Consider the following 57,671-nt stretch of genomic DNA (forward strand, 5'->3'; position numbering starts at 1 on the left):
AACCCAGTTTCACCTTCGGCATAGTCACTAGGTGGAGCCTCAAAACTTGGATCTTGTTTACGTCTTCTCTCTGGGCGTGCTTGAAGAGAAGCTTGTAGTTGTTCTGTGGTTTCTTTCGAGAAAAAAGGATCCGCAGGATGAGATGGACGATCCTGTGTCAGTAGTTGGTTGGTTTCTTCCACATGGGTAAGCAGCTGTTGATAACTATCCTGCATTTTATTTACTAGTTTTTTGGTGCTAGCTAGGTGATCTGATACGTCTTGACGATATTGCTCAAGGTCGTGCTTAGCTTGTTGTGCTTGCACTTCCAGTTCATCGTGTTTGAACTGCTTTTTCGTTACAAAGCCACCTAAAAAGAATGCAGCAATGGCAACAATGATCAGTAATCCAAGCCAAGTAACGGTAGTCATAGGTTTCTCCCTGTGTGCCTCAACGGCAAATAAAATTAAAACTCTGTTAGAGTTAAATATACGCTGTGAATACAGTCGTGTTAATATAACCTACAAACAAATCGTAAAAAAATATTTAAGTCGATGACGCCTTGGGAAAAATATCAGCAAGATCTACAACGTGATGATTTTCAATATGACAGCGCGCAAGAAAATGCCGTAAAGCATTTACAGCGACTGTATGACGACCTTATCAATCAGCCCCCGGTCAAACAAAACTTCTTCTCGCGACTGTTTGGTAAAGCTGAGCCGCCAAAAGTGAAAGGGTTATACTTTTGGGGTGGAGTAGGGCGTGGTAAAACTTATCTGGTTGATACCTTTTACGATGCGTTGCCGACGGAGCGCAAAATGCGGGTGCATTTTCACCGCTTTATGCATCGTGTTCACGCAGAGCTGAAAAAGCTTAATGAAGTGAAAAATCCTCTGGAAAGCATCGCTGATACGTTCAAATCTGAAACTGACATTATCTGCTTCGATGAATTTTTCGTGCAAGACATCACTGATGCCATGTTACTGGGTGGATTAATGCAAGCGCTGTTTGCGCGCGGTATCGTGTTAGTGGCCACATCGAATATTGTGCCAGACGATTTGTATAAAAATGGCTTGCAGCGCGCGCGATTCTTACCCGCCATTGAATTGGTAAAAGCCAATACTGAGGTCGTTAATGTGGACTCAGGTATTGACTATCGCTTACGCACGTTGGAACAAGCGGAAATTTTTCACAGCCCACTTGATAAACAAGCGGATGAAAACTTATTCGACTACTTTAACAAACTCTCTCCGGAGCCGGGTAAAGCTGGGCAAGCGATTGAGATTGAAGGTCGGATGATCCAAACCCGAATAGTGTCTGATTGTATTGTTATGTTTGATTTCCCAGCGCTATGTGAAACCGCTCGCTCGCAAGTGGATTACATGGAGATCAGTCGCTTATATAACACAGTGATTCTATCTAATGTGAAGCAAATGGGTCAGCAAAACGATGATGCGGCAAGGCGTTTTATTGCGCTTGTCGATGAGTTTTATGAGCGTAATGTAACGCTTATCATCTCGGCTGCAGCGCCGATTACTGAACTTTATACCGAAGGTACATTGAATTTTGAGTTCAAACGCTGCATTAGCCGCTTGCAAGAAATGCAATCCCATGAATATTTAGCAAAAGAGCATTTAGCCTAACGGCAATTACTTTTTTGTTAAGAGGACTTGTTCGGTGTGGGTGTTTGTAAACATCTTATTTGAACGAGTCCTTGTCACGCACACGTCGTCATTTCGTTGGATTTTTTGCCTTTTCTATTTTTTTCGAAATTCTTCAGATTTTCTTGTAGAAAAAAGCACCAAGCGCTGGTTTTCACCCAGAAGGCTTGCTATAATCCGCGGCCTGCCACGTTGCGTTCTATTGCCCTCGTCGGCTTAGCCACTGACTTGAGCGGCATAAAAGTCTTAAACTCGAAGGGGTTAAAGCAAATACAAGTAGAGCGGTAGTCCAAGGACTGCCTGTGGTTTTAAAATTGAAAACTTTGGATTTTTATAATGAAAACGTTTGTTGCTAAACCAGAAACTGTAAAACGTGACTGGTACGTAGTTGACGCTGAAGGTAAAACTTTAGGTCGCATCGCTACTGAAATCGCTCGTCGCCTTCGCGGTAAGCACAAAGCTGAGTATACTCCACACGTTGACACTGGTGACTACATCATCGTAATCAACGCTGAGAAAGTTACTGTAACTGGTAACAAAACTCAGGACAAAATGTACTATGCTCACTCTGGTTACCCAGGTGGCCTTAAGTCTATCAACTTTGAGAAACTTCAAGCTAAAAAGCCTGAAATGATCATCGAGAAAGCGGTTAAAGGCATGTTACCTCGCGGTCCTCTAGGTCGTGAAATGTTCCGTAAACTTAAAGTTTACGCTGGTAACGAGCACAACCACGCTGCGCAGCAGCCTCAGGTTCTAGACATTTAAGGAGCACTATCATGGCAAATCAATACTACGGTACAGGTCGTCGTAAAAGTTCAAGTGCTCGCGTATTCCTACGCCCAGGCACTGGCAACATCGTAATCAATAAGCGCTCTTTAGAAGAGTTCTTCGGTCGTGAAACTTCTCGCATGGTTGTTCGTCAGCCTTTAGAGCTAGTTGAAATGACAGAAAAGTTTGACCTATACATCACTGTTGCAGGTGGTGGTACAACTGGTCAAGCGGGTGCTATCCGTCACGGTATCACACGTGCACTAATGGAGTTTGACGAGTCTCTACGTCCAGCTCTACGTAAAGCTGGCTTTGTTACTCGCGATGCTCGTAAAGTTGAGCGTAAGAAAGTTGGTCTTAAGAAAGCACGTAAGAAGACACAGTTCTCTAAGCGTTAATTTATTACGTTTCAAGAATTCAAAAACCCAGCTTATGCTGGGTTTTTTGTTTTTAGCATCTCCTATGTGCACATCAATCTCTCGTATTTACGAGGTATCTAATTCGTTTTGTCCTACTTATTTGCTCAAAAATATCGCGTCGAGTTAAAAAAGTTCAATAAATATAATAATTAGTGCAATTCGAGCGGTAACTTGGCGGTTTTTTTTGCTACAATTGGCGAAGCAAGTAGAAAGGCCTGAGATCCAGTCACGCGATTTGGTGCGTATCCTTAGTCGGGGGGTTGATCTTAGTCAGTATATTGTTGTGTCAGATGCGATATCATAAATACTCGGTTTCATGCTCGAAGTAATCATAGATGATTTTCTGCGGGTTTATTCGGGCATGGATCTGGAATAACCTTGTTTTAATCAAGGTATTTATTTATGATCGCGTCTATTTTGTAATTTCTTAAATTAACCTGCTGTAACTGATGTTCTCAATATAGCAAGTGTTGGGAATCAAGTGGAGATAAGTGGATGAGCAATGCGCCTGTAGACAACAGCCGACGTCGCTTTTTAACTATCGCTACCTCTGTTGTAGGTGGCGTTGGTGCGGTTGGAGCTGCTGTTCCTTTTATTGCGTCCTGGAATCCAAGTGAGCGAGCTAAATCTGCAGGTGCGCCTGTAGAAGTAGATATCAGCAAACTTGAGTCTGGACAACTTATTCGTGTTGAGTGGCGAGGCAAACCAGTTTGGATTGTTAATCGTACACCAAAAATGCTAGAACAAATGAAGCAACACGAAGACCAACTTCGTGATCCTAACTCTGAAGAGCCACAGCAGTTGGCATCTGCGCAGAACGGTTTCCGTTCTAAGCGACCTGAGCTTTTCGTCGCGGTTGGGATTTGTACTCACTTAGGATGTTCACCATCTTTCCTTAACGGAAGCTTTGGTGAAAAAGTAGAAGGCACTGATAGTGGTTTCTTCTGTCCTTGTCACGGTTCGAAGTTTGATATGGCGGGGCGCGTATTCCAAAACGTACCTGCACCACTAAACTTAGAGATCCCTCCGTATACCTTTATTGACGACACTACCATTTTGGTAGGTGAAGAAGAAGGGGTTGCATAATGTCTGTTAATGTAGATAAAGCAGCAAATACGGGCGTTGTGGGCAAAGTTGTTGATTGGATCGATGCTCGTATTCCGATGACTCGCGTCTGGAATATGCACATTGCTCAATACCCAGCGCCAAAAAACTTTAACTTCTGGTACTTGTTTGGTTCACTCGCCATTCTAGTACTGGTAAACCAGATTGTAACGGGTATCTGGCTAACTATGAACTTTGTACCTTCTGCTGAAGGTGCATTTGCATCCGTAGAATACATCATGCGTGATGTTGAATACGGTTGGTTATTACGATACCTACACTCTACCGGCGCATCCGCATTCTTTATCGTGGTCTATCTTCACATGTTCCGCGGTATGATCTACGGTTCTTATCAAAAGCCACGTGAACTACTGTGGTTGTTCGGTATGTTTATCTTCCTAGCACTAATGGCTGAAGCCTTCATGGGTTACTTATTACCATGGGGTCAGATGTCTTTCTGGGGTGCTCAGGTAATCATTTCATTATTCGGTGCAATCCCGGTAATTGGTGATGACTTAACACTTTGGATCCGTGGTGACTACGTTATTTCTGGTGCAACGCTTAACCGTTTCTTTGCACTACACGTTATTGCACTACCATTAGTACTGGTTATCTTAGTATTCCTTCACATTGTTGCACTGCACGAAGTAGGCTCAAACAACCCTGACGGTGTTGAGATCAAGCGCAAGAAAGGCTCTGTAGCTGAGGAAGACAAACCTAAATTTAAATTCCATGAATACTACACTGATAAAAAAGATATTGTGGATGCAATTCCATTCCACCCTTACTACACAGTAAAAGATGTCTTAGGTGTTGCTGGCTTCTTAATTTTCTTCTGCGCAATTGTATTCTTTGCACCAGAAATGAACGGTTTCTTCCTTGAAGCGCCAAACTTTGAAGCTGCAAACCCGCTGAAAACGCCAGAGCACATTTTCCCAGTTTGGTATTTTACGCCATTCTACGCAATCCTTCGTGCTATCCCTGACAAGCTAATTGGTGTACTAGCAATGGGCGCTTCAATCGTAGCATTGGCACTACTGCCTTGGATTGACCGTGGTTCGGTTCGTTCAATTCGCTACCGTTGTGGTTTCCATAAGTTGAACATTGCTCAGTTTGTTGTCACATTCGTTATCCTTGGTTGGATTGGTGCAACACCGCAAACTGACTTTAAAACGCTATTGTCGCAAATCACGACAGTAACTTATTTTATGTTCTTCGTGTTGCTATTCTTCTACAGTAAAAACGAGAAGACGAAGCCACTACCAACGAGGTTGACGAAATGATGAAAAAGCTAGTAATCGGTTTATTCGCATTGTTGCCAACGTTATCGATGGCAGCGGGCCCATCAGTGCCTTTGATGGAAGCAAATAATGACTTAACTGATAAAGCATCTTTACAGCGCGGCGCTAAGTTATTTATGAACTACTGCCTTGGCTGTCACCAAATGCAATATCAGCGTTATGAGCGTACTTTCCGTGACATCGGTATTCCAACTGAAATTGGTCAAGAAACGCTTATTTTCGATGGTTCAAAAGTAGGTAGCCATATTAAAAACTCTATGGCTAAAGATGATGCTGCAAAATGGTTTGGTGCTGCGCCACCGGACTTAACACTTATCTCTCGTGTTAAGTCTCCGGACTACATCTATACTTACTTGAAGTCATTCTATAAAGATGAGTCTCGCCCATTTGGTGTGAACAACGTTGTTTTCCCATTGGTCGGTATGCCTCACGTACTACAAGAGTTACAAGGCTTGCCAACACCGATCACTGAAGAAGTGGAAGAACACGGTCACACAGTGACTAAAGTTGTCGGCACTGAAACAGATGGTACCGGTGAGATGAGTGTTGATGAATATGACCAAGCAGCACGTGACCTTACAAACTTTTTAGCTTATGTAGGTGAGCCTTCTCGCCTAGAGTCAGAAGCTTTGGGTATTAAGGTTATTGGTTTCTTAGTTATCTTCTTCATCCTGGCATTCTTCTTGAAGAAAGAATACTGGAGAGATGTTCATTAATTTGAATATTCAAAGGTGATTTTTGCAATAGGGGCGTTCGCCCCTTTTGCTGTTTAAAGTGATTTAATTACTTTTAGTTTTTTAATGGAGGTAGGCATGGCCGTTGCTGCCAATAAGCGCCCTGTAATGACACTTTTTTCTGGGTCAAACTGTATGTACAGTCACCAAGTACGTATCGTACTTGCTGAGAAAGGTGTAAGTGTTGATATTCACCAGGCTGAAAAGGACAACTTACCAGAAGCTCTACACGAGATTAACCCGTATGGCACTGTTCCTACGCTAATCGATCGTGAGCTTGGCTTGTACCAAGCGAATATCATTATGGAGTATCTAGACGAGCGCTTCCCGCATCCTCCTCTGATGCCTGTATATCCAGTAATGCGTGGTCGTAGTCGTTTAATGATGCACCGCATTGAAACTGACTGGTATTCACTTGCTGAAAAGGTCTCTGCGGGTGGTGATGAAGCTGTACAAGCTCGTAAAGAGTTAACCGAAGCACTACTAGCTGTAGCACCTATCTTCAATGAAGCACCTTACTTCATGAGTGAAGAGTTCAGCTTAGTTGATTGTTATTTAGCTCCACTACTTTGGCGTTTACCACAGCTTGGTATTGAGCTGAATGGTGCTGGTAGCAAAGAGCTAAAAGAATACATGCTGCGTTTATTTGAGCGTGACTCATTCCAAGCATCGCTAACGGATGCAGAGCGTGAGATCAGATCGTAATGACGTCTAATCGTCCTTACTTACTACGCGCGTTTTACGAGTGGATTGTTGATAACGAATGTACACCGCATTTAGTGGTGAACGCAGACTTTCCCTCGGTACAGGTTCCAACACAATTTGTGCAAGAAGGGCAAATTGTGTTGAACGTAAGCCCGTCTGCTGTGACGAATTTCTCTATGGACAATCAAGCGCTGAGCTTTAACGCTCGGTTTGGTGGTCAACCGATGCAGGTATATGTGCCAAACGGTGCGGTATTGGCTATCTATGCAAGAGAAAATGGTGAAGGCACGGTATTTACACCTGAAGAAGAAATCTTTGAAGATGAAGAGTTTGATTTGGTAGAAGAGACGGAAGTCTCACAATCGCCAGAGACTAAGCCGGAACCTGAAAAGAAAAAAGGTTCTCACCTTCGAGTGATAAAATAAAAAAACCTGCGGATGCAGGTTTTTTTATGGCTATTGTTTAGATGTACTCAAAGGCTTTAATCACACGTTTGACACCATTAATATTTCTGGCGATTTCTACGGCTGAGTTTGCTTCTTGTTTGGAGACTAAGCCCATTAAGAACACTTCGGCATTTTCAGTAACTACCTTAATATTTGCGCCATTGACTTCGTCGGCCGCCAGCAGTTTGGTTTTAACTTTGGAGGTCAGCCACGTATCATGTGTTTGCGTCGTGATGCCGATGTTTGAGCTTATTCTCAACTGATTATGTACTTGCTTAATCCCAGCAACGTTCCGTAGCGCACGCTCAGCTTCCGTTTTCATTTCTTGATTAGTGACTTGACCGATCATTAATACTACGCCATTAACACTCACTAGCGTGATATTGGCATGGTCTGCAAGGCGCTTAATCTCTTTGATGGCAAGCGTGCCTTTGATCTCGATATTGTTATCGTCAATTTGTGCACCGATAGTGCGTCTATCATTTGCTGCAGACACCGCACCGGCTGTACCAGCAACTACCGCAGCAGCACACCCTTGTAGTAACAAGATGGCGGCAAGTAAAGAGGTTATTCTCATCATCATACTTCGTCCTGAGGGAATAAAATTGCGTCGATTAGCTCACTTAAACAGTGAGTATTGAATAGTTGTGATTCGATTATCCGGCTTGGGCGTTTACTTGGGATCCGGATCTCTACATCCTGTGGGCCCAACAGGCCGGTAATTTCACCACCATCATCGCCAACTAACGCGATGACTTTCATATCTCTAGTCAGGGCTGCTTCCACTGCGCCAATAACCGTCTTTTCTTGCCCGTTTATGGCATACGCCACCAGCAAGTCTCCTTGCTGCGCGAATGCGCGTATTTGCTTGGCAAAGCGCTCTCTGGCTTTACCATTTTCTGGTGACGCCAAATTATATTGCTCATTCGTTAGTGCAATCGCGGGCAGACACGGGCGTTCGGTTTCGTAAAAGTTGCTTAAGATGGTTGCGAAGTGGTGCGCCAACATATGATTACTTGGCGCGCCGCAGCAGATGATTTTATTGCCATTGATCAGGCTCTGAGCCATAGTCATAGCTGCGGTTTCTAGTGCTTTAGGCAATACTTCGCCTGCCGCTATCTGCGCTTGAATTGACTCTGTAAATATAGACTTTATAGATTCTTGCATGCTAAAAAATATTTCTAATCCAGTTTATTTCAGGGGGATCGGCCCCTTGAATGGCAACAAAGTCGACTCTAAGTTGCGTGTTATGCAAATTTTGCTGTGCTAAATAATTATAAATACTACGCTTTAATCTTTGAAGCTTAGTTTTTGATAGTGCGTTAATTGCGCCACCAAAGTGACTGCTATCGCGATACTTTACTTCAATAAACACTAAGGTTTGCGACTCTCGCATAATGAGATCTATCTCTCCGTATTTACAGAGATAGTTTCTGGTGACGGGGGTTAATCCTTGTTTTACCAAGAATTGCTCCGCAATCAACTCAAAATGCTCGCCCTTACTCCGTGTGTTGCTAAATAGTCCTTTAAACATCCAGATATCCTATCTGATCAAAGAGTCTCCCACAGGCTTCTCTTGTTGCATAAATAATGGTAGTGGAGGCTGTTCATCCAAGCTCACCAAACGAATTTGTTTATTATGATACTGTGCCCAACTGAGCTTTCGTACTACGTCACTGCCACCGCGGATGCTGAGCTGGCCGGTTAAGCCATCAAAACTTTTTCCCGAGAGCCAAGCCAGTTGGCGCAGCTCGGGGACTAAATTTGTGGCGTCATATGCCATTGCAAACAAGCGCTGCTCTAAGTCGGCCTGCTCAGGCCATAAAGATTGATAGGCATCTCGAAGCGGTGCTTTTTCAACGGCACCCGGTAGCATCCAAGGTTGCTCGGTAAAATAAAGTCCTTCTAAATCGCCCTTATCAGTAACATCAATTTGTTTACTATAGCTGCGAGAGCTGGCATATAAAGGGATCCTGTCGGCAAATGTACTGACATTGACGTCTAAATAAGGTTTGAGCAGTCGAGTTTCCATTGCATCACCTAAAATATAGATGGCATCAATGTCGCGTCTAGAGCGTGTTTCGCTTTTGACCTCTTTGCGAAATAGACTTTTGATGACGCTAGTGCGTGACTTTGAAGCGTCCACCTCTAAAATGTCGGTGATGACATCCGCCATATTTTTACTATTAGTGTAATAACCTACTTCTGGTGCGGTCTCACTGTAGCGTTTCCAACCTTGATCAAAATACTCAATTAAACGCTTACCAGAGGCATTCGCTGGAGCCAGTAACATGGGTTTTTTATAGCCTTTAGCAAGAAAGTGCTTCATTGCTTGCTCGACTTCATGTTCAGGATTAAGTGCAAAAAAGTACTGTTCACTACTGCTAGGCGTAAGCGTTTCGCGTGCATTTAAAAACAAAGTTGGGTAAGCCGCAAAACCTTTATCTGCGAGTAGTTTTTCAACGTTGGATTTTAATAATGGACCAATGACAAAATCGACATTTGCCTCAGCAAGTTGCGTTACGATGTCAGATTCGGATGCCATTTCATCAATGAAGAAGACCTCTTCAATCGCCCCTTCGTCAGTAGCAGCCAAGAAACCATTTTTCAAGGCTGTGCCGAGTCGCTCGCTCGCACCAGATTGTGGTAATAACACCGCAAGTCTTTTAACTTGGTAAGGTTCAAGCGCAACAGCGCCTTGTAAATCTTTAGGCAGCAAAGCAACCGCAGGGTGATTAGTAAAACGACGACGCCAATTATTCATGGCTTGGTCGAGCTGGACGCTCGAACCCAAATAAATTTGTTGATACTTAGCTAGCGTCACCCAACCACGCTGTAAAACAGAGCCAGAATCAAAGCGCTCTAGGGCGTAACTTGATAGCTGCTGTAGCGCGAGCCAAATCTCTTCGTGTAACCCAGCCACCGCTAAGTTATGTTCATTGGCAATATCAGCCGCTTTAAAGTACTCAACCAACGCTTTTTTTGGTAGTTGCTGAGAGGCATAAATACTACCCAATAAATACTCATACCAAGCTTGGTGTTCAGGGGTGTTGAGTCGGCCCTCTAGCGTGTTTAGTATGGCTAACGCATTGGCATACTGCGATAATTCTTTGCGAGCAAGTGCGATGTATAATTTGTTTTGAATATGATCAACACTGGCTTTAGCTTCCATCGCTAAACCAATTTGCTCTAACATTTGCCAGTCTTTTTCTAAGATAGCAGCGTCTCTGGCTGCATATAGCAATTGGATTTTGGCAACGCCTTCTTTACCCTGCGCCTTTGCAAATAACGACGCGGCATTGTCATCCGATTGGCTAACGGCTTTAGTTGTTTTAGTTTCTTGGGGGGATTTGGTGACATTTGTGCTTGTACTACAAGCGGATAACCCCGACAATATGGCAACTAAAAGCGCTATCTTTTTAAACTGCACAGGCAAACCTTCTTTTTCACGACTGAGTGGATATCTTACTGACTGATATTGGAGAGCTCAATGGCTAATCTTCACAACGAAAACAAAATCGGCACCCTACATATTGTAGCGACACCAATAGGTAATTTAGATGACATCAGTGAACGTGCACTGAAAGTGTTAAGTCAGGTCGATTTAATCGCTGCCGAAGATACGCGCCACACCGGTAAATTATTGAGCCACTTTAGCATTAAAGCAAAAACTTTTGCACTGCATGATCACAACGAGAAGCAAAAAGCGCAGCAAATTTTAGATTGGTTAAACGAAGGTAAAGACATCGCGCTAGTGTCTGATGCGGGTACGCCGCTTATCAGCGATCCAGGCTATGCCGTGGTAAACCTGTGCCGTGAAGCAGGTGCTACTGTGACTCCCGTTCCAGGCGCGTGTGCCGCCATTGCTGCCGTGAGTTGTTCAGGCTTACCGACAGATAAATTCCAATTCGTGGGATTTTCACCTGCAAAAAGCCAAGCGCGTCAGCAATTTTTTAAAGATGCAGTCGCCTCTGGCATCACCAGTATCTTGTACGAAAGCACCCACCGCATTATGGCAAGTCTAGAAGATATGAAAATCGCGCTGGGCGAAACACAACAAGTCGTTTTTGCTAAAGAACTGACCAAAACCTACGAAACCTTTTTCAGTGGCACGGTTATCGAGCTCATTGAGTTTTTAACCGCAACGCCTGAAAAGCAAAAAGGTGAGCTGGTGTTGATGCTACCCGGTGAACAAAGAGATGAACAAGCATTAACGCCAGAAGCGAAAAAGCTGATTGAGTTACTAGAGCCTGAAATGCCATTGAAGAAGGCCTGCGGCGTGGCAGCTGAATATTTAGGGCTAAAAAAGAACGCCTTGTATAAGGCTATCATTGCTGAGCGAGAAGCGTAATACACGCAATTTATCGCGTGCGTTATTGCATTAAAGTGCGTATAATCGCCCGCCTGAGTCAGCCGGATAATCGCTGCCTGTGACGAAAATGATCAGGGGGAGGAAAGTCCGGGCTCCAATGGGCAGGGTGCCAGCTAACGGCTGGGGGGCGTGAGCCTACGACAAGTGCAGCAGAGAGAAGACCGCCTAAGTCCTTCGGGACCGGTAAGGGTGAAAGGGTGCGGTAAGAGCGCACCGGGCCACTGGTAACAGTTGGTTGCAAGGTAAACTCCACCCGGAGCAAGACCAAATAGGGTTCCTTATGGTGTGGCCCGCATCGGAACCGGGTAGGTTGCTCGAGCCTAGGAGCGATCCTAGGCCTAGACGAATGATTATCGATCTCCTTCGGGAGTGAACAGAACCCGGCTTATAGGCTGACTCACACCTCAAGCGTAAACATCCCTACATGAGATGTTTACGCTTGAGACTCCCACTTTATCACCTCACGATTATCTTGTTAAAAACGCCATTTATTTGTATATCTCACCACTTTTCATTAATTTATTCACCAATTTTCACTTGCTGGATTTGTTTAAGCTGCTGATAAATAATGGTTTTTAAGGTTGGTACAATACTTGGAAAGATAGAGCCATCTCTCAAGCGAAAATGAGTAATGGAACTATCATGTACAAGAACAACAAAGTTTTACTATCAACCCTGTTATGGTTTGGCACGCTTTTATGGTCGGCATTATTTTCATCCTTGGTGAAGGCTGAGTCGGTAGACAAGCTGATCAAAACCCTCATGAAAGAAAGACATATTCCGGGCTTACAGTTGGCCGTGGTTAAAGACGATAAAATCATTAAGCAAGGAAGTTATGGTTTTGCAGACTTACAACATCAAGTGCCTGTGACTGAGCAGACGTTATTTCCGATTAATTCGATGACAAAGGCGTTTACCGGTGTTGCGATTGTACAGCTCGCTGAGCAAGGTTATCTAAACATAGACGATGAAATTGGTAAGCACTTACCTGATTTACCTAAAGCTTGGCAGCAACTTAAAATTAACCAATTAATGGGTCACACCACAGGCTTGCCACCGATCCTGGCATCAAATTACGCTCTAGAAACCATTGTACCGAACGATATTGATGCCTCATGGCAAGCTGTGCAAAAGCAGCCTCTTCAATTTACACCTAACTCGCGTTTTAGTTATAACCAAACCGGCTATGTGATTTTGGGTAAAATCCTTGATAAATATGCACCTGAAGGGTTTCCTGCTTTTATTACCAAGATGCAGTTAGCACGTGCCAATATGCCGCAAACCGCGCAGGCAGGTTTTGATTATCTTGAACTTATGGTGCCAAATCAGGCTCGCCAATATATTCATTTAGGTGAGGGAAATTACAAAAACTTTTACGGCGAATTCCCTTATATGTTGAGAACCGCCGCGGGAATGAGTTCAACCGCAACGGAACTAGCTAACTATGTTGTATCACTACAACAAGGCGAGCTGGTTAAAGAGTTAGATATGCTATGGACGCCAGTTAAGCTGAACAACGGGCGTACAGAAGCCTTTAACACCAAAGAAAACGGCTATGCAATGGGCTGGCAAGTGATTCAGCGTAAATATCACCCAGCGATCAGCGCAAGCGGAGGAAACGCGACTACGGTGATCACCTACCCTGAAGACAAGGTTTCCGTGATTGTACTTACCAACCTGTTGGGTGGATTACCCATTGAGTTTGTTGATAATATTGCCGCTTACTATATTCCTAACTTTAACGGCGCTAATAAGAAAAAGTCCTACCAGCCAATGGCGTACTTAAAGCAGCTTACAGATAAACAAGGTTTTGCCGACTTCGCGACTACGTTTGCAAAAGCGCAGCAAGATACCGGTGTAATGTATGATTTAGAGATCTTGGTGGAGTGGGGCAATAAGCTTGTTGAAGATGGTCAAGTTAATAATGGTATCGAAATCTTTAAATTTGCACTGACACAAAATAACGAGCAGCCATATTACCACAACAGCATCGCGCAAGCGTATGAGTTAAATAAGCAGTATGCACAAGCACTTGAGCACTATCAGCAGTTACTTGCGATAAACCCAAACAGTCAGTTCGCAAAAAATAAAGTAGCGGTAGTGAAGGAGTATCTTTAACTCTCCATAAGACTGTGACGGCAGCCTAAGCAAATCGAAAGCCGCAAGTTCAATTACTTGCGGCTTTTTGGTATTTAACCTGAGGTTTGGATAAGAAATGAGCTAATTCATTGTTTTTAATATTACATTAAATTATTTCCTTATCTAGTGCAAAAACAGGCTGCTAGAAAGGCATAAATTATCCGAAGCTCTGGTTAATTACTATTGGCAATAAATCGCTGTCTATACTTAACGAAGTATTAGAAGCTGCGGTATACTACACAATCACCTATTTGAGCTATGTACTGCTATAGACATAACTAGTACAGGTCATTGATAGTAAACCTGATTGAGAAAGTCATACCATGAGCCAACAACCTACTCCACCCTTTGAGCTACAAACACCTAACCACTGTGTTGATGCCTTTCGCCGCTTTAGCGTTGCACCTATGCTGGATTGGACTGATCGACATTGCAGAACCTTTCACCGTAAGCTGACTAAACATGCGGTGCTTTATACTGAAATGATCACTACAGGTGCGATTATTTTTGGTAAAGGGGATTATTTGGCATTTGGTGCGCATGAGTTACCGGTGGCGTTGCAGTTGGGGGGCTCTGATCCTAAGGCGTTGGCAGAGTGCGCTAAGCGTGCTGAGCAATATGGCTACAGTGAGGTAAACCTAAATGTAGGTTGCCCGTCAGATCGCGTGCAAAATGGTCGCTTTGGGGCGTGTTTAATGGCTGAGCCTCAGCTCGTTGCTGATTGTGTGGCGGCGATGAAGGCAGAAGTGAATATTCCGGTAACGGTAAAAACGCGCATTGGTATTGATGAACAAGACTCTTATGAGTTTCTTACGGCGTTGATTGAAGCCTCGCAGGCGGTGGGCTGTGATGACTTTATCATTCATGCCCGTAAAGCATGGTTGCAAGGCTTAAGCCCGAAAGAAAACCGTGAGATCCCACCATTAGATTATCCTCGTGTTTATCAATTAAAGAAAGACTATCCAGATCTGCATATCAGTATTAATGGTGGTGTTAAAACTCTTGAGGAATGTCAGCATCATTTGGCTCACCTTGACGGCGTAATGGTTGGCCGTGAGGCTTATAGCAACCCGTTTATGTTGTCGCAGGTTGATGAGCTGCTATATGGCGAAGCTGCGTTTACGCAAACTCGCCATCAAGTCGTAAGAAGCATGTATGACTACTTTGAAAGTGAAATGTCGAATGGTGCAAACTTTTGGCATATTGCGCGTCACATGTTGGGTATTTTTCAAAATCAGCCCGGTGCGAGAGGTTTCCGTCGTCACTTATCAGAAAACGGTCACAAAAAAGAGGCTGGTATTGAAGTGATGGAAAAGGCGCTGTCTTTTGTACCTGAAGTGTAAAATATATTGCTCCAATCCTATGTGTGAAAAAGACGATTTTATCGTCTTTTTCACTATTTAATGTATCTCAATAAATCTATTTTTCTTTTCAAAAAACCTTAACTCAATGATTTAATTTTGTTTTTATTTTTGGCACGGCTCTTGGAATAGTCTAATTATATTATAAAAGGAGCCGAACAATGACCATCATCAACAGAATTGAAGACCTTATCAAAGCAGAACTTAACGCGTTACTAGACAAAGCGGAAGACCCACAAAAAATGGCAACTCAGTTAGTGCGTGATTTAGAAGAAGCGCTATCTGATTGTCGTGCAACGGCAGCTGAGCTTATTTGCCAACAAAAAGTAGCGCAGCGTCAAGCTGAGCAAGCAAACAAAGCTGCGACAACGTGGCAAAGCAAAGCCGAACATGCTCTTGAAAAAGGTCGTGAAGATCTTGCCCGCTCAGCCCTTGAGCAAAAGCAGCGAGAAACCGAAAAAGCACAAGAAGCACAGCAAAAAATTGATGATCTAACGCCTGCACTTGAAAAACTCAGCACAGATGCGGACAAGTTGCAAAGCAAAATTCAGCAATTAAAGGCAAAAGAAAAGGCCATGTTGCGCCGCTTGGAAGCTGGTAAGGCAAGGTTAACCATCAAACAAATGCTGAATAGTGACGATATGCACTCTGCAACGCGCAAGTTCGACGAGTTAGAACGCAAGGTGGCGCGCCTTGAAGCTGAAGTCGAATCCTATGACTTAGGGCAGCCTGATGTATGGCAGCGCTTTGAAGATGAGCAAAAGCAACAACAAATCGACGATGAATTAGCCCAACTGAAGCAAAAAATGGCGAGCTAGGCTCGCCTCCTACACCAACTGAGCAATCAAGCCGAAAGGGGATAAAGATGAAAAATAGATATCAATCAACACTGTCTCAAATGAATAGTTCAAAGAAAATTGGTGGCGTATGTGCGCAACTAGCACAACGTTTTGATATGCCAATTTGGTTAACGCGTTTACTAACGGTATTGCTGTTTTTTAAGTTTCCAATATTTGTAATGCTAGCGTATGGCGTCGCTTGGTTTGCAATGCCAAAAGCGCAATACGAAAACTAAGTAACGGCGACGAGGTGGGCACTATGAAAGTCGTGGCCGGTATATTATTAGCGCTGGTATTTTTATTGGCGCTATCTTGGGTGTCGCTGCCACTAATATGGTTAGACATCAGCGATCTGCAACTCGATATGGGATTTGACCTAGGTTGGTTTGGCTTTGAAATACTCACGTTGCTATTTGCAATTGTAGCGCTGGTGGTGCTAGGAGCACTCTTGAGCGCAGGTGTTTTAGGGTTGCTCCTTATTGTGTTCATTGGGCTAGTAATGACATTGCTATTTAATTCGCTGATAGTGCTATTTCCACTCATCTGTATTATTGCAATTGTGTGGTTAGTGGTAGACAAATCTGCTCAGGCAAAAGCTTGAGTAGTGGTTTTTGTTGGTGATAGGAGATAAAAAACACGCTAAATTGGGATCTGTGATATAGTTATTTGCAGTTATAAATCCAAGGAAAGCCAACATGAAATCAAGTGTAATCAAAACCTTAATTTTTGCTTTATCAACTTTTATCGGCTTTAACGCTTCAGCTCATCAAGGGCATGAGCATGGTGAACATCATCATGGTTCGGAGCAACTTTCTGTTCACAACGCAACCGTGCGTGCATTTTTACCGGCAGCACCTTCAACTGCAGGTTATCTCGTTATTGAAAATCCAACACAGCAAAATAAAGTGTTGGTTAAGGCTGCGCTCGAGGGTGTTAAGCGTGTTGAAATTCACGAGCATGTACATAAAGAAGACATGATGAAAATGCAACGCGTTGACGAGCTTGTTATTCCAGCGGGGAAATCAGTGACATTTCAGCCTGGTGGTTATCACTTAATGGTGTTTGAACCAATAGAAACATTAAAAGTCGGTGAGCAGCGTAAGCTTACGCTATATTTTGCTGATGGCGATAGGATCTTCACAATGGCTGAAGTCGTCGCACTTGCAGATATGTTTGGTGGCAAAGAAAAATCAAACGCAGGACATCACTCTCATCACTAAAAACAGTGAGGTATTAAATGGGAAATCATACGGGAAAAATCATCTCTGGCATTATCGCTGTCATACTTCTGGGTTATGTTATAGCCGTATATTGGAGTGTGGAACCAGAACAGTTTGACGTCGTCGCAGTTGCAAAAGCGGATGCGCAGAAAAATGGCAATACATTGGTCACTGGATATGTAACGACACATACCTTGATTAAAGTGACGGATACATTGCTGAATAAGCCGGGCGGTTATTTGTCGAATGACATGATGCCACCAAGCGTAATGATGGATAACATGCCTGCTTGGGAGTACGGTGTGCTTGAGATGACACGAGATCTTACGCTTTCGATGCGTAAAGATTTTAGTCGTTCACAATCTCAATCGACAGAGCACCCGAGTTTAAAGCTAGCTCAGCCACAGTTTAATATCAGTTCAACAGCGTGGATGTGGCCAAGTGCTGAGGGTGAGTATCAAAAAGGTAATGATTTACTACGTCAGTATTTGACTCAAATTTCTGATAATAGTAACCGCGATAGCCAGTTTTATGCGCGTGCTGATAACTTGAGAGCTTGGTTAAAAGAGGCCGAAAAGCGCATGGGCAGCTTAAGCCAAAGATTAAGTGCGAGCGTAGGGCAAGACAGATTAAATACCGATTTAGCTGGGGATTCGGCAGCTGATCAAGCAACCATGACGCCAAGCCATAATATGGTGAAAACCTCTTGGTGGCAGATTGATGATGTATTTTATGAAGCCAGAGGCGCCACATGGGCGTTACTGCACTATATGAAAGCGGTAGAGCATGACTTTAGACCTGTGCTTGAAAAGAAAAATGCACTTGTCAGCCTACAGCAGATCATCAGAGAGTTAGAGGCGACTCAAGAGACGGTGTGGAGCCCTATGGTGTTAAACGGCAGTGGCTTTGGCTTGGTAGCGAACCATTCTCTGGTTATGGCAAATTATATTTCGCGAGCCAATGCGGCTCTCATCGAACTTAGTGAACTTTTAGCGCAAGGATAACATCATGAAAAAACACTTTTTAGCAGCGGCATTATCTCTCGCTTGCTTAGCACCTGCTGCACACGCAGACACGGTACTCGGGCTTTATGTCGGTGCAGAAGGGTGGGATACCGAAACCGAAGGTAGCTTTGCTGAAAAAGGCAATATGCAAACCTTTAACTTTGACGATGAAACTTTTACGAGTTTCTATGCTGCACTTGAGCACCCAGTACCGTTAGTGCCAAATATCAAGTTACGCTATACCGAGCTTGAGCTAAATGGTCAAACGACGTTAACAGAGTCTTTTGACTTTGGCGGCCAAGTTTATACGGTAGGTACTGACGCGACAACAAACGCAGATCTAAACCACATCGACTACACATTGTATTACGAAGTGTTAGACAATGACTTGTTGACGTTAGACTTTGGTGTGAACTTTAAGCAGTTTGACGGTTCTATCATGGTAACTGGTACTGCAAATGGTCAAACACGCACAGAAGAAGTTGAATTCTCAGGCTTTGTTCCTCTCGGTTATTTGCGCGGTGAAGTGGGTTTACCACTTACAGGGCTAAGTGTTTTTGCCGAAGGCAGCATGCTTGCAATTGATGACAGCAAAATCCAAGATTATCAAATTGGTATCGCTTATGAGTTTATCGACAATATGGCTGTTGATGTTGCGGTAAAAGTGGGTTACCGCTCTATGGTACTTGAGCTAGATGATATCGATGATATCTACACAGACCTGGATGTCTCTGGTCCATTTGCAGGGATCCAACTACACTTCTAAGATAGTGTAGTTTACTCCTTTAGCGGCTTGGTACGAGTGATCGACCAAGCTGTTTTTGTTTGGTAAATAGAATAGTTTCTTTATCTCTCTTCCCACTCGAGAGAAAATTCGCTTTCAAAGGCCTTTTCTACAAGTTGTTTGTATTGTTTATTTATCGGGCTTTGAAGTAATTTTTTTAGCTCGTCTCCGGTTTGCGTCAGCTTGTAATAGCTTAGCACCAAGTCATTGGATTTGGCCGTTAAGGTCATTTTTTTACGTAAATACACCAGCTGCATTGACTGTCCTTTTTGTAGTGAAGCGGACTCAATTTCTTGCCGGTAAAGGATATTAATGTCCATCAGCGTAAGTATATTTGGGAAGTTCAGCCCTGCTTGGCTTAAATTGATGGATTCAGTGCTGCCTTTACGTAGCAAATCAAAAATAGACGGCTTTTTATAGTAGCCATGAAGAATAAGGTAGCTGTCTTCTTTTTCTAAGTAGCCGCACAGCGGAGCGCATCTTTGTAACGCAGTTGCTTCACGTTGGGTCATCATCTTTAGGGTTTGCAGACTTTTAATTGAAAAAGTGCCAGGCGTAATGCTTTCACCTACTAATATCTTTGCCCACAATTTTTGCATGGAGTGATTGGCAATGTCTTCTGCAAGGGTGATGAAGTGCTCCAACCAATCGGGGTCTGGGCGACCTCGGGCGGTAACCTCGGGGCACAATGTAAGCGCCATGCCCATAATGGCCTCAAGATTTTGCTGGCGCTGGATTTTGATTAGTTGTTGGCGCTTGAGGGCGCGTTTTAGTGTGCCATGTTGAGTTCGCACCGTGTATTGGTTGTCTTTATTCTTATCAGACTGATAACGGTCATTTTGAGTGACAAGTGGTGTGATCCGTTTCACCATAGGGTAGCCGAGCTTTTCTTCAATCGAAAGCGCTAAGGCTGATTTTACTTGTGCATTTTTGACTGCCATATCAAGCTCGTAGTTTATATCGTGTGTGCATATGATTTACCGCGGAGTTAGTGAGTTGCTGTAAATACTGCTGCATAAAAAGTGCGATGAAACTGCCAATAAAGGGCGTATTGGCTCTTCCTTCAATTGTGATGGTCAGTTGTTTATCGGCTTGAATGGTAAATAAATTAAGGCTAATTTTGGCTAAATGTTCATCGTCTAAATGTAATGACAGCTCTAAACTCTGTTCGTCGATTTTGGTGATGGTTATTTCTGCTTCTCCCCAAGGATGCACTAACACTGCTGAGGCTCCTACTCGCTGTCTTTTTGGCAGTATGCGAAAGTGGATGTCTTCAGTTGTTTGCCAATTAAATAATGTCGGCCAATGGGATAACACTAATGGGGAAAGTGTTGTGTTATTTGCAGAAATATCGGTGCTTTTTACCACTTTATAATGGTGTGGCATCGCTAAACCAGCAATCACGATAACAAGTGCTAAAATCATCAGCATTCTAATAGGAGTAGATAAACGTTTGATACAGAATCCTCTTTGGTAAAAAGTATGCTAAATCATCTCTTTTGTTCTATGCTCGACTATAATATTTCATGTATGTTAATCAAACAGAACTGTAATAGTAAAAATGTACCATATTTTGTAAGATGGTAAACACTGGAGTGAATCAGTGCCTATAATTAAAGAGTAGTGCGGATTTAAAGGGTAAAACATGGCACCTGAGCAAGAAGATTATTTGTTTGCAGAGCACGAAGAAGTTACTCAAGAAGAAGAAACGACAAGTGCTTTTTGGGATGTCTTAGTCGTTGATGATGATCCAGAGATCCATTCTGTTACTAAACTTGCGCTGTCTAATTTAGAGTTTTGGGGTAAAAAGCTCAGGTTTTTTCACGCCTATTCTGGCAAAGAAGCCATTGAGATTTTAAAAGAACAAAATAATATCAGCATCCTATTACTTGATGTGGTGATGGAAACCGATGACGCAGGTCTTAATGTCGTTCGTCGAGTGCGCGAAGAAATAAAAAATATGGCAGTACGTATTATTATGCGCACAGGACAACCGGGTTATGCACCGGAAGAAAAGGTCATTCGTGAGTTCGACATTAACGATTATAAAATGAAGACAGAGCTTACCCGCAGCAAACTGGTTACCTCGTTGCTTACCGCTATCCGTTCTTATCAACAAATTTGTGAGCTCGAAGCGCAAAGCCACGCACTAGAGCAGATCCTTTCAGCTTCTCGTGCCATACTCGGACATACCGATATGGGCTCCTTTGCAGCGGCAGTTGTCGCTCAATTGGCAAATATTTTAGATGCGTCAGGCGAAGGCTTAGTGAGTGGCTACCTAGATGATGATATGCATTTAAGGGTGTTTGGCGGTAGTGAGCAGTACCGTGAATTTTTTGGTCATGGTATAGAGCAGCTTGATAATGGTCGTGTCATCATGCAAGTGCAAAACTGTATTGATACCGAATCCCACCAATCTACCGCGCATGACATTACCTTCTTACTTGAAAGCAAAAACAAAAAGGCAGCCATTTATTTAGAGCTAGAGGGCGAGCCGTCGGAAGCGCAATTGAAGTTTGCTGAAATATTTCTGACTAACGTTGGTGTTGGTCTTGATAATATCAAGCTATTCAATGAGTTGCGTGAGGTTGCTTACAAGGATAATCTAACCAAACTTCCCAATCGCGCTAACTTTATTGAGAAAATAGAGTCTTACTTTAACCAGCAGCAATCTCTCGTTTTTATTCTTGTTGATATTGCCCAATTTTCTGACATCAATAACGGTTTAGGCCAAGAAGTTGGAAACTTGTTGTTATTAGGGGTTGCCGAGCGAATTAGTATTGAGTTTCCAGAGGCCCAGTTAATTTCACGTATTGGTGCAGATGTGTTTGGCTTTTTAATGCCTGAGTCGCAGTTTGATGAAGAGTCTTTTATTGATAACTTGTGTGTTCCTTACCATGTTGGGGAGCATTTGTTGACCATGCACTTTCATATTGGAGTGTGTCGTCAAGAAGACTTCCAACCGCAAGGTATAGAAACCTTAAAACTCGCGTATATTGCACTTAACCAAGCAAAGCAGTCGAGTATTCCACTAGATTGGTATACCCCAGACTTAGAAGAAAAAATGGCTTGGAAGCTGGGATTAATAAGACAGCTCAGGCAAGATTTTGAGATGAAAAAACTAGAGGTCTGGTATCAGCCTCAGTTTTCCATTGTTGATCGCAAGGTGATTGGCTGTGAGGCTTTATTACGTTGGCCTTCTGGAAATGGGAATTATATTTCCCCTGCGATTTTTGTTCCGCTTGCGGAAAATGCAGGGCTTATTGTCGAAATTGGCCAATGGGTATTAGAACAAGCCTGTCAGTTGCAGGCAACTTTGCAGCAACAGGGATTCGGTGAGCTTAGCATTGCTGTTAACGTCTCTGTGCCGCAGTTTAAGGTGCCAAACTATGCACAGCAGGTTAAGGACACTATCTTGTCATTTGATGTAGAGCCTAAACATATAGAGCTCGAAGTGACAGAAAGTGTAGTCATGGACGAAGTAAACTCGGTGATCAATACACTTCAAGAACTCCAGGAATTTGGTGTTGAGGTGGCCATTGATGACTTTGGTACTGGATTTTCTTCTTTGAGCTATTTGCAAAAACTACCTTTAGCACGGCTTAAAATCGACCGTGCTTTTGTCAAAGATATCCCTCATGATGACAGCGGTGCAATTGCCGATCTTGTCATTTCTTTAGGTCAGCATCTCGGCCTAAAAACAATTGCGGAAGGCGTTGAGACAGAAGAGCAAATGACGGTGTTACAAAAGCTCGGCTGTGATGAAGTACAGGGTTTTTTACTCGCAAAGCCTATGCCTGAAAAGGAGTTACTTGAGTTTTTAGATAATCAGAACAGTGTATAGTAGTGACCTAAGACAAGTATATTACTTGTCTTATACGTTGATGAAGCAACCTTTAAAAAGTGCAGTGATGATCTGTTATGAGGGTCGCTTTTGGAAAGTTTTTCGATTTTAGCCTAAGGGTGTAGAGTGAAATATGTGTTTGTGATATCTACAACACAGGAAGTTAGTGCAGAAGCTCAACTCAGTCTAAATCCAAAATAGGGCGAATATTGCACAAACAAATTGATGCTCACATGAAAAAACAACGGTATTTTGATTAAGACACTGTTACATGGTTCCCATAGGTTAGTTTCCGATTACAGCTGAAATTCTCATTTATAAAGATTACCAAAATAACTTGTACCTGAAATGTGTTTTTTGCTAACGTTGCATAGAGGTTGATTAAATTTTGATCTCTTTAAACACATAGAAGGATATTTAAGTGAAAAAAATTATAATATTACTATGTACTTTTTCTGGAAGTGCATTTGCAGTTGGAGTTCCAAGCGGCTGTAAATATGAAGAGAGTACAATACACGAGCTTAATTTACTTGAATTACCAGCTACTATCGAAGCTGGTTGGAACTTGTATCGAGCCCCAAGTTTTTACACGGTCGTAGAATTTCTGAGATCTTTACCCGGTATAAATTCAAGCTCTTCTGCAAAATTATCAGGCCCTACTTATCTTCTACGTAATCAGAGCTACAGATTTAAAACAGATCTAGAGGTAGGTAATCCAAATGACATGCTTCGAGATGTCGCCTACTACAACTCTGAAAGGGGTCGTTTAGGTAATGACCGAAGTAATTGGGACTCAAATTCATACTTTAATCTGGCGTTTAATTCTACATATGGTGCAGGCTTAGTCTGGTCAACAGTGAGTGATGAGTGCTCTGCTAAAGGTGTAATTGTTCAAGATATGCCCAAAATGGAAGCCGTTAAAAATCCGTATGGTGATAAATACGAAGTAAAAATTGATTTTGAATTAGATCAATTCTCTGAAGCTGCTTTGGATCCTAGTGTACCTGTAATTGTTGGTGTTACGACAAAAAGTGATTATTTTAGCGGAGGCACTAAGCGCGTAACCAAAGCAATTTACAATGCGGAGAATCAACTTACTGGAAGTGCTGTGGTAAGAATGAGATTTTCGATGGGTGGTGGACCGTATTATGTGGAAGCATTTATGAATGATGGCAATTATGGTCAGACTAAAAAGCTAGGGATGGTTATGGTACCTGGAGAGCCAACTCGTCCACCTAGCTGCCCGACATGTAATAAAAACTGAGTGAAATGACATCTAAATAATAGTAAATGGCTAGCAATTAGCCATTTACTATTTAAAGTGCTTACATTCTAAATGTAAATCCTGCAAAGATGTAACGACCTAGGATATCGTGGAACCCCGGATAGGTGTTACCATTAGAGAAGGTTGTAGGGCCATCAGGAACGAGCGGTGGCGTGTTGTCAAACACGTTATTGATACCGGCTCTGAATGAGAGGTTTTCAGTTGCGTTCCATGTTGCAGCAATATCAACATAATCTCTTGCACTCAATGGTACTAGTATTGGTGATTTTGATGGGTCAGCCAATTCCGCAGCTGTAGGACGATAGAACTCTTCCACTTCACTCACGTAACGATAGGTCGCTGTAATATTCACATCCCATGGAGTTACCCAAGTTGTTTTAAAGTTATAACGCATATCGGGAACTGGGCTTTCGCATACATTTTTATCCCATTTCCCGGCACACTTATCAACAATCCCACCTGGTGCGTTTTGTGTATCAAACTTCTCCATCCATGTACCAATTAGAGAGAATCTTAAAAGACCCATATCCTCAGGTAACGTGTAACGGTATGATGCATCAAAATCAATACCTGAAGTCTCTACACTACCAATGTTGGTATCTGTAGCGGTTACGGCATCTTCTCCTAACCAAAGCGAACCGGTTTTTTCACCACGGTTTATTAGGCCACAGAGCTCTTCGTTATTGTCTATCGCACATTGCTCTACGATATACTGTACTGGGAAAGGTTGAATGGCGTCGTTAACGGTAATATCAAAGTAATCTACAGCGATATCTAAGCCTTCAACAAACTCAGGAGAGTAAAGAATACCAAATGAATAGGTATCAGACTTCTCAGGCTTGAGGTCTGGGTTTCCTGCTTCAATCGCATTGTATTGCCCCGCTGGATTTGAAGAAACAGAACCATATTGGTCTGCTGTAACACCGGTTCTCATACATTGCTCAAGTGTATAAGCTGGATTAGCTCCCGCACAAGGGTCGTCCCAGTTTACTAGGGCAAGTGAAGACGGTCTCGCCAAGTCTTGAATGTTACCGGCACGCACTGCTCGTTGATAGCTTGTACGTAAACCTAAACTATCGTTAATGCGTATATCAAACGCTGCTTTGTAGGTATCTGTTTGTTTATCTGTTGAGTAATCAGAATAGCGATAAGCGAGTTCTAATGTAATGTAATCCGCAAATGAGCTATCTTCAATTAATGGAATATTTAGCTCAGTAAAGAATTCATTTACATCAAACTGGTCTGAAACGGGTTTTCTTGGTCCACCTTGACCTGCGCCATCGTTAGAAATGAAGTTAATGTCCGGATTAAAATCAATAGCTTCTTTGCGGTGTTCCAGACCCAATACAATACCGACGCCTGTTGAAGTACCAGGCACGACTATGCCATATTCAGTTAAGTCCCCAGTGACGAAACCACTGATTTGTTTTGAACGTGTATCACCGCGAGCAAAGAGTGGAATGGTAAGATAATCAATTTGCTCTTGGGTAATATTTGCTGGGTCGAATATATTCCAAGGGATACAGTCGGGATCGCTACCATCAATAACTGACTCACAGACAATCTTGCCATTGTCATCAGTGGTTGCTTTTAAGGCTCTAACAATTTTACGTTTTGATAGGTCGTTTTGGTAGGTTTGTTCATAAGACACATTTCCGTAGTTAAAGAATGCATCATAAGTCCAGTTATCATCAATTTCGCCTCTCATACCTAATACAAAACGGGTAGAGGTGTGTCGTAAATCATCTTGGCGAGGGCCTCCTTCTACGTTTCGTTTTGCGATAAATGCGCCAGATACAACACCATCGACCGCAGGCCCATTGGCACCGCAAAGGACTTCTCGTTGTTTTGCTGAAAGAAGCGGGTTATCACATTTAATATCGACTTCATTGAAGAAAGAACCAGATGGCGCAATTTGTGCCACGGTACGGTTATCCATGTAGTTCAATTCAGCATAAAAGGTATGTTGATCGGTAAAATTGTAATGGCCAAGCAAACCAAATGTTTTACGCTTGTCCGGACGCTGGAAGTAATTAAGTGGGCCAAAGTTATAGACACTATTACCCGTTGGTACTAGATCATCTCCTGCGACTTTAAAGTCATAGCTAGCTTGGTCTGTGATCCTACCGTCAGGTATTGTGCCAGAGCCTCGACATATTCTTTGCCCTGGAGCTGAACTCGTTCTGCTACGATTGATATTCATTGAGCAGGCACTAAAATCACGGGAGTCCTGACGGATTTCATCAATTTCACGCCAAGTGAGGTAACCTGTAATATTGCCTTTATCGTTAGCTGAGTTGATACCAAAAATCATAGATATATCATGAGTATCACCGTCAGTAACTGAGGAATCAGGAATGTCGAAGCCTGAGGCAGTTAGTGCTCGTTGCATGTCTTTATGGTCATTTTTATGGTTGTAAACGCTTCCTTGATAGTCGACTTCAAAGCCTTCAAAGTCGTCTTTCATAATAAAGTTTACAACACCAGCAACAGCATCAGAGCCGTATGTTGCAGATGAACCACCGGTTAGCACATCTACGCGCTCAACCAAAGAGGCTGGGATTTGGTTTACGTCGGCACCAACACCCTCAATTCCAGCTGGTGAGCCTGAGGGTAATCGGCGGCCGTTGACTAAAACTAGTGTTCTAGAAGGGCCTAAATTTCGAAGGTCAACGGTTGCTGTACCAGTAGCACCGTTTGCTGTACCTGAAGTCTGATCTGCGAATACCGCAGGCATGTTGTTCAATAGGTCTTCAACTCGGGTAATGCCCGCGATTTCTATATCTTCAGCGGTTACACTCGTCACAGGACTCGCGCCAGTCATTGCTGCTCGCTTGATTCGTGTACCGGTTACTTCAATTCGTTCGACAGTATTCGCTGTTGTGGTGCCTGACTGTTCAGCATAAGCGATGCCAGATACACCCACTGTTAGCGTTGAACAGGCAAGTAAAGACAGCCTAATGTTCGCTGATAGGTTTGAAAGTTTCATCTTATTTCCTTATGTATTTTGTTAGCAGAATAGGAAAATTTCCCTGCAGCATAGAACTTACATTGCATTTACATAAACTTCAACACTTAGACTGTAAAGTAGCCAGGAGGAGCCGTGGGGTAGGTTTTTATAGCAAAATTATAAAGATATAAGTTGAAATAACCTATTTTTGAGAAATAAAAAGGGTACCTCAAAGGTACCCAGAATAATTACTATTCAGCAATGAATGCCTCGCCTGATTTGATCCACGCTGCTGGTGGCAACCCTTTCAGGTGGTAATCAAAGTACTCTTTCATGCGAATTGAATAGTCCAACTGATTAGGCAGCTTTTTCAGATGGTGAGGTTCACCTTCGTATTGTAAGAAAATGGCATCTTTATCATGTCTTCTTAGGGCTAAGTAGTATTGGATACCTTCTTGCCAAGGAACCGCCCCATCTTTATCACCAAACATGATCAAAATAGGTGTATTTACCTTATCCGCGTAAAATACCGGAGAGTTCTCTATGTATAATTCAGGCGCCTCCGTTAACGGTTTACCGATACGGCTTTGGCCTGTTTCGTACTGGAACTGTCTTGCAAGACCTGATTCTAAACGGATCCCACTGAAAGCAGAGGTCATATTGGATACTGGTGCGCCAGAGACAACCGCTTTAAACATATCCGTCTGTGTGATCATAAATGCACTTTGGTAACCAGCCCAAGAGTGGCCCTGCAAGCCAATTTTATCTGGATCAGCAACACCTCTATCAATAAGCGCTTGCGCTGCATTGAGCATTGTTTGTGTTGCGGAGCGCCCAGGGTGACCAATTTCAAAACGAATATCAGGCAAGAATATCGCATAACCATTTGAGGTATACATTGGCAGGTTTGGTCTGTGGTTTAGCACCATTTTCGGGAAGTCATACATGCGCTGGCTCATATAGCGGTAGAAGTAAATCACCACAGGCACTTTATCACCAGCTTTATAATCAGCAGGTTTGATTAACACGCCTTGAAGATCTTCGCCATCGTAGCCTTTGTACTTCACAAGTTCAGGTTTTTGGCCCCAAGCAAATGTCTGCTGCTGTGGATTTAAATCTGTGAGCTTTGTCGGGTTATTAAAGCTACTATCTGAGACCCAATAATCAGGAAATTCTTGATAAGACTGTCTTGTGAAAATATAAGTGTCCGCCTCTTTGGCTTTTCTCACTACACTATATTTAGCTTCGCCAGACAAAACAGTTTGCAACTTGTTATCTTGTAGGGAAAGCGTTGCAATATGCGTTTGTTTATTTTCGAGGTTGTGCGCACTTAACAGTAAGGTATCGTCTGGGTTAAAGCTTAGTTTGTCCTTATCTTTATACTCAATTCGGTATTGTGTTTGGGTCTTATAGCCGTCGGTTAGCCGAGTTGCTTTTGCTGTTTTGGTATCAAATGCCCAAATATCATATTTACTGTAGACGTAGAGCGTCGAGCCATCGAGCTGCCAACCAGCAAATCCAAACCCTTTATTTGGTTCTGGCTTATCATGTTTATCATCCGCGAATAGTGCGTTTTTAACCGCTTTGCTTACTGGGGTAAGCTGTTGAGTGTATAGCGACTTCAACCAGACTTGTTCACCGTCGAAATAGGCAGCATGTTTACCGTCAGGCGCGACAGTAGGGCGGTTTGAACTTTCTTTAACGATGAGTTGTTTATCACCATTATCGATATCAACGCTGTAGTAGTCGCGATAAAACCCTTTGTACATGATTTGCTTTAGATATGGTGTATCGTCACTACCCAGCACAAAGTTTGCGTTTGTGTGAAGTGAAATAGAAGGCACCTGAAGGTTTTCAAGCTGTACTACACGCTCGCCATTTACGTGGTAAACCGCTTGATAATGTTGATCTCGGCGGCTTTCGTTCCATGTTTTTATTTCTCTAGTTTTGATTTCAGGATCGGCATTGTGCCAAACCTTTAAGCCTTTTTGTTGGCGAATGGTATCGTAATCAAAAAGCGAGCTTTCATCTGTGTATTTGAGTACTTTGGTTTTTTCTTCAAGCTGTGGACGATTTTCAAAAAACAGTCGTGAGCCGTCTTCAGACCATTTGATTGATGCTGTTTTGCCTGAAAACCAACCGCTTGGGTTGTGGATGTCGGTAATTTTATTGCTTGTTGGAGACCATAATTTGAGCTGGTAGTTGCGACGGCGTTTGTCATCGTTGACATAATTACCCAAATAAAAAGCGACTTGTTGTGAGTTAGGTTGCCAAGCAATGTCTCCCAAAGTGACACCAGGCTCATCAATAAGACTCGTGATTTGATTGCTTGCTAAGTCAATAACAGCAACACGGTTTTTACTGCCGTCCTCACTGCGCTGATTGACCAGTATTGCGTTACTATTTGGTGCAACTTTGTATGCTGCGATATTGTCATAGCGAGTACTTTTATTGTGAGAAAGGTTCAGCACTACAAGCGTTAAGGCGTCATCACCCTTATCTGCACTGATTTTGAGTTCATCAGTTTGCTCGTCTGTATTCGCTTTTGCGTCTGACTTTTTGTCGCCTTTTTTTGCATCCTCACGATACACCAACCACAGGCCATCATCTGAAAGTTGATAATCTTTAACTGAGCTAAAAGTTTGTTGTGCTTTGGTTGTGGTGTTCACCAACACTAAGTTGTTCTTTAGCGTTTTTTTCTTCTTTTTATCTGCAGTTTCTTTTTCAAGTAGGGTAGGGCGTTGGGTAAAACCAACCCATTGAGCGCCTTTATTGATAACTGGATTTGTACCACGGGGAACTGATGCAATCAGTGCTTTATTGTCGAGAGAATACACTTGGCCTTCGCTGTCACCACGGTAAGGCTTTGCACTTAGGCCGAGGAATGTACCTTGTTCGGAGATTACTGTACCTTGTGGGTAACGAAAATCAAAAACGTCTTTAAATTCAAGGCTGGGTTTAGCTGCTAAGCTGCTTACACTAAAAAGTGCCGCACTTAGAAGAGAGAGTTTTAGAGTCATATCTAGAGCATTTTAGTCTTTATTTATTGTGTTTTTATCACTTTTAACAGTGAAACTAAAATGCTCTGCGGTGTGCGGATGTATTTAAGCGGCTAGCCGCAGGTGTTTAAAGCCAGATTTTCTCAAGCTCAACCCACTGTTTATCGAATTGCGCGGTTGGTTTTGCTTTAAAGTCACTTCTTACAAACTGGTTCATCTTACCTTCAACAAAAGCTAAGAATAAGTTAGCCAGTACACTTTCTTCACTCGTGAATGCCTTACCTTCTCGCAGCTTGCGCTCTCTTAAAACTTGTTTGAATTGTGTCTCAAGCTTTTCAAATAAGCTTTGAACTCGTTCACGTAAACGTTCTTGCTCACCTTGTAGTGCATCTCCCGTTAAGATACGTGTGATGCCAGGATTTTTCTCTGCAAAGGCTAGGAGTAGAGTAAGAATGTTGTAGATCCGGTTACGAGTTTCTTTTTCGTTTTCTAGAATTAAATTAATGCGTGACAGCAACGTATCTTCGATGAACTCAATAAGCCCCTCAAACATTCTCGCTTTACTTGGAAAGTGACGATAAAGCGCAGCTTCTGAAACCCCGACTTCAGCAGCGAGTTTAGCTGTGGTGATACGTTGTCCTGGGCTGGTTTCCAACATTTGTGCGAGTGATTGAAGAATTTGCTCTTTGCGATTACTACGTTTTGTCGCTGGCATGAAATTTCCCTTATTTTTCTAATTGTTATATTATTTTTGTCGGGTTTATTAAGCACAGAGAGTGATGCGCAGAAGTGCAAACCCCGACTTGTTTACACATTATCGGGGTATCATGTTAATGTTTTATTCAGTTTCTTTCCAGTCTTTTACATGAAGGTTATTTTATCTTTTCGGCAATAGCTTGCATGACAGTAAGTGCTAACTCTTTTTTGCTAGAGTGAGGGAGTTCAAGTCGGTCTTTTTTCCAATATAGGGTCAATGTGTTGTTATCAGAATTAAAACCACCTGTGCTATCCGACACATCATTCGCACAGATCATATCCAACCCTTTATTGACCAATTTTCCTTGCGCATATTCGGCGACATTCTGCGTCTCAGCGGCAAAGCCAACGGTATAAGGACGAGACTGTTTTAGTGCTGCGACAGTGGCGATAATATCGGGGTTTTTGACCAGTGTAAGTGTGATTTCATCGCCTTGCTTTTTAATCTTTTGCTCGGCAACGGTGGCTGCACGGTAATCAGCGACCGCCGCGCAGCCGATAAAAATATCCGATTGTACGGCATATTCGAGTGCAGCTTGTTGCATCTGCTCAGCACTTTCTACATCAAGTCGATTAATTCCAGTGGGGGTATTCAGTGAAACTGGGCCTGCGATCAGATTTACGCTTGCACCCAAAGCCTTTGCCGCCTCAGCAAGGCTAAAGCCCATTTTTCCTGAACTGTGGTTAGTAATAAAACGCACCGGATCTAATGCTTCGCGCGTCGGTCCTGCGGTGATAGTTACCGTTTTTCCTGCTAATACTTGCTCAGTAGGGCGAAGTGCAGCTAAACACAGTTGCACCAACTCATGGGGTTCAAGCATGCGTCCTGCGCCTACATCTCCGCAGGCTTGCTCGCCTTTACCGGGTCCCCAGATTTGGACATGGCGTGAAGCAAGGGTATTGAGGTTTGCTTGAGTCGATAGATGTGCATACATCTGTTGATTCATTGCCGGCGCTACGGCAACAGGCGCGGGCGTTGCGAGCAGTAATGTGGTCAGTAAATCATCCGCAATACCCGCCGCCATTTTGGCGAGGATATTCGAGGTCGCTGGAGCAACCAGCACTAGGTCTGCCCATTTTGCAAATTCGATATGGCCCATTGATGCTTCTGCTTGTGGGTCAAGCAAAGAGTCAGAAACGATTTCACCAGAGACCGCCTGCATTGTCAGTGGCGTGATAAAGTGCTTAGCAGACTCCGTCATCACCACTTTGACATCTATTTGCTGTTCTTTTAGGCGGCGAACGAGTTCTGCGCATTTGTAAGCAGCGATACCACCGCTGATCCCAAGTAAGAGGCGTTTATTTCTTTGCATGTTTGTTTTATACGATCACAGTATCAATAAACTAAAGATATCACAGTCTGTGTTTGCTTTTGAATAATCGTGATCACCCGCTAAGCTTAATTTAGTCAAGGAGACATACAAATATAAGGAATAGTAGGATGCAAATATCAGCCTTACCCAAATCCGCACGACCAAGGGAAAAGTTAATAGAGCAAGGCCCTGAGGCATTATCAAATGCCGAGTTATTGGCTATCTTTTTACGCACTGGGATCAAAGGATTAAATGCCATAGAGCTTGCCGAATCCCTGTTACAAGAACAGCAAACGTTACAGCGTTTATTCAATGCCTCATTAGAAGAGTTTTCAGCGTTAAAAGGCTTAGGCGTTGCCAAATACACCCAGTTACAGGCCGTTTTGGAGTTAAGCCGGCGTTATCTAAAAGAAGAGTGCTTAAGAGAAACGGTATTTCAAAACCCGACAGCGGTACGTGACTATTTGAGTGCTCAACTACGGGGGCTTGGGCATGAAGTGTTTATGGTGCTGTATCTAGACAACCAAAATCGCCTGATAAAAGATGAAGTGTTGTTTCACGGTACAATTAACGCGGCCTCGGTTTATCCAAGAGAAGTAGTAAAGGCGGCACTAAAATACCACTGTGCAGCCGTGATTTTTGCCCATAACCACCCATCGGGCGTAGCAGAGCCCAGCGAAGCGGATAAACTCATCACGAAAAAATTGCAGCAAGGCTTGGCACTGGTCGATATTAATGTACTTGACCATTTAATCGTCGCCGGAAGTCATTGTATTTCGTTTGCCGAACGAGGACTGATTTAAGCTGAGTTGCTGTTTTATCAGGTGGGTTTCGCTTTCTCAAGTTGTCCTTTTGAATTGAGCAAAATGGAATAGAGCTTGATCACTCAGCTTTTACTCGAAGTGTGAGGTAGCTGGTGGAGTGTTGCAGCCCAAATATACGTATAAGCACGAAAATTAAACAGTGAAAATTACGATGTAGAAAGGGCCAAAAAAGAAATTTGCTCGTTAAATCAGCATATTTGTATAAATTTTATAAATTAGTTCAATTTAAATGCAGTTTTTACTTTCCTAGTGGGCTTCGGATCATTATAATTGGCCGCTATCAAATTTACCCATGAGCTGATTTCAGTAGGATCAGATCCTTGATCTCTGCCTGTAGATACTGTATAAAGAGCGCCCTTTGATTTTACCTAGGGCACGCAGTTAAAAGGCCTTTAAGGGAAAATTAAGCTCGAGCGAAGTTATTGGAGATACATAGACATGTCTAAAGTCTGTCAAGTTACAGGTAAGCGCCCAGTGGTTGGTAACCACCGTTCGCACGCGCGCAACGCTACTAAGCGTCGCTTCCTACCTAACCTACAAACACACCGTTTTTGGGTTGAAAGCGAAAAGCGTTTCGTTTCTCTACGCACTACTACTAAAGGTATGCGTATTATCGATAAAAAAGGCATCGACGCGGTATTAGTAGATATCCGTGCTCGCGGCGAAAAAATTTAAGGAGCTTAAATCATGCGTGATAAGATCCGTTTAGTTTCAACTGCTGGTACTGGTTATTTCTACACTACCGACAAGAACAAGCGTAACATGCCTGAAAAAATGGAGATCAAAAAGTTCGACCCTAAGGTTCGTAAACATGTGATCTTCAAAGAAGCGAAAATCAAGTAATTCGTTTCAAGAATCAATAAAAACCCAGCCTCGGCTGGGTTTTTTGTGTTTGTGCTTTAATTTTTTACGGCTAATTGCCAAAGCTCTCCACTTGGTTGCTTCAGCTCACTGAAAACCACATCGCCGTTTTGCAATATATCAAACTGCCCAATAAATCGTTGTGGCGGGGTGAAATACAACTTTTCTTGTTTAGTCTTCAGGTCAAATCGCCAAATACTTTTGTCTTTTTCATAGTAAAGCGCATTATCTCTGAGCCGCCAATTCAGCCAATTTCTCACCGGTACATCCGTCACAACTACAGACTCTTGCCCGTCTTCCAGTTGCCAAATTCCGGGCTGTGTAAACTTGGTAAAATACAACACATTATTAAGCTTGTAGCCGCTGTAGCCACCTTGTGTTGTAAGTTGCTGATGTTGGTTTGTTATTAGATTTAGAGACCATAACTGCCAACTACCAGAGCGTTCACTGCTGTAAATGATTTCATGGTCATCTTGGCTGTAATTGGCAACGTAAGGCTTAAGCTCAGTACCTATAAGTTGCATTGTTTTTTGACTGTTGATAGCAAACTGGTAAATGGCGTCTTGATATTCAAAAAGTATTTTAGAAGCGTCATTGTTGAGTTGATAACGTTGAAAGTTAAAAATGTGAGGCAAGTGAACTTGAGTGTGTTGTTGTGTTTCAGTGTTGATAGACCATAAAGCGGAATGCGCGCCGTGATCCGAAATATACCAAACTTGCGGCATTTGATTTGCGCGAGGTAAGCGATTCAACGCCTGATTATCAACAAGTGGTGAAAAGGTTTGCTCCGATACGTCGAAAAGGTGAATTAGGCTAGTTAACTTATATTGATTAAAGAGCAGGGTCTCATTGTTATCTTGTAATACTAGGCTTTCGATTGGTGCTGTGAGCTTGTGAAGCAGTTTTACTTTGCTCGATTTTATATCAGCGCGATAAATGCTACTGCCTGCGCTAAAGTAAATAGATTGACCGCTAGCAGACCAAGTCAGTGCCGTGAGATTATAAGGTAACTTAACGGTGCTCTTAACTGACATGCTTGGGTAATCGTACACCGTCAGTTCGTGCTTATCTTCTCCAAGATAGCGCGCGGCGGCGAGTTGGTCTTTAGTTGTGGATAAGCTAAATAGATGGTCGCCCCTGAGGTTTCCTGAGATTGGAGGAAGCGTTAACTGGATATGCTGCTTTGTATTCAAGTCGAAACGGTAAAGGCCGTATCCACTATGTATATTTGTGCGTTTTCGATAAATGATTTCGTGCGGATTTGCGCCCCATATTAGTTTAATGCTTTCGATAGGGTGGCAAGAGAATAGCGTAGTGTGCCGTGCCTGCGCGATATCAAACTGTTTTACGGTACAGCCATTATCATCGTCAATATAGGCGATGTGCTTGGCGTCTGAGCTTAAGGCTTGTGTGCTGATGTTGCCAGAAAACAGCTTTCTATTTTGCTTGCTGTGATTGAGCCATAACTCCGATTGCTGAGTGCCGGTAGGATGCAGGTAGCTAAAGCTTTTATATTGAGGCGCGCTACTTAACTGTAGCTCGATACCGCTCTGGCTCGTTAATTTTTGTGGTAGGAGTGGTTCGTTATTTTGCGCTGGCTGCATGAACTGATAGACAATAAACGCACATACGCTGGTAATAAGTAGAGAAACACCCAAAAGTGGCGCGATCCGGGAGCTGGTCTTATTTATTGTAGCCGGAGTATGACTTGTGGCCGCGGGAATAAGTCGATATCCAAGAGTAGGGATAGTCTCTATATACTCAGTTTTACCATCTAATTTATTCATATACTGGCGCAATGTCGACACGGCTTTATTGATTGCACTCTCTGTGACTACGCGACTTTGCCACACTTCTGCAATGAGTTTATCGCGCGAAACAACATTACCATTTGCTGCAATTAAGGTTTGTAGCAATAAGTATGGCTTAGGCTCAAGTCTGATGGAGTCTGTGCTACTCGTCAGCGTTCGATTAACCGTATCAAACCGAATGGCTGCAATCTCATAGCGCATTTATTATCCCTTTGATTGTATTATTTATATTTATTGGTAAGGAATTCCTCACAACGATTTCATGTGAATTCGTCGCGCTCTTTTTCAAAGTATTTAGAGTACATGAAAACAATAAAATAGGAATGGCCAACATGACAAGTCGAATGTTTTTAAAACAGGCGTTAGGTTTAACACTCGCAGCTTTAGTCGCGGGCTGTGGCAGCAGTAGCGACAGCAAAAAGGCGTTAAGCAATGACGATGGAGTGTTAAAGCCCGTAAATGGTCTGGAGGTTCATCAACTCAATGAGCGTTACTATTATATGAAGCCGATTGAAAAGCCACATAAAGCGTACAAGCTGATGTTAGCCTTTCATGGTTCTGGAGGCACTGCTTACGGTATGGCAGGTTTAACCAAGCTACATGAGCAAAGCGATGATTATATTGTTGTTTATCCCAAATCAAAAAACGAAGAGTGGAATGAAGGCTGTGGTTGTAACAAGGCACATCGTTTAGGTGTAGATGACTTAGGCTTTGTTGATCAGATGATTGCAGAAATAAAAGCCAAATATGATGTCATTGACGGTGAAATTTATGCGACCGGCTTTTCTCAAGGCGGGTTATTTGTACAAAACTTATTATGTAACCGCTCGGAGACGTTTAATGCGATAGTAACGGTTGCAGCACCTATGTCCTACCAATTAGGTGATAGCTGTAACTTTTCGACACCTACAAACTACCGAATTATGCACGGTAAAGCAGACTCAGTATTGCCCTATAATGGCAAAAGTCACGCAAATTTTGGGCTACTCTCGTCACCTCAAGCGATTAAAATTATTGCTAATCTAAACTATGAGGCTGCTTTATCTGTTGATGAAGAAATAGCGGAAGGCGTGACGTTAACTCACTATCCTAATCGCAATATTCAAACGCAGCTCATTAGTGTAGACGGTGCTCGTCATAGTTGGAATTTACCACCTGTTCAAACCACCGAATCGATAATGGCATTTTTTGAGTCGACAAGCCGTTATGTGCTGCCCCAAGGTTCTGATCTTATCGCAGTAAACAACGATTATTACCATGTTCGGCAATTAAAGCAGCATGCAGATAAGCCAACCGTGGTCATGCTCTCGGGTGCGAATATGCATTTTCATAGTGATAGTGCTTGGTTCGCGTTACTACAGCCTTACTTGGCAGAGAGTTTTAATGTTTACGTCATTGATAGGCTAGGGCAGGGATTAAGTAGTGTTGATGACGCGCCTTCCATGAATAAATTTGCACACGACCTCCCTGTACTATTTGAAAAGCTCAATCTCAGTGATGTGCATTTGTTGAGTTACGCAAATAGTAATTCAGTGCCGCTAATTGCGATGCAAAAATCACAGGAGTTTCAACAAAAGATAGCAAGCATGTTGTGGTTAGACCCAGATATTTTACTGCCACATTCTATTGCTCAGTATCAAGGTTACCCAGTTGATGTTTATCGTCAATACGGACAAGACTTGGTTGATCATGTTGCTGCAGGTAATTGGCAAGAAAAAATGGATGGAAAAATAGCTGAAGAACAGACGCATATTGAAACACTGCTTGAAGGAAGCGAGTTTGCAGACTACATGGATTGGCAATATTTCAATCACATAATGCAAACCCGCCACAGTGTCGCAGCTCAACTTACTCGAGTACACGAAATGATGAACTACCATGATGACTTGGAGTTAGTAAGAAACTGGCAGCCAGACAGCAGCATTCCAATTTCAGTGATAGACAGTGAGTTTGAAAAACTAGATATTGCAAATGCAGACTCTGAAGAAGCGAAAGCCAATCTAATAAAATGGGAGGCTGAGGGGACAAAATGGTCGCAAGAAGTTGCAGGAACCAGCGGTGGGCAGTATTTACCAATATCATCAACTGAGCATCTGATCCCATTTACCCATCCTGAGCTTATCAAACAGGCATTGACTGAGCTTGCGAGCCAATGACACCAATCCAGTTTGCTAGATGAGCGCTTGAAGCGTTGAATTAACATATAAAAAACGCGAGCTTGTTTGAGGCTCGCGTTTTTTATTTAAAATATTATTTGATAATTAAATCAGTCTGTTACCTCATAGTAACAAACTCCTCGGAGCCGGTTGGGTGTATCGCGACTACCGAGTCAAAGTCTGCTTTGGTTGCGCCCATCTTCATTGCAACGGCGAAACCTTGGATCATCTCATCTACGGCAAAGCCGATGCCGTGTAGGCCTACTACGGTTTCTTCCGGGCCTGCGCATACAAGTTTCATACGACACGGTTGGCGGTGCTGAGTGACCGCGGTGTACATTGCAGCAAAGGTAGAGGTATAGACCTTGATGTTGTCTTTACCGTACTTTTCTTCCGCTTCTGGCTCTGTTAGACCAATGGTGCCAATCGGTGGGTGGCTAAAGACGACGGTAGGGACTAGATCGTAATCCATTTTTGCGTTTGGCAATTCCGGATTGAATAAGCGCTCGGCTAGCATTCTACCTGCTTTTACGGCTACTGGAGTAAGCTCTATACCACCATCCATAATATCACCGAGCGCGTAGATACCTTTGGCTGAGGTGTTTTGCCATTCATCGACTTTAATATGGCCGCTAGGTGTGGTTTCTACGTTAGTGGCCGCGAGGTTGATAAGATCTGTCATTGGTTCACGACCAATTGCCCAGATCAGTTTGTCTACGGTGTAAGACTCACCATTCTCAAGATGTAAGGTGACTGAGCCATCCTCTTCTTTGGTCACTGACTGTGGCACTGCGTGAGTGTGCAGCGTTGGACCTTCTTTTTCCATTACCTCAGTTAAGGTTTCAACCAAGATAGGATCAAAGTTACGAAGAGGGGCGTGCTTACGAACAAATAGATGGGTTTCTGTGCCCAAGCTGTGCAATACGCCCGCAAGCTCTACCGCGATATAACCCGCGCCCACAACCGCTACGCGGCGAGGTTGCTCTTTAAGCTCAAAGAAACCGTTTGAATCGATACCGTGCTCAGCGCCTGGAATATTAGGGATCGTTGGGCGGCCACCTACGGTAATATTGATATGATCGGCAGTGTAGTGCTCACCATTGACTTCAATGGTGTTGTTATCAACAAACTTAGCAAAGCCATTGATCACGGTGACGCCATTTTTCGCTAGGTAGCCGTTGTAACCTTGGTGAATACGGCCAATGTAGGCTTCGCGGCTCTCAACGAGTTTACCCCAATCGAAGTTCTTTAGTTCAACATCAAAACCATAATCTGGTGCGTATAGTTTAATGGCTTCAGCAACTTGAGCACCGTGCCACATCGCTTTTTTTGGAACGCAGCCCACGTTTACACAAGTACCGCCTAAGTGCTTTGCTTCTATTAATGCCACCTTGGCACCTCGCATCGCAGCTCGGTTTGCAGATGCGATCCCGCCGCTACCACCACCGATTGCGATATAGTCAAAATGTTGAGCCATAAAAATTCCTCGCCAATTATTTGTTTTGCTTAAACCCTACTACTTTAAATAGCACAAGTGCACAACCGAAGATCGATATTAAGCAAAAATCTGTTCAGATACTTGTAAATGCGGTCATTCACCCTTATTTCAACCTCAATATTAGATTAGAAAATAAAGAGCGTGCCCATGAGTAACCCATTAATCGGGCTAGAAGGATTGCCTCCTTTTTCGAAAATTAAGCCTGAACATATTGTTGAAGCATTAAAATCTGCCATTGCGCACTGTCGTGAAACTATCGACACTGTTTTAGCACAACCAAGCTATACGTGGGACAGTTTTGTACTGCCTTTAGAAGAGTCAGACGATAAATTGAATCGTATGTGGTCACCAGTCTCACATATGCACTCAGTAGTAAATTCAGAAGCGTTACGTAAAGCTTATGATGAGTGTCTACCATTAATTTCTGAATATTCTACTTATGTTGGTCAGCACCAAGGGTTGTATGAAGCCTATAAAGCGGTAAAAGAATCGGTTGAATTTGGTAACTTAACGATTGCTCAACAGACCTCTGTAGATAATGCCCTACGTGATTTCCAATTGTCGGGCATTGCACTTGAGCCAGTTAAGCAAAAGCGTTATGGCGAAATAGTGGCACGGCTGTCGGAGCTGGCATCAAAGTTTGGCAACAATGTAATGGATGCCACTCAGGCATGGCAAAAGCATATTACTGACGAGTCAGAATTAGCAGGGCTACCAGAGTCGGCTTTAGCGCTTGCCGCTCATACTGCTGAAGCCAAAGGATTAGAAGGCTGGGTATTTACGCTAGATTTCCCTTCATATCTTCCTGTGATGACTTACGCAGATAACCAAATGCTCCGTGAAGAGGCTTATCGTGCGTTTGTAACCCGTGCTTCTGATCAAGGGCCTAATGCTGGAGAGTTTGATAACTCAGCGATTATGCATGAAGCACTTACACTTAGACACGAACTGGCTCAGTTGCTTGGCTTTTCTAGTTTTGCAGAAAAATCATTGGCAACCAAAATGGCTGAGACGCCAGAGCAAGTATTTACGTTTTTGAATGACCTGGCCGCTAAGTCAAAACCACAAGCCGAGCAAGAAGTGGCTGAACTACGTGACTTTGCGAATAAAGAACACGGTGTAACTGAGTTAAAACCTTGGGACTACGCATATTATGGCGAAAAGTTAAAACAAGCCAAGTATGCTATTTCTGATGAAGCACTGCGCCCTTACTTCCCTGAGCATAAGGTACTTGCCGGTTTATTTGAAACCGTAAATCGCTTGTTTGGGATCCACGTGAGCGAAGTCAAAGACGTTGATACTTATCATCCTGATGTACGCTTTTTTGCTATTCATGATGATAAAGGTGAGTTGCGTGGTCATTTCTATCTCGACCTATATGCTCGTGAACATAAGCGTGGTGGTGCCTGGATGGATGACTGCATGGGCCGAAAAGTACGCGCAAATGGTGAGTTGCAGACTCCTGTCGCTTATTTAGTGTGTAACTTTAATAAAGCTGTTGGCAATAAACCTGCGCTATTTACCCATAATGAAGTAACCACTTTATTCCATGAGTTTGGTCACGGTATTCATCACATGCTAACGCAAGTAGATGCCGCGCCGGTTGCTGGTATTAATGGTGTGGCATGGGATGCGGTTGAGCTGCCAAGTCAGTTTTTAGAAAACTGGTGCTATGAAGAAGAAGCGCTGAACTTCATTTCAGGACACTATGAAACGGGTGAGCCGTTACCAAAAGAAATGTTAGACAAGTTACTGGCGGCAAAGAACTTCCAATCAGCCATGCAAATGCTGCGTCAGTTGGAGTTTTCGTTGTTTGATTTTCATATTCACGCAGACTTTGAGCCAAACACGGATTGCCAAATTCAAGCAACGCTTAATGCGGTACGTGAGCGTACTGCGGTTGTTAAAGCGCCTGAGTTTAACCGCTTCCAGCATAGCTTTAGCCACATTTTTGCTGGTGGCTATAGCGCGGGTTACTACTCTTATAAGTGGGCAGAAGTGTTGTCTGCGGATGCGTTTTCTAAGTTTGAAGAAGAAGGGATATTCAACCCACAAACCGGGCGTGAATTTATGTATCACATTCTTGAAAAGGGTGGATCGGAAGCGCCAATGGTGCTGTTTACCCGCTTCCGTGGTCGAGAGCCAAAAGTGGATGCGTTACTACGCCACAGCGGGATCACCGCCTAGTTATATTTCCACTCTAAGCGCCTTCTTCTGAAGGCGTTTTTTTTGTCTTAGAAAGTGTGACTTTTTGTTAGCAAATTCAATATCTCTGACTATTCTATAAAGATATGAATTAATAGGGAAAGCCACATGACGAAACTGGTTCTTGCCATTGATGATGACAAACTCGTCCATCACATTGTTGATGAGGCGCTATCGCGGACATGCAAAATATTACATGCGAAAAATGGTGAGGAAGGCTTGCGGTTGGCTAAAAAATATCGTCCGGATATTATCTTGCTTGATGTCGAGATGCCAGGGCTGTCGGGCTTTGAGGTATGTGAGCAACTCAAAAAACTAGAGGACACTACAGAGATCCCTGTTATGTTTTTGTCTTCTCGTGCCGATATTTCAGAGCGAATGCGGGGCTATAACGCTGGTGCCGCAGACTATATAGTCAAACCTTTTAACGCTGAAGAGTTGTTAGCGCGTATTAATGTCCTTGATGACTATCGAAAAATCTCGTCGCAGCTAAAACAAGATGTACAGCGCGCTCAAACCACAGCTGAAATAGCCATGACTGACTCTGGTGATATGGGCCGTATAATGCGCTATGTTGGGCAGTCGTATCACGCGCATGATCTCAATACGTTGAGCGCTCATTTTTTAGAGTTTTTTATGCCGATGGAGCTCGATGTTGCGGTGGCTTTTTGGTATCACCAAGACGCGATGTTTTACTCCAGTGAAGGGGCGATCCAACCGATAGAGCAAGAGCTATTTGAGAAACACAAAGATAGCAGTCGTTTTGTTGATTTTGGTCGCAGAACCATAATTAACTATCCTAAAGTCTCTTTACTGATTAAGAACATGCCAGTGGACGATGTTGCCGTTTATGGTCGTTATAAAGACTTATTTCCGCACATACTGGAAGCCACTGATGCCAAAATCAGAGACATGGAAGTCAGTGAAGATGCACTTAAGAAAGTGGAGCATATAGGGCAAGTATTTGCTGAGCTAAGCGATCATTTAAGCGGCGTTGGCGATCATTACAGTGGCAAAGTTGCTGAGTTTCAGACGGTGCTGGAAAGCGACAAGCTTGCAGTCTTAGAACCAAGTGAAAGAGAACGGTTGCAAGAACTCTATGAGCATTTCACTTATTTAAGCGATGAGCTAACCATAATTAAATATAAGTTAGGAGAAGTGACTGAGGTACGCCAGCAGCTTATAGAGAGTTTAAACAAAATAGCGAAACCTTGGGGTGAGGATGAAGTGGCGTCGCAGGCTGATATTGAACTGTTTTAAGCCACTGGATAATCAAAGACACTAGAAAGGGAAAGGGGTATACTGCCACGGTTGGTAACCCTTGGGAGCTTAGCTTGTATATTCACACCCCTTTTGAAGAAAACAGATCCTACCTAAATACGCTAACTAAGCTGTTTAATTTATCCGCGCTTAATATTAACGAGGCGGAGTTTCAATTGGTTTATGATGAGCTAGGCTTACAATTATTCAAAAAAGATGAACCAAAGCTCGGCGCTATCCGTGTTGACTTTGTGACTGGCGCAGTTGCTCATCGACGCAAATTTGGTGGTGGTAAAGGGCAAGCAATTGCAAAAGCGGTGGGCTTAAATAAAGGTGCTGTGCCTACGGTCTTGGATGCGACAGCAGGACTTGGACGCGATGCCTTTGTACTTGCGTCTATGGGTTGCAAAGTCGTGCTACACGAGCGTAACCCGGTAGTCGCAGCGTTGTTATACGATGGCTTGCAACGCGCCTATCAAGATGCTGAAATTGGCGAATGGGTACAGTCAACTATGCGACTGGAGTTTGGCTCCAGCCATGACTTGCTAGAGCAAGCGGGCTGGCGCCCTGACGTAGTATATCTTGATCCTATGTTCCCGCATCGTGAAAAATCGGCGCAAGTGAAAAAAGAAATGCGTGTATTCCAAGATTTAGTTGGCAATGACTTGGATGCGGATGCACTTTTGCCTTTTGCTTTGCAGTTAGCCACAAAAAGGGTGGTGGTAAAACGTCCAGACTACGCTGGATTTTTAAATGATAAAACGCCAAGTATGCAAATAAAAACCAAGAAAAACCGCTTTGACGTTTATGTTAATTCTGCAATGAAATAGCACACCACTACCTGATTTAATTTTGTGCAGCAGATATCTAGATGGATATACGCAAAAAGTATGGTTTTGTACTATTGCTCAGGAAAGGTAACCAGATTTAATCAAGTTGTCATAAATCCTTAATACTCTTGCGGAGCATTTTGATAAAGGGGTTGTGATTCTATGCGCGTGTCTACTTTTACTCGGTTATTGGCAATATTATTGACGACAGCGAGTATTCTACTTGGGGTGAGTCTGTTTTGGGCGAGCCAAGTATTAACTGAACTTGATGCGCAAGACGCCGCTTACAATCAAGTTAAAAATGCGGTGATCATCGAGCTTGAGGGTACAGTAGAAGATTACTTGAGTGCGGGCGATAGCCAGTATTTAAATAAGGCCGATGAACAAATCAAAGCATTACAGCAAAGTGTAGAGCAGTTGCCACCTGCACTTGCTGAGCAACTTAAAACTAAACTCATACAACTACAACAAGATATTGCAGGCAAATACCGTGCACTCGGCAAGCTTTCTGGTAACGAACTTGCGTTGTTGGATAATGCGCTTAGGCAAATGTCAGGTTCAGCATCGAGCCTCGTTAAGTATGCAATTAAAGCACAAGATAGTGCCGCCAAAGAATCCTACTTTAATCTTGCTTCAGACTACTTTAGCGAAGTCTCGAATTTGAGCTTATATACCTACCAATTAGTCATGGCTTACGAACAGCAGACCGAACAGAGTTTGATGTCGAGCTTAAGCCGGTTGCAGGATATTGCCGCGCGAATAGACCGACTCGAAAACTTAGGGGTAATGAGTGAGGTAGACGAAGACGAGCTATTTTTAGGTGCCGAAGTCGAAGATTTAGCGCTAGAAATAAAAGCGGAGCTTGTGAGCTGGCCTAAACGTTTTGCCCGCGACTTAGAAAATACCTTACAGCAGTCCAAACAACGCCAAGCTGGCATGCTAGCACTGCGAGGTGATATTAAAGCAATCTCAGAGAATATCCTGCAAGCAGAAACCAACTTAAAAACAGAGCAGGCTGACGTAAAAACCAATGTGTTTATGCTGTTTGGTGTGGCCATTGGGTTACTCGTACTCCTTGCGGGTGGTGTGTATTTTGTACAGTTCAATCAAGTGTTAACTCCGCTAAGACAACTACGCGATGGCTTTGCTCAGCTAATCGAAAGCAATGAGTTACGCAATATTGAAAGTAAAAACCAAGACACTGAAATTGGCGAAATTGCGAGTTACTTTAATCAGTTAATTGATAGGCAGCGAGCAGAAGCGGACGAACGCTCAGAAATGCTGAGTGTGATCAATACCTTTATGGAAGAGATGAACACTAACTTGGCGCAGATCTCTGCACAAGCTGGAGACACGTTTGAGCAGGTGGAGCAAAACCAAGCACAGCTTGACTCGCTTAGAGCGCTTGGGGCGGATGCCAATCAAATCAACGCGCAAGTTGCCGACAATGCCAATAACACCTTTGAAGCAATGACACAAAGTGTGTCCTATGCGGATGCTATGTTGAGCGCTTCATCGACCACGCAAAAGCGGGTAGAGCAGGGATTAGAGAGCTTAAATGAATTACTTAATGGTGTTTCAGATGTAAGTAAAGTGATTGATATGATCAGCTCCATCGCAGAACAAACGAACCTACTCGCGCTCAATGCGGCGATTGAGTCGGCGCGCGCAGGAGAGCATGGCCGCGGGTTTGCGGTCGTTGCGGATGAAGTACGAAAGCTTGCACAGCAAACACAAGCCTCACTGACTGATATCCACCAGCAATTAAATGTTTTGAGTGATAATTCAAACAAAGTATCTACACAAATCTCGGCTTTGGCAGATGAGGCACAGCAGCAAACTGGTCATGCACAAGAGTTGAAACGCAATTCAGAAGGTGTGGCAGAGAGCGCACAGAGCGCCAACCAAGTTGCCGCCCATGCAATGGATCTTGCCAATCAACAATCAGACCTCTTAGATACCTTTGGCCACGCTATGGACAGCATGAAAGGTCAGGTTAATAGCTCACATGAGCAAGTGCAACAAATCCAGCAAAGCCTTAAAGAGAAAATGCGGGAGATTAGGGGTACCTTAGGCCTGCGGTAATCAGGATTGTGCCGTAGGTCGAGATTTATCTCGATAGCATAAGCCGAAACGTAGGAGCCGTTTCACGCGGCGAGCAGTTAAAAGCTCGCGAGGTAAACTCGCTCCCACCAGCGAGTTTTGTAGGTCGAGATTTATCTCGACTGCTGCAAGCTGAAACGTCGGAGCCGTTTCACGCGGCGAGCAGTTAAAAGATCGCGAGGTAAACTCGTTCCCACCAGCGCGTTTTGTAGGTCGAGATTTATCTCGACAGCATAAGCCAAAACGTAGGAGCCGCTTCACGCGGCGAGCAGTTAAAAGATCGCGAGGTAAACTCGTTCCCACCAGCGCGTTTTGTAGGTCGAGATTTATCTCGACAGCATAAGCTGAAACGTAGGAGCCGCTTCACGCGGCGAGCAGTTAAAAGATCGCGAGGTAAACTCGTTCCTACCAGCGAGTGTCGTAGGTCGAGATTTATCTCGACAGTATAAGCTGAAACGTCGGAGCCGCTTCACGCGGCGAGCAGTTACAAGATCGCGAGGTAAACTCGTTCCCACAAACTAAACTCGAAATAATTAAAAAAGGCCGCAAATGCGGCCTCTCGTTGGGGAAAGAAGACTCAATCTGAGCCTACTAATTTTTGCTTATGGCTTGTACTGCGCGTCTAACGTTAGGCCAGAGAACGTACGGTAAGCATTAACGCTTAAGTGCCATGTACCCGCTTGCGGATTAGTGATAACACAAGTCTCGGTATTACCATTTTCATATGGACGACAGTCATAGCTGCTTGCTGTAGGTTGAGAGCCAAACTTAACGAATAAGTCAGCGTCACCTGAGCCACCAAATGTTTTCACGGTGAAGTCGCTCATACCCTCAGGCACTTCGATTGTGTAGTGCACCCACTGACCGCTTGACGCTGAAATATCTTCAACGGTACCGCCACCCGCTTGAGGGCCTCCTGTGCTAGAGCCTGAAGTTGCAGCAACCAAGCTTACGCCTGAATAAGCTTTATAACCGTTAATCATTACATGGTATGTACCAGCTTGAGGTGCGTCAAAGCTACAAACTTCGGCATTACCGCCTTCATAAGGACGACAATCATAGCTGCTTGAAGTTGGTTGACTGCCAAGCTTTACATAAAGGTCAGCATCACCAGTACCACCGCTCATGGTGAAGGTAACATTGGTTTTACCTGCAGGTACATCAAAAGTGAAGAACTGATCACTACCAGCTGCACCACTTAAGCCTGTTTTCGCTACGCCATCTTCAAGCGTATTACCTGTAGGTGGTGTGACAACATCGCCTAAAGCTTCATTTACCGCAGCGGCTGCATCAACAACACCCGTACCACAGTTTGAACAGCTACCCGCGAAGCTGCGTGTAGTGTTTTTCAAGATAGTTTCTACTTCGTCAGGCGTAGCAGATGGTTTTGCTTGCTTGATTAGCGCTGCAACACCCGCAACGTGAGGTGCCGCCATAGACGTACCCTGTGAATAGTGGTAGCTATCATTTGAAGGTGCACCAGAGCCTGAGTTATGGGTAGATAGGATACCTTCAGGATCATTCGCAAAACTTTGTGCGCCACCCGGAGCGGCAACGTCGATGTTTGCACCATAGTTTGAGTAATAAGCTCGGCTACCATCACGACCTACAGATGCTACGTTTACTACGCCATTACAGTTACCTGGGTTGTAGTTTGCTGAGTTATCGTTGTCGTTACCTGCCGCAATAACAATGACTGTACCGTTGTTACGTGCTTGGTTGATTGCATTTTGTGTAGTTGCGCTACATGCACCGCCACCACCTAAACTCATGTTGATAACATCAGCTGGGTTAGCATTTGCAGGCACACCAGATACCGAGCCGCCAGATGCCCATATGATGCCGTCAGCGATGTCAGAAGTTAAGCCACCGCATTTACCAAGAACACGTACAGGCACTACTTTAGCGTCGTAAGCAACACCAGCTACACCTTCGCCATTATTTGTTACTGCAGCAACCGTTCCCGCTACGTGCGTACCATGCCAGCTTGAGTCTTGATCTGCGCGTGGCACAGGTTGACCTGAAGAGTCAGTTCCACACTCACCGCGAGTGACCGCATCACCAGGGTCACGAGCATCGTTGTCACGTGCGCCACCATCGTTAGCAACAAAGGTATTAGAGATCATGTCATAGCCAGGCAGAATGTTGGCATCTAAGTCTAAATGTGGGCGATAACCTGTATCTAGTACCGCAACTACCACACCTTGACCTGTCGCTTTATCCCACGCAGCTGGGGCATTAATACCAGCAGCAGCTTCGTAGTAATGCCATTGATCGTTATAACGCGGATCGTTAGGCGTTGCGAATGGCTTTAACATTTGGTCAATTTCGATGTATTCAACATTACCAGAAGCGATCACTTCGTTCATGAACGCCTGTGCTTCTTTTGCTGAAAGCTTTTTGTCAGCACGCATAACGTGGTGATTGCTAAGTGCCATTGGGCGTACGTACTTAGCGCGAGCACTCGCTTTGCTGCTCTTAAAGCCTTGTACAAAGCTTTCTGCACGCTGTTGCATTTTAGCAGGAGCAAGATCTGCAGCTGAAAGGCTGATCATTTGTGAACTAGCATCTTTGTACTTGATGATGAACTGTGTACCAAGCGTGCTTTGTGATGATAGTTTTTGTGCCGTTGCTGCAAGTGCTGCATCTTGACCGATTGATTGTGTTGGTGCGGCTGTAACTGCTGTTGCAGTGAATAATGTACTCACTGCGATGCTTAGTGCAGCGCGCTTAAAGTTTTTATTGATTGTCATAATGTTTCCCTAGTTTCTAACTTGTTGTTCAGCTGTTAATAAAAAGCTGATGGTCAGTGAAAGTAAACTCATGGTTAAAAAAAAGAAAGCGCTGTTTTGTTATTTGCACTAATTTTTTAGTTATATGTGGACGGATAAATGGCTATAAAAAATTCTTATTGTATTGTTTTTAATCGATATTTTTCATTTTTGTGAGAGAGCGAATAAATTTCAGTTACATTGTAAATGACTGTAAACAAAATAGTGTTTTTAACTTTGTGAAGCATTTGTAGCCAGTAGAGTGGGAGTTTGGTTAGTTCTAAAGGTTGGTTTTATTTTATTATTATAATCTTATTTTCTTGTTTTTTAAGGTTTGAGAAATGATAGTGCTGACATAATGTTTACAAGTGTTTGAAAGGTATGCGAGTTGCTTCTTCTATTCGTCGCTGTGATTAGATAAAGAATCTAGGTATAATTTTCGCTTGGTCGCGATTTTGCCGTTTAAAGCTAAACTGTTGGCAAAACGGTAAGTGTAGAAATCTTAGATAAAAAGTTGAGTGAGTTTATGCAACAAATAGAGGTAGTCGTTATCGGCGCAGGTGCTGCAGGATTGATGTGTGCTGCACAGGCTGGATACCGAGGGCGACAAGTTGCAGTGGTTGATATGGGGAAAAAGCCTGGCCGTAAAATTTTGATCAGTGGTGGTGGCCGCTGTAACTTTACCAACGAAAATGCTTCACCTGCTAACTATCTATGTAAAAATCCACACTTTGTAAAGTCGTGTTTGAGCCGCTATACCCAACATGATTTTATTGAATTGGTAGACCGCCATGGCCTTGCTTATCACCATAAAACGCTTGGACAATTGTTTTGCGACAATAGCGCGCAAGACATTGTAGATATTCTTCTTACCGAATGTGACTGGGCGGGCGTGTCACTCCATTTACGTCAAGAAGTATTAGCGGTTGAGCATCAAAGCGATGGCCGCTACTTAGTCAAAACCACAACTCAAACCTTCAACTGCGAGTCAGTGGTGATCGCCGCTGGTGGCCTAACCATGCCAAAACTTGGCGCAACGCCAATCGGCTACAAAATAGCGGAGCAATTCGGTTTAACGGTGTTACCAACCACGGCAGCGCTTGTACCATTTACACTTCATGATCACGACAAAGCACGCTTTGATGGTTTGTCTGGTATTAGCGTAGATAGCCTAGTGACTAGCGAAAGCGGTATCCAATTTAGAGAAAATATTCTCTTTACTCACAGAGGCTTATCTGGCCCCGCAATTTTGCAGATCAGCTCATTTTGGAAAGCAGGTGAGTTTGTTAGCATCAATTTACTACCTGACTTAGATGTGCAAGCACAACTCCATGACTGGCGTAGTGAGCAAGGGCAAAAGAGCCTGAAGAACTTGCTTTCGACCATCTTACCAAAGCGCTTTATTGAGGCCTTAATAAGCGACGGCAGCATCCCAGATAAAAACGCCAACCAACTCAGCCACACAGAGATTGAAAAACTGACAGAAACCCTCACTAGCTGGAAAATAAAACCAAATGGCACAGAGGGTTATCGCACCGCAGAGGTTACGTTAGGTGGTGTAGATACCGACGAATTAAGCTCAAAAACTTTCGAAGCTAAAAAACAAAAAGGCCTGTACTTTATCGGCGAAGTAACCGATGTCACCGGATGGCTCGGGGGCTATAACTTCCAATATGCATGGAGCTCCGGCTGGGCATGCGGACAGGCTTGTTAGCTATGTAGCGATAATAGAGTTTGCCCGTAGCAAATCCGGAGCTATATTTCATAATTAAGGCTATTGAAGTAGGCAAAACGAATGGCGCAAAGTAGGCGGCTTGCGAGTATTGAAGATTTTAATCACTCCCTTAAAAATAAGTATGGGATTGGTAAATGAAGAAAGCTATAAGCCATGGATCCGAATACAAGACCTCAGTTCAGATGGAACAAATCAACAGCATTTGGAAGAAAAGTAAAGCGATATCATTATTTTTATAAGGTATAGAATCTGAATCTTTCATATTGCTGAATTTGGTAAGTTAGGTATTTCACAGAAAGTAGTGTCTGCAATTTGTGTTACTCATCTAGTTGTAAGAGAACTGATATGCCTGAGTTAATGACAACAGGCTTTTTTTGTTCTGCTCAAGTTAAACCGGAGACTCTCCTAAAGGAATTTTCATAGTTGTTTGGCGACATATTGTTGTTGGCAGTATGAAGCCGATCTAAGTTGTAATATCGCATATATGCAGAGACATCATTTGTGTAATGTCTAGAGAAGCTGCTGTCTTAGATACTCTATAGCTATACTCCGTTACCGATACCACAGTTTTTTGTTTGAACTCATTGACATAAATTCTATTTTTTCTTTTTGTCATATACATACACCTCAATAGTAGGATTATATTCCCTTCTCAAAGTGTCTGCTTTTTGATTAAAGCAGATCACTTAATGCGGCTTTGTGAGTTTTGACTGTAATATCTTACTATTTTCATTGAAGTTGAAATATTTGATTGTTATATTCCGCGACAAAGGATAGTCCCTATTTAGGGGAAGCGGGAATTTCAAATTGACCATTAAAAAATGTAATACACAAATCAGCCCGGAAGCGCGTTTTGAACAGGCGCTCATTTGTCTGTCACTGATAGGTAAATTTCACCAAAAACCGATTAATACGACCGATCTTAGTCATGAGTTTCCTTTAGAACAGCGAAATGATCATGAATTTATTGATGTTCAGATCATTAGAGCTGCCCGTTCGGTAGGCTATAAAGCCAAATTCAGAAATGTAAGGTTAGAAAACCTCAATGATAAGCTGCTGCCAGCCATGGCCGAGACATCTGATGGCCAGTTTGTCGTGATTGCAAAAGTAGCCGCTGAAGGGGCTGTTATTCAACATTTTGATCTACAGCGGCCACCTGAGTTGATTCCATATGCTCAGTTTGCGAAGTTATTTAGATCGCGGCTGCTGATGCTGACTCCACGCGCTTTAGATCGCGTTAGTAAAGTGGCATTTGGCTTTAAGTGGTTTATACCAGCACTGGCCAAGTACAAAGTGTATTTTACCGATGTCTTACTGGCTTCATTTTTTATCCAGTTGCTGGCACTGGCCTCGCCTATATTTTTTCAAGTTGCGATAGATAAAGTGATGGTGCATAAAGGGATGACAACACTTGATGTGTTGGCGATCGGTTTTTTGTTTGTCATTACCTTTGAAGTGGTGTTAACCGGTCTGCGCTCCTATTTGTTTAGTCATACCACCAACCGGGTGGATGTCAGCCTCGGTAGTAAGTTGTATCAGCACATGCTAGCGCTGCCGCTGGCCTATTTCAAATCCCGTCGGGTCGGTGATACTGTTGCGCGGATCAAAGAGCTTGATACCATTCGCGAGTTTATGACCGGCTCCGCTTTGACCGTGGTACTCGACATGTTCTTTACCGTGGTATTTTTTGCCATCATGTTTTACTACGCTCCCGCGCTAGCATGGATAGTGGTCGCCAGCCTGCCATGCTATTTTGTGATAGCGTTATTGATGGGGCCCGCCCTGAGAACCCAGCTGGAAGCTAAGTTTCAGCGCAGTGCAGAAAACCATTCGTTTTTGGTTGAATCAGTCAATGGTATCGAAACCATTAAGTCACTGGCGGTTGAACCTCAGCTCAGGCAACGCTGGGATGAAAAGCTGGCAAATTACGTCCGTGTGTCATTTCAGGCATTTCAGCTTAATAATATTTATGGTCAGTTGTCGGGCTATGTGACTAAAGTAACGGGTTTACTGATCCTCTATTTTGGTGCCATTAGTGTTACAAGTGGCGCGCTGACGATAGGCCAGTTCATTGCATTTAACATCTTAGCACAGCGCGTGGCCGCACCGATCATGCGTTTTGCAAACTTATGGCAGGACTTTCAGCAGGCAAAAATATCTTTGGCTCGTCTTGGGGATGTACTCAATACTCCCACTGAAACACAGGGGTCAAGCAATATGATGCTGCCAAAACTGCGTGGTGAGGTGAGGTTTGAAGATGTTGAATTTCGTTATGCACCAAACAGACCTCCTGTTTTGAATAACATAAACCTGACCATTAAAGCGGGCGAGGTGGTTGGTATTGTGGGGCGATCTGGATCTGGAAAAAGCTCACTAACTCGATTGATCCAGCGGTTGTACTTACCCCACCAAGGTCGTGTATTTATCGACGGAATTGATATCAGCTTATTGCCGCCGGCCTGGTTAAGGACCCGAATTGGTGTAGTGTTGCAGGAAAACTTTTTGTTTAATGCCTCCGTGCGCGACAATATTGCACTGAGCGATCCGTCGATGCCGTTGGAGCGAGTAATAGAAGCGGCCCGTATGGCTGGCGCCGAAGAGTTTATCTTACAACTACCAGAAGCGTATGACACCCAGATAGGTGAACAAGGCGGTATGCTTTCAGGGGGCCAGCGGCAGCGTCTGGCAATTGCGAGGGCATTGGTGAGCGATCCACCCATCCTTATTTTTGACGAAGCGACCAGCGCATTGGATTATGAATCTGAGCAGATCATTGCCAACAATATGGCACGCATCGCCCAAAATCGCACTGTCTTTATTATCGCACACCGTCTGAGCGCTGTACAAAATGCCGACCGTATTTTGGTAATTGATAAAGGAGAGGTCGTTGAGCAGGGGAGTCATTTTGAATTGCTCAGGTTAGGCGGACATTATGCCCGTTTGTCGCATATTCAGCATCGGGGACAAGTGCAGTACGCTTCTTTGGAGCCGGAGGTGACGCCATGAGCCGCAAGCAGGATACTCGGTTATATGAATTCTTGGCTCCCGCGCTTGAGATCGAGGCAGCTCCGCCGCCACAAGGTGCGCGGGCTATTGTGTGGACTTTATTGGTGTGCATAATCATCGCAATTGCTTGGGCCTACATTGGCCGGGTAGACATTGTTGCTGTGGCACAGGGCCAGCTGATCCCGAAGCAAAAGGTCAAAGTGATCCAGCCACTGGAAACGGCGGTGGTACGGGGGATCCATGTGCATGAAGGGCAGCGGGTTGAGCAAGGCCAACTATTGGTGTCTTTTGATCCGGCCATTACCGAGTCAAATTTTCAGCGTATCAGATTGTCAACACAAGACTTTTCTCAGCAGATCCGTCGTAAACAGCTACTCATTGCGCGCCTTAATCAGATTAAGCCATCTAGCACCGGATTACTCAACCCTGCACAGCAAGCGCTGTTGGAAGCAGAACTGGCCGAGTATCGTAGTGAACGGGCTTCGCTGTCATCGCAATTACTCAGATTTGAAGCCGAACTGGCTGGTGCGCGGGCGAAGCTAACTCAGCTGGATAAGGTGCTGCCTTTGGTTGAGGAACGGGCGCAAGCGCTGGAGCAGCTACAAGTTAACAAACTGGTTTCGCGAGAAGAGTATCTTGAAATTAAACAAACGGCGATTCACAACCGTGAACAGCGTCATATTGAGCTGGCAACCATAGAAACCTTGCAGGCCACCATAAAAGCAACACGGCAAGAACAGGAAACGTTAAAAGCGACTTTAATACGCACAGCTCAGGCCGAGCTCAACCAGCTGGAGCAGGAGTTAGTGAATGCGCAGCAAGAACTGGCAAAGTCTCAGTATTTGTTAAACCAAAATAAACTGTATGCACCTGTGTCCGGCACTGTGGAGGCGCTGGCACTAAGCACACTAGGTGAAGTGGTAACCCCAGCTCAACAATTACTGACTATAGTACCGGCAGAAGATGAACTGATAGTAGAAGCACGGCTATTAAACAAAGACATCGGTTTTACTTACCAAGGACAGATTGTTGAGGTGAAAATCGACAGCTTTCCGTTTACCCGTTATGGGATCATCGAAGGTGAAGTACTCGACGTGTCTACAGATGCGGTAGAGGATGAGCAGCTTGGCCTGTATTTTCCTGTCAAGGTAGCGATTAATCAACAAACTATCCAAATCGATGGCCGCGTTGTTCCGCTTAGTGCAGGTATGAGTGTGTCTGCTGAAGTAAAAACTGGTCAGCGTCGGATCATCGAATTTCTGTTATCGCCCGTTGTACAACACCTAGACGAAGGTGCCCGCGAGCGTTAAGGCACAACACTTAACTTAAATAAGGAAGCATTATGTCTGGTTTCACTAAACTGGCTGTACTCAGCAGTACCTTGTTGCTACTGACCCCCTGCGTCTGGGCGGTGGGGGCGGATTGTAAAAAACCGACGTCTGAGCTGGATAAACGAATATGTCAGTCAGCTAGTTTAACAGCGGCTAATGAAGCGTTGAATGTGGCGTTTCATAACCAGCGTGCCTGGTTATGCCAGAGTGCTGAGATTCTGCGCCGTGAAGATGGCTGGGATTGTATGGCCGCCAAGGAAGACTTTTGGGCTGAGCAGCGGCAGTGGGATAAAGCTGTGCTGGCACAATGCAAGACGAACGACTGCTTTACCCAAGCCTATCAGGCTCGGATAGCCCAGATCAACGGCCAGGATACGCCGCTACCCAACTTCAGGCTGACGACCTACGGCTGGGGCGATAAAGAATGCCAGGCTTACCTCAAGGTGCTTAACCGCACGCCCAGAGAAGAGTTCCGGGGTTGCAAACTTCCGGACTTATCCGGTTCGGGGTTTACAACGTTGCCGTTTAAACCGGTTACGGGGGAGTTACTTAAAAAGCTGGATAAGCAAATAGCGCTACGTAATCACGAGAAGCAGGCTAACTGGCAGGCGCAGCTAAAAAAATATCAAAGTGGGTATTTAAAGCTGGAAATAGCCGAAGTTGATTTGGATAAAGATGGGAAGATGGAGAAGGTAGTTAAGTACTCGAGACCTAGTTTTCTATGCGACTTGCTTGATGCCGACATGGAAGCTAGCGAAAAAGAGGCTGTTTGGCAGGAATTAAGTGACAAAGAGATTGTGAGAAAAAATGAAAGGAATGGGTATTTAAACTTGTTTTTCAATCTTGATTCGAAAGGCGTTTTGGGAGCTGTTGAATATTGGCAGGAGAATGATTTAGTTGTATTTGAAGGTAAGTTTTTGACTTTTGAAGGGAATCGTATGGTGACAAGTAGAAATTATGAAAACTGGGGGGGGAAGGAATATATCCAGATGGATTACTTTAGATTTGAAAGTGGTAAGGGGGAAAAAGAAAGGTGGTGTGGTTTTTGGTATAATTACTAGTTTTTTAATTGCGAAAGGAGAGTGAGTTTTGACTAGTGGGAATAATATTTTTGACTTTATATCAGAGCATGAGGGTGTTAGGAAAAATATCTACTTTGATCATAAAGGGATACCAACAATTGGTGTGGGCTATAACCTAAATAATGATGATGTTTTAAAGTTGGTGGTGGATAAGCTGGGTTATAATGCGTCCAACTTAAGTGTGACACACTATGATGGGTTTTTCAGAGAAATAAAAGACATCTTCAATGACTCAGAATGGAACAAAAGTACCCTCAGTGCTAACACCAAAAAAATCAACGATATCCTAAAAAAGTATAAGGATAAAATCACGGATCCGGAATTAAAAGCCAAAGCGAAGGATACCTTTAGTTTTAGTGAGTTTGGCGTTTTTATATTGGAAAGTCGAAAGCCAAAGAGGCCATGCAGTCATTTTTGATACGGCTATAAAGAGCTTTAAATTTTTTATTAATGTATTGAAAAATTTCGAGGGAGTTATCGAGCCGATAAATCAGTGAGGTGTGTTGTTTGAATGAATCTATATTTTATTGGTTTTTCAGAAGGTTTAATAGATTTTGGTAGCTAAGGAGCTACGCCACTTAAATAAAGGTTATTAAAGGTCTTATAAAGACTAATTTGATTAAAATATTTAAGGATAGCAATGAAAAAAGAATTATTTTTGAGCAGGCTCAGTCTGTGCTTGCTGATTATATCACCCTCAGTCTGGGCGGTGGGAGCAAATTGTAAACAACCGACGTCTGAGCTGGATAAACGAATATGCAAGTCGGCAATGCTCAAAATAGAAAACAACGCGTTGCAAGTTGCTTATTACAACCAACGAGCATGGCTGTGTGAGTTAGCGAGTGAGTTACAGCATGACGATGACTGGGACTGTGTAGAAGCTAAAAAGACATTAGAGGTTGAGCAGCAGCAGTGGGATAAAGCTGTGCTGGCACAATGCAAGACGAACGACTGCTTTACCCGTGCCTATCAGGCTCGGGTCGCCCAGATCAACGGCCAGGACACGCCGCTACCCAACTTCAGGCTGACGACCTACGGCTGGGGAGATAAAGAATGTCAGGCTTACCTCAAGGTGCTTAACCGCACACCCAGGGAAGATTTTCGAAGCTGTAAGCTTCCAGATTTGACCGGTTCTGGTTTTACGACACTGCCCTTTAAACCGGTTGAGGGAGAGCTGCTCAAGCAGCTGGATCAGCAAATAGCACTGATTTACCACAGGAAACAGAACAACTGGCAGGATCAATTGCAAAAATATCAAAGTGGGTATTTAAAGTTGGAGATTGCTGACGTTGATCTTAATAACGATGGAAAGAACGAAAGTATCGTTAAATATTCTTACCCTAACTACCATTGTGAAATGTGGGAATATGATGCAAGCCCGTTGGATAAAGCAGCTGAATGGGAACTTCTTCCTGATGAAGAAGTTTTAAATAAGACAAGGAGCAATGGTTACAATAATGCGTATTTTACACTGGGTGTGGATGGAGTTATTAGTTATTTTAACATTAAAGGTAGGAACGAAATTATTAGAATGAATAATGATTTCTATGCTGTTTCAAAAGGTTACTTCATGAATAGTATTAACCCAGGCCCTGTAGGAAGTAAGCAAGACATTAAAGTTTCAATGTTTGATTTCAGTAAATCACGTCTAGAACTGAGCTCATGGTGTGGTTTTTGGTATAATTATTAATGATGATTTTTAAAAAAGGAGTGTTTGTTTTGTCTAGTGAAGAGAGTGTATTTGATTTCATATCAAAATATGAAGGTGTGGAAAATTCTATCTATCCTGATCATAAGGGGATACCGACAATAGGCGTTGGGTATAATCTTAGGAATAGTGATGTTCTAAATTTGGTTCTCGATGCTCTTGGTTATAGAGAATCTGTTTTAAATGATAATTATAACAATCTTGAGCAAGATGTAAGAACTGTTTTTAATGACTCAGAATGGAACAAAAGTACCCTCAGTGCTAACACCAAAAAAATCAACGATATCCTAAAAAAGTATAAGGATAAAATCACGGATCCGGAATTAAAGGCCAAAGCGAAGGATACCTTTAGTTTTAGTGAGTTTGGCGATGATACTGCAGCCAAAGAGGCCATGAAGCCTATTTTCGAAACGGCTATGCAGGACTATGAGAAGCAAATTATTAACACCTTGGCGAGCCGTCAGAAAATAAGCCGCGCTGATGCCAAAGCCCACTGGGGTGGGCTGA

At 43.5% G+C, this 57,671-nt stretch carries 48 protein-coding genes and 1 other RNA gene (2 of these 49 cut by a window edge); 35 read left to right on the forward strand and 14 right to left on the reverse strand.

Features of this window, described 5'->3' with window-relative positions:
• On the reverse strand, positions 1-410 hold the 5' portion of the coding sequence (locus L3V43_RS08995; RefSeq protein WP_010376689.1) for a YhcB family protein. Its footprint begins 46 nt before the window's first position; 410 of the gene's 456 nt are visible here — the first part of the coding sequence; the start codon lies at positions 408-410; its stop codon lies off the left edge, out of view.
• Positions 411-533: 123 nt separating this feature from the next.
• Between L3V43_RS08995 and zapE the strand changes: the two genes are divergently transcribed.
• The 8 genes from zapE (at position 534) to L3V43_RS09035 (ending at position 7,096) form a co-directional block, all read left to right on the forward strand.
• Entirely contained in the window at positions 534-1,622 is a 1,089-nt protein-coding gene (gene zapE, locus L3V43_RS09000; protein WP_237116414.1) for a cell division protein ZapE, read from the forward strand.
• 354 nt (positions 1,623-1,976) lie between these two features.
• Positions 1,977-2,405, forward strand: a complete 429-nt coding sequence (gene rplM / locus L3V43_RS09005) for a 50S ribosomal protein L13 (protein WP_010376694.1) — start codon at positions 1,977-1,979, stop codon at positions 2,403-2,405.
• An 8-nt stretch (positions 2,406-2,413) separates the two neighbouring features.
• Positions 2,414-2,806 (forward strand): 30S ribosomal protein S9, encoded by a 393-nt coding sequence (rpsI, locus tag L3V43_RS09010; protein ID WP_161796706.1) that lies wholly within the window; start codon positions 2,414-2,416, stop codon positions 2,804-2,806.
• A 516-nt stretch (positions 2,807-3,322) separates the two neighbouring features.
• Positions 3,323-3,913 (forward strand): ubiquinol-cytochrome c reductase iron-sulfur subunit, encoded by a 591-nt coding sequence (gene petA, locus L3V43_RS09015; protein WP_010376697.1) that lies wholly within the window; start codon positions 3,323-3,325, stop codon positions 3,911-3,913.
• Positions 3,913-5,214 (forward strand): cytochrome b N-terminal domain-containing protein, encoded by a 1,302-nt coding sequence (locus L3V43_RS09020; RefSeq protein WP_017219050.1) that lies wholly within the window; start codon positions 3,913-3,915, stop codon positions 5,212-5,214. The genes petA and L3V43_RS09020 overlap by 1 nt, the downstream gene beginning before the upstream one ends.
• Positions 5,211-5,948, forward strand: coding sequence for a cytochrome c1 (locus tag L3V43_RS09025; RefSeq protein ID WP_017219051.1), 738 nt, complete (start codon positions 5,211-5,213; stop codon positions 5,946-5,948). The genes L3V43_RS09020 and L3V43_RS09025 overlap by 4 nt, the downstream gene beginning before the upstream one ends.
• A 96-nt stretch (positions 5,949-6,044) precedes the next feature.
• On the forward strand, positions 6,045-6,671 hold the full coding sequence (gene sspA / locus L3V43_RS09030; protein ID WP_010605922.1) for a stringent starvation protein SspA: 627 nt from the start codon (positions 6,045-6,047) through the stop codon (positions 6,669-6,671).
• Positions 6,671-7,096, forward strand: a complete 426-nt coding sequence (locus tag L3V43_RS09035) for a ClpXP protease specificity-enhancing factor (RefSeq protein WP_010605921.1) — start codon at positions 6,671-6,673, stop codon at positions 7,094-7,096. The genes sspA and L3V43_RS09035 overlap by 1 nt, the downstream gene beginning before the upstream one ends.
• A 37-nt stretch (positions 7,097-7,133) precedes the next feature.
• Here the strand turns inward: L3V43_RS09035 and dolP are convergent, their stop codons facing one another.
• Genes dolP through L3V43_RS09055 form a run of 4 tightly spaced genes read right to left on the reverse strand, consistent with a single transcriptional unit; the run spans position 7,134 to position 10,547 of the window.
• Complete coding sequence (gene dolP / locus L3V43_RS09040; protein ID WP_237116415.1) at positions 7,134-7,700, reverse strand: division/outer membrane stress-associated lipid-binding lipoprotein; 567 nt, start codon at positions 7,698-7,700, stop codon at positions 7,134-7,136.
• Positions 7,697-8,284, reverse strand: coding sequence for an SIS domain-containing protein (locus L3V43_RS09045; protein ID WP_010605919.1), 588 nt, complete (start codon positions 8,282-8,284; stop codon positions 7,697-7,699). The genes dolP and L3V43_RS09045 overlap by 4 nt, the downstream gene beginning before the upstream one ends.
• A gap of 1 nt (position 8,285) precedes the next feature.
• Positions 8,286-8,651 (reverse strand): YraN family protein, encoded by a 366-nt coding sequence (locus L3V43_RS09050; RefSeq protein ID WP_010605918.1) that lies wholly within the window; start codon positions 8,649-8,651, stop codon positions 8,286-8,288.
• A 9-nt stretch (positions 8,652-8,660) separates the two neighbouring features.
• Entirely contained in the window at positions 8,661-10,547 is a 1,887-nt protein-coding gene (locus L3V43_RS09055) for a penicillin-binding protein activator (RefSeq protein WP_237116416.1), read from the reverse strand.
• A 60-nt stretch (positions 10,548-10,607) separates the two neighbouring features.
• Between L3V43_RS09055 and rsmI the strand changes: the two genes are divergently transcribed.
• The 10 genes from rsmI (at position 10,608) to L3V43_RS09105 (ending at position 18,818) form a co-directional block, all read left to right on the forward strand.
• Positions 10,608-11,468, forward strand: coding sequence for a 16S rRNA (cytidine(1402)-2'-O)-methyltransferase (gene rsmI / locus L3V43_RS09060; protein ID WP_206473442.1), 861 nt, complete (start codon positions 10,608-10,610; stop codon positions 11,466-11,468).
• Positions 11,469-11,522: 54 nt separating this feature from the next.
• An RNA gene (gene rnpB, locus L3V43_RS09065) (RNase P RNA component class A) lies at positions 11,523-11,893 on the forward strand.
• 238 nt (positions 11,894-12,131) lie between these two features.
• Complete coding sequence (locus tag L3V43_RS09070) at positions 12,132-13,607, forward strand: serine hydrolase (protein WP_237116417.1); 1,476 nt, start codon at positions 12,132-12,134, stop codon at positions 13,605-13,607.
• A 344-nt stretch (positions 13,608-13,951) separates the two neighbouring features.
• Positions 13,952-14,971 (forward strand): tRNA dihydrouridine(20/20a) synthase DusA, encoded by a 1,020-nt coding sequence (dusA, locus tag L3V43_RS09075; protein WP_237116418.1) that lies wholly within the window; start codon positions 13,952-13,954, stop codon positions 14,969-14,971.
• Between the two features lie 179 nt (positions 14,972-15,150).
• Positions 15,151-15,807: a PspA/IM30 family protein gene (locus L3V43_RS09080; RefSeq protein WP_237116419.1), complete on the forward strand. Its 657-nt coding sequence runs from the start codon at positions 15,151-15,153 to the stop codon at positions 15,805-15,807.
• Between the two features lie 47 nt (positions 15,808-15,854).
• On the forward strand, positions 15,855-16,064 hold the full coding sequence (locus L3V43_RS09085) for a PspC domain-containing protein (protein ID WP_010605902.1): 210 nt from the start codon (positions 15,855-15,857) through the stop codon (positions 16,062-16,064).
• A 23-nt stretch (positions 16,065-16,087) separates the two neighbouring features.
• Positions 16,088-16,429 carry a hypothetical protein gene (locus L3V43_RS09090; protein ID WP_010605901.1) on the forward strand — a complete coding sequence of 114 codons (342 nt, stop codon included), beginning with the start codon at positions 16,088-16,090 and terminating at the stop codon, positions 16,427-16,429.
• A 94-nt stretch (positions 16,430-16,523) separates the two neighbouring features.
• The gene (locus tag L3V43_RS09095) at positions 16,524-17,048 is read left to right on the forward strand and encodes a copper chaperone PCu(A)C (RefSeq protein WP_010605900.1); all 525 of its coding nucleotides are present in this window, start codon (positions 16,524-16,526) and stop codon (positions 17,046-17,048) included.
• 17 nt (positions 17,049-17,065) lie between these two features.
• Positions 17,066-18,052, forward strand: a complete 987-nt coding sequence (locus tag L3V43_RS09100) for a DUF2333 family protein (RefSeq protein WP_010605899.1) — start codon at positions 17,066-17,068, stop codon at positions 18,050-18,052.
• A 4-nt stretch (positions 18,053-18,056) separates the two neighbouring features.
• Positions 18,057-18,818 (forward strand): TIGR04219 family outer membrane beta-barrel protein, encoded by a 762-nt coding sequence (locus L3V43_RS09105; protein WP_010376724.1) that lies wholly within the window; start codon positions 18,057-18,059, stop codon positions 18,816-18,818.
• An 80-nt stretch (positions 18,819-18,898) separates the two neighbouring features.
• Here L3V43_RS09105 and L3V43_RS09110 read toward each other — a convergent pair whose 3' ends face one another.
• The gene (locus L3V43_RS09110) at positions 18,899-19,777 is read right to left on the reverse strand and encodes a TIGR03899 family protein (RefSeq protein WP_010376727.1); all 879 of its coding nucleotides are present in this window, start codon (positions 19,775-19,777) and stop codon (positions 18,899-18,901) included.
• A gap of 1 nt (position 19,778) precedes the next feature.
• Positions 19,779-20,261, reverse strand: coding sequence for a hypothetical protein (locus tag L3V43_RS09115; protein ID WP_010605898.1), 483 nt, complete (start codon positions 20,259-20,261; stop codon positions 19,779-19,781).
• A 220-nt stretch (positions 20,262-20,481) separates the two neighbouring features.
• Here L3V43_RS09115 and L3V43_RS09120 point away from each other — a divergent pair, with 220 nt between their 5' ends.
• Positions 20,482-22,680 carry an EAL domain-containing protein gene (locus L3V43_RS09120; protein ID WP_010605897.1) on the forward strand — a complete coding sequence of 733 codons (2,199 nt, stop codon included), beginning with the start codon at positions 20,482-20,484 and terminating at the stop codon, positions 22,678-22,680.
• Positions 22,681-23,101: 421 nt separating this feature from the next.
• Entirely contained in the window at positions 23,102-23,944 is an 843-nt protein-coding gene (locus L3V43_RS09125) for a hypothetical protein (RefSeq protein WP_235366748.1), read from the forward strand.
• A gap of 61 nt (positions 23,945-24,005) precedes the next feature.
• Here L3V43_RS09125 and L3V43_RS09130 read toward each other — a convergent pair whose 3' ends face one another.
• The 4 genes from L3V43_RS09130 to coaBC form a co-directional block, all read right to left on the reverse strand.
• Positions 24,006-26,954: a TonB-dependent receptor gene (locus tag L3V43_RS09130; RefSeq protein WP_010605895.1), complete on the reverse strand. Its 2,949-nt coding sequence runs from the start codon at positions 26,952-26,954 to the stop codon at positions 24,006-24,008.
• Positions 26,955-27,166: 212 nt separating this feature from the next.
• Positions 27,167-29,935, reverse strand: coding sequence for a prolyl oligopeptidase family serine peptidase (locus tag L3V43_RS09135; protein WP_237116420.1), 2,769 nt, complete (start codon positions 29,933-29,935; stop codon positions 27,167-27,169).
• Between the two features lie 106 nt (positions 29,936-30,041).
• The gene (gene slmA, locus L3V43_RS09140) at positions 30,042-30,629 is read right to left on the reverse strand and encodes a nucleoid occlusion factor SlmA (RefSeq protein WP_010376740.1); all 588 of its coding nucleotides are present in this window, start codon (positions 30,627-30,629) and stop codon (positions 30,042-30,044) included.
• 157 nt (positions 30,630-30,786) lie between these two features.
• Positions 30,787-31,983, reverse strand: coding sequence for a bifunctional phosphopantothenoylcysteine decarboxylase/phosphopantothenate--cysteine ligase CoaBC (gene coaBC / locus L3V43_RS09145; RefSeq protein WP_237116421.1), 1,197 nt, complete (start codon positions 31,981-31,983; stop codon positions 30,787-30,789).
• Positions 31,984-32,111: 128 nt separating this feature from the next.
• Here coaBC and radC point away from each other — a divergent pair, with 128 nt between their 5' ends.
• The 3 genes from radC to rpmG all read left to right on the forward strand — a co-directional run bounded on the left by radC (position 32,112) and on the right by rpmG (position 33,650).
• Positions 32,112-32,786 (forward strand): DNA repair protein RadC, encoded by a 675-nt coding sequence (gene radC / locus L3V43_RS09150; RefSeq protein ID WP_010605891.1) that lies wholly within the window; start codon positions 32,112-32,114, stop codon positions 32,784-32,786.
• 459 nt (positions 32,787-33,245) lie between these two features.
• Entirely contained in the window at positions 33,246-33,482 is a 237-nt protein-coding gene (rpmB, locus tag L3V43_RS09155) for a 50S ribosomal protein L28 (protein WP_010605890.1), read from the forward strand.
• Between the two features lie 12 nt (positions 33,483-33,494).
• Positions 33,495-33,650: a 50S ribosomal protein L33 gene (rpmG, locus tag L3V43_RS09160; protein WP_010364212.1), complete on the forward strand. Its 156-nt coding sequence runs from the start codon at positions 33,495-33,497 to the stop codon at positions 33,648-33,650.
• A gap of 56 nt (positions 33,651-33,706) precedes the next feature.
• On the opposite strand, the gene L3V43_RS09165 is transcribed toward rpmG, so the two are convergent.
• Positions 33,707-35,680: a winged helix-turn-helix domain-containing protein gene (locus L3V43_RS09165; protein WP_237116422.1), complete on the reverse strand. Its 1,974-nt coding sequence runs from the start codon at positions 35,678-35,680 to the stop codon at positions 33,707-33,709.
• 131 nt (positions 35,681-35,811) lie between these two features.
• On the opposite strand from L3V43_RS09165, the gene L3V43_RS09170 reads away from it, so the two are divergent.
• Positions 35,812-37,635 carry an alpha/beta hydrolase gene (locus L3V43_RS09170; protein WP_237116423.1) on the forward strand — a complete coding sequence of 608 codons (1,824 nt, stop codon included), beginning with the start codon at positions 35,812-35,814 and terminating at the stop codon, positions 37,633-37,635.
• Positions 37,636-37,753: 118 nt separating this feature from the next.
• On the opposite strand, the gene gorA is transcribed toward L3V43_RS09170, so the two are convergent.
• A complete protein-coding gene (gene gorA, locus L3V43_RS09175) occupies positions 37,754-39,112 on the reverse strand; it encodes a glutathione-disulfide reductase (protein WP_237116424.1) in 1,359 nt (452 codons plus the stop codon).
• 168 nt (positions 39,113-39,280) lie between these two features.
• On the opposite strand from gorA, the gene prlC reads away from it, so the two are divergent.
• From prlC to L3V43_RS09195, 4 genes are all read left to right on the forward strand, one after another.
• Positions 39,281-41,320 (forward strand): oligopeptidase A, encoded by a 2,040-nt coding sequence (gene prlC, locus L3V43_RS09180; protein ID WP_237116425.1) that lies wholly within the window; start codon positions 39,281-39,283, stop codon positions 41,318-41,320.
• A 126-nt stretch (positions 41,321-41,446) separates the two neighbouring features.
• On the forward strand, positions 41,447-42,598 hold the full coding sequence (locus tag L3V43_RS09185; protein WP_010605885.1) for a response regulator: 1,152 nt from the start codon (positions 41,447-41,449) through the stop codon (positions 42,596-42,598).
• A 131-nt stretch (positions 42,599-42,729) separates the two neighbouring features.
• A complete protein-coding gene (locus tag L3V43_RS09190) occupies positions 42,730-43,428 on the forward strand; it encodes a class I SAM-dependent methyltransferase (protein ID WP_237116501.1) in 699 nt (232 codons plus the stop codon).
• 162 nt (positions 43,429-43,590) lie between these two features.
• Positions 43,591-45,513, forward strand: a complete 1,923-nt coding sequence (locus L3V43_RS09195; RefSeq protein WP_237116426.1) for a methyl-accepting chemotaxis protein — start codon at positions 43,591-43,593, stop codon at positions 45,511-45,513.
• Between the two features lie 620 nt (positions 45,514-46,133).
• Here the strand turns inward: L3V43_RS09195 and L3V43_RS09200 are convergent.
• Positions 46,134-48,284: a S8 family peptidase gene (locus tag L3V43_RS09200; protein WP_235366757.1), complete on the reverse strand. Its 2,151-nt coding sequence runs from the start codon at positions 48,282-48,284 to the stop codon at positions 46,134-46,136.
• A gap of 544 nt (positions 48,285-48,828) precedes the next feature.
• On the opposite strand from L3V43_RS09200, the gene L3V43_RS09205 reads away from it, so the two are divergent.
• From L3V43_RS09205 to L3V43_RS09240, 7 genes are all read left to right on the forward strand, one after another.
• The gene (locus L3V43_RS09205; RefSeq protein WP_010605881.1) at positions 48,829-50,016 is read left to right on the forward strand and encodes an NAD(P)/FAD-dependent oxidoreductase; all 1,188 of its coding nucleotides are present in this window, start codon (positions 48,829-48,831) and stop codon (positions 50,014-50,016) included.
• Between the two features lie 828 nt (positions 50,017-50,844).
• Positions 50,845-53,043 carry a type I secretion system permease/ATPase gene (locus L3V43_RS09215; RefSeq protein WP_237116427.1) on the forward strand — a complete coding sequence of 733 codons (2,199 nt, stop codon included), beginning with the start codon at positions 50,845-50,847 and terminating at the stop codon, positions 53,041-53,043.
• The gene (locus L3V43_RS09220) at positions 53,040-54,353 is read left to right on the forward strand and encodes an HlyD family type I secretion periplasmic adaptor subunit (RefSeq protein ID WP_235366762.1); all 1,314 of its coding nucleotides are present in this window, start codon (positions 53,040-53,042) and stop codon (positions 54,351-54,353) included. Before L3V43_RS09215 ends, L3V43_RS09220 begins: the two co-directional genes overlap by 4 nt.
• A 32-nt stretch (positions 54,354-54,385) precedes the next feature.
• Positions 54,386-55,435 (forward strand): hypothetical protein, encoded by a 1,050-nt coding sequence (locus L3V43_RS09225; protein WP_235366763.1) that lies wholly within the window; start codon positions 54,386-54,388, stop codon positions 55,433-55,435.
• Between the two features lie 28 nt (positions 55,436-55,463).
• Positions 55,464-55,874, forward strand: coding sequence for a hypothetical protein (locus tag L3V43_RS09230; protein ID WP_235366764.1), 411 nt, complete (start codon positions 55,464-55,466; stop codon positions 55,872-55,874).
• Positions 55,875-56,096: 222 nt separating this feature from the next.
• Positions 56,097-57,146 carry a hypothetical protein gene (locus tag L3V43_RS09235; protein ID WP_235366765.1) on the forward strand — a complete coding sequence of 350 codons (1,050 nt, stop codon included), beginning with the start codon at positions 56,097-56,099 and terminating at the stop codon, positions 57,144-57,146.
• A gap of 20 nt (positions 57,147-57,166) precedes the next feature.
• Positions 57,167-57,671, forward strand: the 5' end (the start) of a protein-coding gene (locus L3V43_RS09240) for a calcium-binding protein (RefSeq protein WP_346656519.1). 6,200 nt of this gene lie beyond the right edge of the window; 505 of the gene's 6,705 nt are visible here — the first part of the coding sequence; it begins with the start codon at positions 57,167-57,169; its stop codon lies off the right edge, out of view.

The sequence above is a fragment of the Pseudoalteromonas sp. L23 genome, assembly GCF_021728455.1.
In the GTDB taxonomy this organism is placed as follows: Bacteria; Pseudomonadota; Gammaproteobacteria; order Enterobacterales; family Alteromonadaceae; genus Pseudoalteromonas.

Excerpts from the sequence above, each read along its gene's own strand:
- zapE (WP_237116414.1), top strand. The coding sequence starts at position 534 with ATGACGCCTTGGGAAAAATATCAGCAAGATCTACAACGTGATGATTTT.
- rplM (WP_010376694.1), top strand. The coding sequence starts at position 1,977 with ATGAAAACGTTTGTTGCTAAACCAGAAACTGTAAAACGTGACTGGTAC.
- petA (WP_010376697.1), top strand. The coding sequence starts at position 3,323 with ATGAGCAATGCGCCTGTAGACAACAGCCGACGTCGCTTTTTAACTATC.
- L3V43_RS09020 (WP_017219050.1), top strand. The coding sequence starts at position 3,913 with ATGTCTGTTAATGTAGATAAAGCAGCAAATACGGGCGTTGTGGGCAAA.
- L3V43_RS09025 (WP_017219051.1), top strand. The coding sequence starts at position 5,211 with ATGATGAAAAAGCTAGTAATCGGTTTATTCGCATTGTTGCCAACGTTA.
- sspA (WP_010605922.1), top strand. The coding sequence starts at position 6,045 with ATGGCCGTTGCTGCCAATAAGCGCCCTGTAATGACACTTTTTTCTGGG.
- L3V43_RS09035 (WP_010605921.1), top strand. The coding sequence starts at position 6,671 with ATGACGTCTAATCGTCCTTACTTACTACGCGCGTTTTACGAGTGGATT.
- dolP (WP_237116415.1), bottom strand. The coding sequence starts at position 7,700 with ATGATGATGAGAATAACCTCTTTACTTGCCGCCATCTTGTTACTACAA.
- L3V43_RS09045 (WP_010605919.1), bottom strand. The coding sequence starts at position 8,284 with ATGCAAGAATCTATAAAGTCTATATTTACAGAGTCAATTCAAGCGCAG.
- L3V43_RS09050 (WP_010605918.1), bottom strand. The coding sequence starts at position 8,651 with ATGTTTAAAGGACTATTTAGCAACACACGGAGTAAGGGCGAGCATTTT.
- rsmI (WP_206473442.1), top strand. The coding sequence starts at position 10,608 with ATGGCTAATCTTCACAACGAAAACAAAATCGGCACCCTACATATTGTA.
- L3V43_RS09070 (WP_237116417.1), top strand. The coding sequence starts at position 12,132 with ATGTACAAGAACAACAAAGTTTTACTATCAACCCTGTTATGGTTTGGC.
- dusA (WP_237116418.1), top strand. The coding sequence starts at position 13,952 with ATGAGCCAACAACCTACTCCACCCTTTGAGCTACAAACACCTAACCAC.
- L3V43_RS09080 (WP_237116419.1), top strand. The coding sequence starts at position 15,151 with ATGACCATCATCAACAGAATTGAAGACCTTATCAAAGCAGAACTTAAC.
- L3V43_RS09085 (WP_010605902.1), top strand. The coding sequence starts at position 15,855 with ATGAAAAATAGATATCAATCAACACTGTCTCAAATGAATAGTTCAAAG.
- L3V43_RS09090 (WP_010605901.1), top strand. The coding sequence starts at position 16,088 with ATGAAAGTCGTGGCCGGTATATTATTAGCGCTGGTATTTTTATTGGCG.
- L3V43_RS09095 (WP_010605900.1), top strand. The coding sequence starts at position 16,524 with ATGAAATCAAGTGTAATCAAAACCTTAATTTTTGCTTTATCAACTTTT.
- L3V43_RS09100 (WP_010605899.1), top strand. The coding sequence starts at position 17,066 with ATGGGAAATCATACGGGAAAAATCATCTCTGGCATTATCGCTGTCATA.
- L3V43_RS09105 (WP_010376724.1), top strand. The coding sequence starts at position 18,057 with ATGAAAAAACACTTTTTAGCAGCGGCATTATCTCTCGCTTGCTTAGCA.
- L3V43_RS09110 (WP_010376727.1), bottom strand. The coding sequence starts at position 19,777 with ATGGCAGTCAAAAATGCACAAGTAAAATCAGCCTTAGCGCTTTCGATT.
- L3V43_RS09115 (WP_010605898.1), bottom strand. The coding sequence starts at position 20,261 with ATGATTTTAGCACTTGTTATCGTGATTGCTGGTTTAGCGATGCCACAC.
- L3V43_RS09120 (WP_010605897.1), top strand. The coding sequence starts at position 20,482 with ATGGCACCTGAGCAAGAAGATTATTTGTTTGCAGAGCACGAAGAAGTT.
- L3V43_RS09130 (WP_010605895.1), bottom strand. The coding sequence starts at position 26,954 with ATGAAACTTTCAAACCTATCAGCGAACATTAGGCTGTCTTTACTTGCC.
- L3V43_RS09135 (WP_237116420.1), bottom strand. The coding sequence starts at position 29,935 with ATGACTCTAAAACTCTCTCTTCTAAGTGCGGCACTTTTTAGTGTAAGC.
- slmA (WP_010376740.1), bottom strand. The coding sequence starts at position 30,629 with ATGCCAGCGACAAAACGTAGTAATCGCAAAGAGCAAATTCTTCAATCA.
- coaBC (WP_237116421.1), bottom strand. The coding sequence starts at position 31,983 with ATGCAAAGAAATAAACGCCTCTTACTTGGGATCAGCGGTGGTATCGCT.
- radC (WP_010605891.1), top strand. The coding sequence starts at position 32,112 with ATGCAAATATCAGCCTTACCCAAATCCGCACGACCAAGGGAAAAGTTA.
- rpmB (WP_010605890.1), top strand. The coding sequence starts at position 33,246 with ATGTCTAAAGTCTGTCAAGTTACAGGTAAGCGCCCAGTGGTTGGTAAC.
- rpmG (WP_010364212.1), top strand. The coding sequence starts at position 33,495 with ATGCGTGATAAGATCCGTTTAGTTTCAACTGCTGGTACTGGTTATTTC.
- L3V43_RS09165 (WP_237116422.1), bottom strand. The coding sequence starts at position 35,680 with ATGCGCTATGAGATTGCAGCCATTCGGTTTGATACGGTTAATCGAACG.
- L3V43_RS09170 (WP_237116423.1), top strand. The coding sequence starts at position 35,812 with ATGACAAGTCGAATGTTTTTAAAACAGGCGTTAGGTTTAACACTCGCA.
- gorA (WP_237116424.1), bottom strand. The coding sequence starts at position 39,112 with ATGGCTCAACATTTTGACTATATCGCAATCGGTGGTGGTAGCGGCGGG.
- prlC (WP_237116425.1), top strand. The coding sequence starts at position 39,281 with ATGAGTAACCCATTAATCGGGCTAGAAGGATTGCCTCCTTTTTCGAAA.
- L3V43_RS09185 (WP_010605885.1), top strand. The coding sequence starts at position 41,447 with ATGACGAAACTGGTTCTTGCCATTGATGATGACAAACTCGTCCATCAC.
- L3V43_RS09195 (WP_237116426.1), top strand. The coding sequence starts at position 43,591 with ATGCGCGTGTCTACTTTTACTCGGTTATTGGCAATATTATTGACGACA.
- L3V43_RS09200 (WP_235366757.1), bottom strand. The coding sequence starts at position 48,284 with ATGACAATCAATAAAAACTTTAAGCGCGCTGCACTAAGCATCGCAGTG.
- L3V43_RS09205 (WP_010605881.1), top strand. The coding sequence starts at position 48,829 with ATGCAACAAATAGAGGTAGTCGTTATCGGCGCAGGTGCTGCAGGATTG.
- L3V43_RS09220 (WP_235366762.1), top strand. The coding sequence starts at position 53,040 with ATGAGCCGCAAGCAGGATACTCGGTTATATGAATTCTTGGCTCCCGCG.
- L3V43_RS09225 (WP_235366763.1), top strand. The coding sequence starts at position 54,386 with ATGTCTGGTTTCACTAAACTGGCTGTACTCAGCAGTACCTTGTTGCTA.
- L3V43_RS09235 (WP_235366765.1), top strand. The coding sequence starts at position 56,097 with ATGAAAAAAGAATTATTTTTGAGCAGGCTCAGTCTGTGCTTGCTGATT.